The sequence below is a fragment of the Bradyrhizobium sp. 186 genome, assembly GCF_023101685.1.
Lineage (GTDB): Bacteria > Pseudomonadota > Alphaproteobacteria > Rhizobiales > Xanthobacteraceae > Bradyrhizobium.
In genome coordinates this window covers 6,593,430-6,651,100 of record NZ_CP082164.1, presented here as the reverse complement: position 1 = coordinate 6,651,100, position 57,671 = coordinate 6,593,430, and the positions used below count along the sequence as shown (strand labels likewise).

Below are 57,671 nucleotides of genomic sequence, written 5' to 3'. Positions count from 1 at the left end.
ATCCAAACTTCTCAAATCCTCTCAACGCTCTAACAAAAATCCCGAGGGGAAGTTCGGGTTAAGGGGAAGCCGGTCGGCAGGAACCATGCCTGTCGCAAGCCCGGAATGCCGCGGGAAAGCCACCTCTTCAGCAGTTGAGACCGCCGCCCGGCCGTGTTAGGGAGCCCCTGACGCGGGTGTAGCTCAATGGTAGAGCAGCAGCCTTCCAAGCTGAATACGAGGGTTCGATTCCCTTCACCCGCTCCAATATTTTCAATCACTTATCGGATTTCTTGATTTCCATTCCGACAAGACGGCTGAATCCATTCCGACAAATGTTCACCTTCTGGCCGCCTGCTTACGCCGCTTGATGCGCTTAATCTGTGCGTCCTGCTTGGCCTCGTCGTCATGATGAAGGTAGTGCGCCATCGCTTTGGTCGATGACCATTGGCCCTTCTTCATCAGTTGCGTTTCTGTGAGGCCGGACGTGCTCGCCTCCGTGGTCCCGCCATGCCGGCCAAACGACGTGAAGGTCAGCTCAGGACGCAAGCCCGCGGCCAGAATGATCTTCTTCGAAATGCGCTCGACTTGAGTCAGCATTTCGCCCTTGCCGCTCCAGGGCAAACTACTACCATCTCGGCGCAGCATCAGGCCGCCCGTCGGCCGCAATGCTTTCATGGCGTCAAGCTCGGCCATGAGCAGGGGATAGAGCGGCTTACCCTTCTTATCGAAGAGCGGCTCCCATGAGTCCGTGCTCGTCTTGTAGTTGATGACATAGACGTGGTTTGGGCGGCTTTCTGGCCGATAGTGCTCCGCCGTGAATCGGATGAAGATATGAGCCTTGCGCTGCAGCCATTCCCAACCGATCAGGACACCCGTTGCCAATGACGGATAGCCCAACTCGATCGCTTTCGCACGGAACGCTGCCAGCTCGTCAAAATTAGCATGTGGTGTTTCGCGCGAGGTCGACTGCAGGCCCATCTTCTCAAATGGGTTCTTCGCCGGAAACAGATGGGGATGTGCCCTTGAGATCGTGTTCCATGCGCCGCGAGCGGTCTTCATCGCGTGGTTCACGGTCGTGCGGCGTTCAACCTTCTCGCCGTCGACATCTTTGTAGAGCAGCTTCTCGAACAGATCGTCCGCAAACGCCGTATCGATGCTGGAAACGCGCCGCGTGCCGAGGCGCCTTCCGTCCTTCAATAGGTATTCGCAGATCATCTTGATGCCGGTTTCATGCACGCGACATTGACCCGGGCTCAACGGCTGCAAACGCTTCGCTGTTTTCTGTTTCCACGTTCGACGATACTCGTGAAACATCCAATCCAGCGTTCCGATCACTACTCCAATGCCCACGGGATTTGCATCATCGCCACCCGTCAGCCAGCTGTCGAACGCAGGCAGCAAGATCTTCTCGGCGCGCTGCACAGCCAACTCGTAATCGGTGCCGAGCGGTTCGTTCTTGACTGGACAGCCATTTTTACGTGCCCACGTTGGCACGTCAAAAAAATACGCAAGGCTCCCTTTCTGAAGGCGTTTGCGCCTTGTGTAGCGAGGCAGCGGCAGCGCCGAGCGTCCCATCCTCATCACAGCAAACTCCTGGACACCTCCGGATCGTCCTCAGGATCTATTGAAATCGATCTTTCTTCGCGTATCAACACGGAAATGCGTCCATCAGGCCAAATCTCGACGCGCGCGACTTTGCCACCACTGTCGAGGACACCTCTAACAGCGCGCTTAATGTCTGCTTCAGTAAATCGGATTCTCGACATCCAAGGCGGTGGGTACGGAAGCGAAAGGCGCAGTTGGTAGTTCATTCAATCATGACCCGCTGTGGTCGCTCCACTGAAAGTAGAAGAAGCTTGGTGCGTGGTGAGGCACCTGAGGGGTTCTAGACTCGAAGTAAAGAAGAGCGATCTAAGGAAAGGCTAACGATCATATTTCGTTGAGATAGTAAAAGCGGTGAAGTGAAGTTGGACTTGGTCGCTGTTGTATGGCTGAAGCTAGCTTAAACTTCCCCGACGATGGGTTGGACAGAGAGTTAAATTTTTTCAATGGGTTAGAAGGCGGCGTGTGCACGGCGTGTGCACCGAGAGATCAAGAAAAATCCCGTTATAGCTAACCAGAGCAGGCCTTCTGAGGATATCCGGCTAGACGGTCAACTCCTCGCGTGCCGGCCCAACTGAGAGATCGCCGTCGCGGACCCAAGTTCGCTACCCAGCATGAATTTCTGGATCTTGCCCGTCGATGTCTTCGGGAGCGGCCCGAACACCACGGCCTTCGGCGTCTTGAACCCGGAGATGTGTTCACGGCAGAAGGCGATGATCTAGGACGTAGACTCATTACCGCGTAGCCAAATACAGACGCAGACGAGTTTGAGGGCAGCGAGGTAGTTTTCTGCCAGCTTGTCATATCGAGTTACGATGCGACGGAAGTGCTTGGCCTTGTTGAAGAAGCGTTCGACGAGGTTGCGTGCCTTGTAGAGGAAGGGGCTGAAGCACATCGGGTCCTTGCGGTTGGCCTTGGGCGGGATGTTGGCCCATGCCTTTCGCTCGGTGACGACAGTGCGCAAGGCATTGGCATCATAGCCCTTGTCTGCGAGCAGCATGGCACCCTCGGGCAAATCCGTGATCAAGTCCGCTGCGGAAGCGACGTCACTCATCTGACCTGCCGTAAGCATCAGCTTGATCGGCCTGCCTTTCGCGTCGACAAGAGCATGGATTTTGGTTGTCAGCCCGCCTCGGGATCGACCGAGACAATGATCTCGATCCCCCTTTTTGCCGTCGCACCCTGCTGATGGACGCGAACAATGGAGGTGTCGATCATCTTCACCTCACCGTCATGGGCTTTGGTAATGTTGGCCATGAGGCGATCCCACACACCTGCTTTCCGCCATCGAACAAAGCGATTGTAGCAGGTTGTGCGTGGGCCGTATCGCTCAGGCAGATCGCGCCATGGCGCACCCGATCGCAGCACCCAGAAGATGCCGTTCAGCACCCGCCGATCATCGACGCGCGGCACCCCTCGCGGCTTATTGGGCAACAGTGGCTCGATCACGCGCCATTCGAAGTCGGTCAGGTCATATCGGCTCATGCTGAACCTGAATCAGATTCCGCTCCAATTTGAAACCGCCAGTCGACAAACGATCCTTCTCGGACATACGAGGCAAGTTCAGATAAGCCGACATTGAACTGCCTCTCCATTTACGCGTTTAGCAAATGTTGCGAATGGAGGGAGTTGCGTGTTTGAAGGTTTCTCGCTGGAGCAGATCAAACTTCCGGAAGCGACGCTCAGAGTGCGGGTTGGTGGAGGGGGCCCACCGCTTCTGATGTTGCACGGTCATCCTCGCACCCATGCCACTTGGCATCGCGTGGCGCCGATTTTGGCTGAGGAATACACCGTAGTTTGCCCTGATCTTCGCGGTTTCGGCCAGTCTTCCAAGCCCGTTGACATGCCTGACCATTCGGGCTCGTCTAAAAGGTCCAAGGCCGGCGATTGCTTAGCGCTTATGGACTATCTTGGCTTCGATCGCTTCGGACTTGTGGGTCACGATCGTGGGGCATACACCGCTTTTCGGACAGCGATGGATCATCCGGCATCCGTCAGCCGCCTCGCAATCCTTGAAGCCATTCCGATCGGCGATGCGCTGGCACGATGTGACGCTCGGTTCGCATCGGCATGGTGGCATTGGTTCTTCTTCGCTCAGCCTGAAAAACCGGAGCAAGCTATCCTTGCCAATCCAGATGCATGGTACGGCGGTGATCCCGCGGAGATGGGCGCTGAGGCTTACGCTGATTTTCTCGCCTCGATCCACGATCCGGCGACGGTCCACGGCATGATCGAGGATTACAGGGCCGGGTTAGGCATAGACCGACAACATGACGAGGACGACCGAGCCGCAGGCCGAAAATTGGAATGTCCGCTGCTCGTGCTATGGTCAGCTTACGATGACCTGGAGGAGTTGCATGGTGACGTCATCGCCATTTGGCGGGAATGGTCTTCAAATGTTCACGGAAACAGCCTCAACTGCCACCACCACATGGCGGAGGAGGTGCCAGAGACACTGGCTGCCGAATTAGGTGCATTCTTTCACGACCAATAGCTAATGTCGGCATCCACCGCGGCCTCTCCTGATGGCAGCCAGTCGGCTTCCCGCCATCCTCCTCATTTATGAGTTCACGGCCTAGCATTACAGTTGCCGTTTTGCTTTGAGATGCGCGCGCTGAGCGGCAGCCTGGTGAGCTCTGCGCCAGAATGACCATGCGATGACATGCGCGGGTTGGATCCGCTTTCGAGCAAGCCTGATGGCAATGCGGCGGATTTCCTGGATTGACCAACGGATCAGTGGCGGTGTGGTTATGCTTTGGCTTTTGCCGGGGGGCGGCGTTTGGTTTTTTTGAGCGGTGGCGGATTGGCGCGATGGCGGATCGCCGCCATCATGGCGAAGGCGAGCATCACCAGGGACACGTGGCGATGCCAGCCATGCCAGGACCTGCTCTCGTTGTGATCGAGCCCGAACTCGTTTTTCGCGGTTTCAAAGCTGTCCTCGATCGCCCATCGATGGCCTTCGACCGCGACCAGCGTTTCAATTGATGTTCCCGCTGGGCACCAGGTGGTGAAGAAGGCGAGATCGCCATCGGCGATATGGCGACGGATCAGCAGACCGCGCGTCCATAAACCATCATTTGCGCTGTTGAACTGCTCGACCTCGAGATCGGCCAGTTCGAGATAACACCAGTCATGCAGCCTCGGTCCTTTGGTTCCGGCTCCCGCCGACAAGCGCTTCCAGTCGGACGGGCGCCGCGTCCGGGCGATGTCTTCGGCCTTGCCGGCGACCGGCTGTCGCTTGCCCCAGGATCGGAAGACATGAGAGCTGCTGACCCCGAGCACATAGCCTTTGCCTGCCCGCCGTAGCTGCTGTTCGATATCGCCAACACCGTAGACCGTGTCACCGGCAACCCACTTGAATGGTACAGACGCGGCTATCGCACGTGCGATCATTCTCGTCGCAAGCTTTGGTTTGGTCGCAAAGCCGACATCGGCAGGCACATATGCGGCTTCCAGACGATCTGGATCGTCGGTCCATTCCTTCGGAAGATACAACGCGCGATCGATGAACGCATGACCATGACGCGAAACGTAGGTAGCGAAGACGCCGATCTGGCAGTTCGTGATCTTCCCTGCCGAACCAGTGTATTGCCGCGCCACTCCGCACGAGGCCTTACCCTGCTTGAGAAAGCCGGTCTCGTCGATCACCAGCACCGCATCGTCATCCGCCAAATGCTCGATGACATAGTCCCGGACGATGTCGCGCAGGGCATCAGCGTCCCAATCCCCGCGACCCAGAATTGCCTGCTGACGCCATGGGCCAGGATCGCCAGCCGCCTCCGCGCGCATCCAGCCGGTCTTGCGCTGCTCATCTCCGAGCAGACCTTCCAGGAACAAGCCTGCATTCGTCGCCACACGCTCTTGCGTGAACAACGGACGTATCCGTTGCTTGATCTCTCGAAGCGACGCCGCCCACAACGCAAGCGTCTCCTCAACCGACGCGGCCCGCGTCCACGACATTCGAATCATGGTTGCCCATGGATTCAGAAGCCCGCAAACAAAGCAACTGTAATGCTAGCTGTCGGTGACGCTGGTGCCGTCCTTCAGCTCTATGAAGGCGCACGGCACTTCACCCCATTTGGAATCGGGCTTTGCCACAACTGCGGCCAGCAACACGGCGGGATGCTTGTAGAGCACATCCTCGACCTCGACGGATGAGATGTTCTCGCCGCCCGAGATGATGATGTCCTTCGAGCGGTCCTTGATGATGATGTAGCCGTCTTCATCGATCACACCGAGGTCGCCGGTGTGGAACCAGCCGCCGGCAATGGCTTCCGCGGATCGATGCCCAAAATTTGCGGGCTGTTTTGCGGTCCAGTCTCAGAAGCGGAAATCTTTTGCGCCTTCTAAACGTAGTCGCGTCTGCGCGCTCATGTGCAAGCCCGTCGGTCCTGACGAGGGATCATCTCCCAAGTTCGAGGCCAACCGCCAGTTTTCGGCCGTAGCTCGAATGGTGGGGTTCGGTTTAGCAAGGTCGAGAATGCCTGATCTCCGCCTCGCTGCTTGTCCATCAAACTGGTCGCCGAGCAAACCATAGGACGGATTTCGCATGGCACGCAAAGTCCGAGCCGCTTGAGGTCGGAGCGAGGGTAGCTCCACGATTTGAATCTGCGGTTGGCTTATAGGGCAGGGGTGATGGACGAGCCTTTCTCCGATTGGCTCCAATCGGACATCGATGGCTGGAGCTAGCTCAAACTTGCCCATGATGGATTGGAGCGAGAGTTAAAGTTGTTCAATACGTTAGATGGTGGCGTGTGCGCGACGTGTGCACCGGGAGATCAAGAAAAATCTAGTGATAGCGAGTTTGAGCAGTCGAGCTTCGACCCAAGCGAACTGATGGGAGCAGTGCAGGTGGCTTCGACCGAGAAGCGGATTTTGTTCGTCGGCATGGTGAGCGGGCCAGTGTTGGGTCGCTGGGTGGGGCAGGGCGCCAATCTATGATTTTCTACGATTTCACACGCTCGACAGACGCGGTTTGCCGCGCGTAATTATTTCACCGGCTTGCCAAGCTGTGATAGCCTGCCCCTCAAATGGCGATGAGCTCGAGAGGGAACTTCGGCAGGCGGCTCAGTACGTCGCTCGCCCACCAGACAGGTCGAAAACCGCGCCAGTCGAAAATGAGCATTCGTCGGAGGCGAGCCAGGTGACCAGCGCCGCTACCTCATCCGGTCGTCCCGCACGTCCGAGCGGTATCTTTGCCAGCACGTTTCGATAGGCTTCGTCCGACATCTGCTTGACGAGATCGGTGGCGATCACGGCGGGGGCGATGGCGTTGACCCGGATATCCGTGCCGGCCAGCTCCTTGCCGAGAGATTTTGTCAGCGCGATCACGCCCGCTTTGGCTGCGGAATAGCCGGTCATGCCGGCATTGCCTTCCTTGCCGGCGATCGAGGCCAGGTTGACGATGCGTCCGGCGTTCTGCCGTCGCATCGGTGTGACGGCTGCCTTGCAGCACAGGAATGTGCTGGTGAGGTTGACGTCGAGCACGCGCCGCCATTCGGCAAGGCTGTACTGTTCGATGTTGACCGTTGGGCCCGTGATCCCCGCGGCATTGACGAGGATGTCGATGCGGCCGAACCGCGCGAGGAGGCGCGCCATCGCATCATTGACGGCGGCCTCGTCGGTGAGGTCGATCCGCGCGTCGGCACCATCTGCGACGTCCCAGACGACCACTTTCGCGCCCAAGGAGGCAAGCCGCTCGCGAACGGCCTGGCCGATGCCGCCGCAGCCGCCGGAAATGACGGCGATGCGCCCGGAGAGATCGAGACCGCTCATGTCGTTGCTCCTCTGTCTGCGGCGCGTGCGACAACCCCGCGGGCTGCCGCCAGCGCGCGGCGTCCCCATTCCTCGGCGCCGAGCTTGGGCAGCCACTCATCGTTCGGAATCTCGAGGCTCAGCGGAAGGTCGTCCGGCAAGGCGCGGACGAGCCCGGCGAGGTCGATGCCGCCATCACCCGGGAGAAGCCGGGAACACCGCGCCGTGTGGATCAGCTCGTCGTTAGTGGCGGGAATCTCTGCGGGCGCGTCACAGAGCTGGGCATAGCTCAGCAGATGCCGGGGCAGGCTTGCGATATCATTGAGCGTGGTGGCCGAGCGCGCGGCATGCAGCGCGTCGACCAGCACGCGGCCGTTCGGCTCGCCGGCATTGGTCACGATACGAAGGGCGGCCTTGGCGTTCTTCACCGCGGTCCACGGCATGAATTCGAGATCCGCGGTGAGACCGTAAGGCGCGGCAGCACGGCAGAATGTCGCGAACGACTCCGTCAGGCGCCCCTCATCCGGATCATCGCCGGCAACGAGGATGGCGCGCGCCTTCAGCCTGCCTGCGGTTTCGAGGAAGGCAGCGAAGCGATCGGCTTTGAAATCCGCGCCCAATCGGGCGATTTCGACGTCGAACACCGGCACGCCGGTGTCCTCGATGCGGCGGATGGTTTCGCGCAACAGGGCGGGACCTGTGGCGAGCGGCGAGAAGTCGCCGCCGGGCGCGGCGGGAGCGATACGAACCCCGATCGCCTGGTAGCCGAGCTTTTCGGCCAGGACCAGCGCGTCCGGAGGCGCCATCGGCGCCGAGGTGAGATAGGCAAGCGAATAGATGTGCGTCATGACGTTCGTCTCACGCGAGCGGAGAGATCGCGGTCGGCAGCGCGACGATCGAGCGCATCTCGCCGGTCAGCCAATCCGGCCCGCCCTTCGGCGGCCACACGCCCTTGGCGACGGATTCGGCGCGTACCGCGGCGCGGGCATCGAGGCTCGCGAACGGCCAGATATGGGTGAAGCGCGGCGGCCCGTCGAGCGCATACATCGCGATCGAGAGCGGCGACAGCTTGCCGCGCTCGGGCATCGCGGCTTCCCACGCGGCGATCGTGGGAGGAACGCCGCCATGCTTGAGACGATAGGTGCGGATCTCGTAGACGCTGCCGTACTTGCCCGGCATGACAGGCGGCAGGAATGGAAACGGCGCATAGGTGTCGAAGCTCATCTGCGTGATGGCCTCGCCGGCATTGAAGGGATTGGTGGTGCGCAGCGTGCGCTCGCGCTCGCCGCGCCATGCCTCGTGATCCCCAAACGAGCGCAGCACCAGGAGCTGGTTGAGCTCGCCGATCTCGCTCGCCCAGCAGCCGAGCAGGGTGCCCTTGGCCTCCGGCGCCCCGACATAGTCGCCGATCCCGGCCACGGCCTTGGCGGCTGTGCCGAGCTTCACCGTCAGCGTTGCGATCTCATAGAGCATGTTTCTTCTCCTTGCGGTCAGGCGGCGGCCGACCGGTTGTTCTCGAGCGGAATTCCGCCGGCGTGGTGCGCGGCGATGTAGCCGAAGGTCATGGCTGGACCGAGCGTGATGCCGCCGGACGGATAGCGGCCGGCCATGATGCTCGACATGTCGTTTCCGACGGCGTAGAGGCCGTCGATGGGCCTCTCCTGCGCATCAAGGACGCGGGCATGTTCGTCGGTGTTGAGACCTGCGAAGGTGCCGAGGCTACCGGCAACGATCTTCACCGCATAGAACGGGCCGGAGTCGATCGGTGCGACGCAGGGGTTCGGGAGATGCGCCATGTCTCCCTGCACGCGATTGTAAGGCGTGTCTCCGCGTCCGAAGGCGGGATCCTCGCCGCGCGCGGCAAATCGGTTGTAGTGCTCGATCGTCGCCTTGAGCCCTTGGGCGGAGATGTTGCAGTCGCGCGCCAGCGCCTCGATGCTCGCGCCTCGTTTCAGATAGCCGTTACGAATCCACGGCGTGATCGGGAAGGGCGGAGGGCGGACGCGGCCAAGGCCGTAGCGCTTGAGGAATTTTGCATCGCAGATCGCCCAGGCTTCGGCGGGCATGCCCGCAGGCGTGGCGGCGAACAGCGCCTTCATCACGTCATGATAGGAATCGGCCTCGTTGGCAAAGCGCGTGCCGTCGTCGCGTACCATGATCAGCCCCGGCTTGGCGCGCTCGATCAGATGCGGAAAGTGGCCAACCGAGCCATCGCGATGCGGGACCAGTGAGACCGGCGCCCAGGCTCCGGGATCGGAGAGGTCGGTGCGCAGCTCCCCGCCGACACTCTCTCCGAGGCGGATGCCGTCGCCGGTGTTGCCGGCCGGCGCCGCCGACCAATGCTCGTGGCCGCTTGGAGCGTGGGCAAACAGCGCGGCCTTTCGCGCCGTATCGTGCGGGAAGCCGCCACAGGCGAGCACGACGCCGCGGCGGGCGCGAATCTCAAGCGTCGCGCCGTCATGAACGACGCGCGCGCCCGTGATGCGAGCTCCTTCGCTCAGCAGCGATCGGGCGGGCGCAGCCGTCATGATGCGAACGCCAAACGCGTCGGCTGATTTCAACAGCCGGGCCACAAGCGCGTTGCCGTTGACGAGATGCATGCCGCGACCAAAGCGCAGCATGTCGAGCAGATGCCGCCCGAGGCGCCGGGCGACATGCCGGAACGAGGTCAGCGAGGAACGGGCGTTGAGGAAGTGCCGGATGTCCGCACCCGCGGCGATTCCCATGCCGAACGGTGCCACTTCATCCAATGGTGGCTTCAGATCGCGGATACGCGGGCCGAGCTCTCGGCCATCGATCGGCGCCGCGCAGAGCGAGCGGCCACCCGCCACCGCACCGGGGCTCTTGCCGTGAAAATCCGGGATCTGGTTGCCGTCGATGAAGGCAAGATCAGTCTCGCGCTGGAAGAACTCGATCATCCGCGGGCCCTGCTCGAGGAACATGTCGACGCGGGCTGTGTCGTAACCGGCGGCGAGTTCGTGCCGCAGATAGAGCTTGGGTTGCTCGGCGGCCTCGATGATGCCGGCCGCTTTCGCCAGCGGATTGCGCGGGATCCATAGCCAGCCGCCGGACCACGCGGTGGTGCCGCCAAGTTGCACCTCCTTCTCGATCACGATGACGTCGAGACCGAGCGAGGCGCCCGTGACCGCTGCCGCCAGGCCGCCCGCGCCCGAGCCGATCACGAGCAGATCGCAGTCGAGATGTTCGTCGCCTCTCACACCAGCCTCCAGTTCACGCAGCGCGACGCGCCTGGGTCACCCCGAGCGCGTGTCGCGCCGCGCGATAGGCAAATGTGATCGCCGGACCGATGGTGATGCCGGGGCCCGGATACGTGCCGCCCATGATCGAATTCGCCTCGTTGCCGCAGGCATAGAGCCCCGCGATCGCGCCGCCGTCGGCGCGCATGACCTGTGCCCATTCGTTGATGACAAGGCCGGTGGCCGCGCCGATGTCGCCGGGATAGAGCCGCACGGCATAATAGGGGGCAGTCGAAATTGGACCGAGTGTCGGGTTGGGTCCGATCGACGCATCGCCGTTGACGCGGTGATAGGGCGTGGTGCCGCGGCCGAAGTCCGGATCGACGCCGCTTGCGGCATAGCGATTCATCGCCGCGATCGTGCTGTCGAGATTGGCCGCCGGCACGCCGATCTTGCCGGCGAGCTCGCCGACGGTCGCGCCCTCGGTCAGATAGCCATCGGCAAGGTAGGGAGCGAGGTTGCGCGTGCCCATCCGCACCATGCCGAGGCCGTATTTCTTTAGGCCTGCGGCGTCGGTGATGATGAAGCAGGGAATGCAGGGCACCTGCTTGTTGTGCTCGAACATCGCGCGGCCGAACAGGTGATAGGAGACGGATTCGTTGACGAAACGACGGCCGGTCTGATCGACGCAAACGGTGCCCGGCTTGCTGCGGTCCATGACGAAATGCGGAAAGCTCGCGGTGCTGCCGTCGGCGCGCCGCCGGATCGAGACCGGCGCCCAGAACGCATTGTCGCGATTGCCTTCGCCGAGGCGCGCGCCGAGCCGCAAGGCGATATCCTGCATGGCGCCGGTGTGCCCGGGAGCGGAAGGGCTGTACGTCTCGCCCTTGGGCAGCAGCTCGCCGCGGCGCTGCGAATGCCGATTGAAGCCGCCGGCGGCGAGCACCACGCCGTGCGTGGCCGCAACGCGGCGGCTCGTTGTGCCGGACTTGAGGACCGCACCGGTCACAGTGCCGTTCTCGGTGACGAGATCCTGCACCTCGGTGCGGATCAGGATATCGACGCCGCGCGCATTGAGCGAGGCCAGGAAGCGGCCGATCAGCGCATTGCCCATCACCAGGCGGGAGCCGCGCCGGCCGTTCAGCCGATCGCCGGCGTAATGTGCGAGGATCTTGAGGGCATGGGCAAACGAGCGTGCGGACTTCTTGATGGCGAGCAGGTGGCCGATATCGGTGCGGTCGACCATCATGCCGCCCAGAATCGTGAACTCCGGGATCGGCGGACGGAGCTTGCCGAGATCGGCGCCAAGGCCGCGGCCGTCGAACGGGACCGGCTCGAGCGCCCGGCCACGCATCGTCGCGCCCTCGAACTGCTGCTCGTAGTCGGGGTGGGTCGCATAGGGTCGGAACTTGACGACGCTGTTGGCTTCGAGCGTTGCGATCGCTTCCGGTGCGCTGTCAAGGAAGGCCTCGCGCATCGACGGGGCAGAATGATTGCCGACCACGCCGTCGAGGAACTTGCGGACCTTCTCCCGGCTGTCATCGGGATTGACGCTCTTGGAATGGTGCGAGTTGGGGATCCAGGTGGTCGCTGCCGAAAGTGCGCTGGTGCCCCCGACATATTCGGTGCGCTCGACCAGCAGGACCTTGCGACCCTCGATAGCCGCAAACAGCGCCGCGGCCATGCCGGCCGCACCCGAGCCGATCACGACCAGTTCGTAGCGGGCGCCGTCGGAAATCGCTTCGATGTTCTTGAACATGGCCGTCACCTCGATCCGTCGCGCGCGAGCAGGAAGTCGATCATCGAGCTCTGCAGTGCGTTGTACATTTCGGTGCCCGTCGACGTCTTGCAGCCGAGGCGGCGCGCCGCCTCGACGAGCGGCGAGACCGCGGGGCTCGTGATGACGCAGCCGACGAATGTGCTGGCCCTGAGCTTCGACACTTCGAGAGGCAGCGGGTCTCCGGCCTTCATGCCGAGCGGCGTCGCGTTAGCGACCAGGTCGAAGCCGGACGGATCGGCCGAGCCGGCACCGATCTCGGCCTTGCCGAGGGTCGTCAGCTTCGCAATCAGCTGGTCCCGGCGGGCTGCATCATTGTCGTGGATGGCCAGCGACCGCACGCCGGCTTCGACGAGCGCCATGGCGATCGCCGATCCGGCGCCACCTGCGCCGACCAGCAGCGCGCGCTTTCCGGCCGGGTCGTAGCCGTTGGCGCGCACCGCTCCGACGAAGCCTAGCCCGTCGACGTGATCGCCATGCCAGCCGCCTTCGCGTCGCCGGCGCATGATATTGACCGAGCCGAGGAGGCGGGCGCGGTCGGTCGAGCTCGCGCAGAATTCGTAGCAGGCAAATTTGTGCGGGACCGTGACTATGATGCCGTCGAGATTGCGGACGTCGGTCGCAGCCGCAAGGAACGTCTTGAGATGATCGCTGTCGATCTGCACAGGCACAAGGATGCCGTCATAGCCGCGGTCGATGAAGGCCTGCGTGACGCCGGCGGGGGATTTCACCTGGGCGATGGGGTCGCCGACGATGATGTTGAGGCGGGTCGCGCCGGTCAGGTTGAGGTTGATCATTCTTCTTCTCTTCTTGGCTAGGCCGCTCCGCGGGCCTGTGGCGCTTCCGCCTGGACCACGCCGAGCAGCCGGGCCTGCAGGTCATGGTCACGTTCGAGGATCACGGCGTCACCGGCAAAGGCAATCTGGCCGTTCACCAGCACGTAGGCGCGGTCGACGATCGGCAGCACGGTCTCGGCGTGGTGCTCGACGATCACCATGGCGACCTTGCCGCGTAGCTTGACGAGGGCGTCCATGACTTCTTTGATGACGGCCGGCGCGAGGCCCTCGAACGGCTCGTCGAGCAGGATCAGCTTGCTCGGCACCACGAGGGCGCGCGCGATCGCGACCATCTGCCGCTCGCCGCCGGACAGACTCTCGGCCTTGGCCGCACGACGCTCGCGCAGGCGCGGGAACAGGTCGAACACCTCGTCCAGGGCGATGCCGCCAGCGCGCGCGGCGAGCTGCAGGTTCTCGACGACGGTGAGGTTGGGGAAGAGCCGGCGTCCTTCGGGAACGAGCGAGATGCCCAGGCGGTTGATCTCGTAGGGCTTGAGGCGCGCCAGTGGCTTGTCGTCGAACGCGATGCTGCCGCTGCTGATCGCAAGCGTGCCGCTGAGGGTTCGCAGCAAGGTCGTCTTGCCGACGCCATTGCGGCCGAGCAGGGCAACGGCTTCGCCGGCGTGAACCGCAAGATCAACCGCCTCAAGGACCGTGCTGCCGCCGTAGCCTGCCGACACGCCGTTGGCCGCGAGCAGCACCGGCGCCTTCGCATGGGCCATCCGCTCGATCGCCGGCGGTGGCGACCGCGTGCCGTCCTTGGCGGCACCGAGATAGGCTGCGACCACGTCGGGATTGGCAGCCACGTCGGCCGGCTTGCCGTCGGCGATCATCCGGCCCTGGTGCAGGACGGAGATGCGGTCGGAGATCGCAAGGACGCGATCGATGTCGTGCTCGATCAGGAGCACGCCGTGAGTCTGCGCGAGCTTCCTGATGAGATCGGCGACGACGACGCGATCGGCCTCGGCGAGCCCGGCCAGCGGTTCATCGAGCAGCAGCAGCTTGGAATCGATCGCGAGCGTAATGCCGATCTCGAGGAGGCGCTTGGCGCCGTGGGGTAGGTTGATGCACGGTTCGGCCGCGACTTCGGCAAGGCCGACGGCATCGAGGATCGACCAGGTCTTGGCATTGACCTCCTCCATCGCATAGGCATCGGCGAGCATCCTGGCCGATCCCCTGCGCTGAGCCTGCACGGCCACGCGGACATTCTCGAACACGGTCAGGTTCTGGAAGATCGACAGGATCTGGAACGAGCGCCCGATGCCGAGCCGGGCCCGAACATGCATGGGCGCCCGGGTGACGTCGCTGCCGTCGAACATGATGCGCCCGCCGCTGGACTTCAGCGCGCCGGACAGCATGTTGAAGAACGTAGTCTTGCCGGCGCCGTTCGGTCCGATGATGCTGTGAAGCACGCCGCTGTGGACCTCGAGGTCGATGCTTTTCGCCGTCACCAGGCTGCCGAAGTTCTTACTCAGGGCGATGGTCTGCAGCAGCGGCTTACCGCGGTCGACCTTGGCGGCGCTGCTTGCGAATGGGATGATGGCGGCAGGTCGGGTCGGGATGTCGGGACGCACGAGCGTCCAGCGCTGCCGGCCGAAGAGCCGTTGCCACAGGCCCTGGATTCCTTCCGGAGAGGTTAGCGCGAACAGCATCAGGATGGGTGCGAAGGCCAGCCACCAGTTTTCCGTGATGGCCGACAGGCGGTCTTCCAGCAGAATGAAGGCGATGGCGCCCCATAGCGGCCCGAGCACGTGATGCACGCCGCCGAGCACGGTCATCAGCAGGGAGTCGCCGGCATGCTGCCAGCTCAGATTGTTGGCATAGACGCCCTCGAGCATGAGGGTGAGCAGGCCGCCGCCGAATCCGACGAAGGTGCCGGTGAGGATCAGCGCGCCATGCCGGAAACGATGGACGTTGTAGCCGAGGCTGCTCGCCCGCTGCTCATTGTCGCGCACCGCCTGCAGAACGCGGCCGAACGGGGAGTGGGCGATCCGCCACATCAGCCAGATGCAGATCACGGTGACCGCGACCACGAAGATGTGGAAAGGCCATGGTCCGGCAAAGCTCGTCCGATAAACGCCCTGAAGACCGTTCTCGCCGCCGGTCACAGCGGTCCATTTGAAGGCGATCTCGAAGGCGATCTGCGAGAACGCGAGCGTCAACAGCGAGAAGTACAGTCCCCGGCGGCGCAGGATGATGGCGCCGACCACGAGCGCCAGGAGCGCCGAGAACACCGTCGACAGCAGCAGCGAGACGAGATCGTTGCCATAGCGGCCGAGGATGAAGAAAGCCGCCGCATAGCTCGCGCAACCGAAGAACACCGAGGCGCCGAAGGGGACGAGCCCGGTATAGCCGACCAGCAGATTCACGCCGGCGCCATAGAGCGTGTAGATCGCGATCTGTGTGATCAGCGAGATGGGCGCGCCGAGCAGCGACCAGGCCGCGGTGAGCGCGGTGAGAACGAGGGCGGCGACAAACGCCGGATGGCGCAACAGAGCGAGACTTGTCACTCGAACCTCTCCCAGCGTTCGCCGAACAGTCCGCGCGGGCGGACGAGGAGAATTGCGGCCATCAGGATGTACATGGCCGCGCCCGACCATTCCGGCTGGAACTGGATGGTCATCGCCGTGGTGATGCCGACCAGGAGGCCGGCCACGACGGCCCCCAGGAAAGAGCCGAGGCCGCCGATGGTGACGATCACGAAGGCCGGCATGATTGCGCCGGCGGCCATCGACGGCGTGATGGTCCAGAGCGGTGCCGCCAAGAGCCCGCCAAGGCCGGCGAGCAGGCAGCCGATGCCGAACACGCCGCTGAAGACGACCGGCAGGTTGATGCCGAGCAGGCCGACCATCTCCGGATCGCGCGATCCGGCGCGGATGATCCGGCCGTAAGGCGTGTAGGCGAGAAAAGCCCAGAACGCGACCAACGCCAGCGCGGTCGTGACCAGCACGAACATCCTGTATTTGGTGATCAGGATCGGGCCGTATTCGACGAAGCCGGCCAGGAATTTCGGCGCAGTGAAGGGCACGGGCGCTCCGCCGAAGATCAGCCGCAACACCGCCTCCGCCAGGAGCGCGAGCGCGAAGGTCAGGATCAGCCCGAGCAGCGGTTCCTTGCCGTAGAGGTGCCGGATCAGGACCATCTCCACGACGATGCCGATGGCGCCTGTCAACAGCGGCGCGGCAAGCGCGGCCCACCAGCCGAATTCCTTGGCTAGGGCATAAGCGAGATAGGCGCCGACGGCGAAGAAGGCGCCATGCGCGAAATTGACGATGCCGAGCATGCCGAAGATGATCGACAGGCCGATCGCGATCAGAACGTAGAGAAAGCCGAGCACCAGGCCATTGACGGCCTGCGACAGGATCATGTCGAGCATGGCGTCATCCGTTTTCAGATTCGGGCGATGCGATGGCGCAAGCGGGTTGCCTGCGTCATCGCGTTTCGCCCAGAGTTAAACCTCAGAGCGTGTCCATCTTGCAGGCGCTGTCGCCCGCCGAGCCGAAGGCCTTGGCGATGTTGTCCGGCGTCTTCGGCAACTCGGCCTTGACGTCGAAATAGTCCCATTTGTCTGAAATCTTGGGGTGGATGCCGGCGACCAAAAGGCGGCTCGTCATCTGATGATCGAAATCGCGGTAGCCAATATCCAGATCGCCACGGCGATATTTCCAGTTCTCCAGCGCCTGCACGATCGCGCCGGGCTCGGTCGACTTCGCCCTCTCGATTGAGTCGAGCAGGCTCTTCATGCCGAGCCAGCCCATCCAGGCCTTGTCCGCCGCCGGCCTGTTGTATTTCTTCTCATAGGCCGCCGCCATCGCCTGCTCCTCAGGCGAGTTGTTCGGATTCTTGTACCACCAGGTGATGGTGTAGAGGCCGTCGGCGGCTTCGGGGCCGACGCCCCACAGGTCAGTGTTGCCGACGGAGATCTCGGCGAAGGGAATCTTGCCCTTCATGCCGAGCTCGTTCCACTGTTTCAGGAAGGTGGTGAGATCGCTCGCCGCAATGCCGCCGATCACGACGTCGGGCTTGGCGGCGCGGATCTTCAGGATGAAGGACGAATAGTCCGGTGTGCCGACCGGCACCTCGTCGGCGCCGACCACCGTGCCGCCATTGGAGGTGATGTAGTCGGTGAAAGCGCGCTTGATGTCCTGGCCGAAAGCGTAGGACGCGGTCAGGAGGTACCACTTCTTGCCGATTGCAGCGCAGTAGGGAGCAAGAACGCGGGCATGAACGTCGACCGGTGGCTGTAGACGGAAGGTGTACTTGTTGCAGGATTTGCCGGTGAGGTCGCCGGTGGCGGCATTGGCCGCAACATAGGGAATCTTGGCCTTCTTGGCGACGGACGAAATCGCGAGCGCAAAGGAGGAGAGCGCGCCGCCGACAATACCGACGACCTTCTGCTCGCCGACGAGGCGCTCCGCGCTCTGCTGCGCACCTTGCGGATTGGGCTCATCCAGCCAGACGATCTCCGCGGGTCGCCCCAACAGCGTGTTGTTGCGCTGTTCAAGTGCGAGCATGCCGCCCTGGGCGAGATATTCGGCCTGATCGACGATCGAGCCGGTCTTGGCCCAGATCATTCCGATCTTGATCGGCTCGGCGGCTGCCGCGTTGCCGATATAGGGCATGCCGAGGCGCGATGCTGCGAGCGACGTTGCGCCCAACAGCAGGCCGCGCCGACCGATGCGCAGGCCGGTTGCCGCTCGTGTCTTCGTCTGGTCCGTCATTGCTTTACCTCCCCTTCTGACATGCGCCAGTCGTTGCCGGCGGGCCGTGCATGCGGCACTTGGGGCTTGCCCTATCATGACTGGAATTGGATTCCAATATCAAAATCGAAAATTGGAATCAAATTCCAATTCTGGCCAGCTCATGCTAGAAGCCTCCCCGGGAGCAACGCCAATCAAAAGAGGATGCGGAATGAGCAAGGTCGCCGTGGCGGTGATCGGGACCGGCGCAATCGGACGGGCCCATTGCGAGACGATCCGCCGATCGGAGAGCTGCAGGCTTGCGGCGATCGCCGAACCAGCCGCAGCGGGAAAGACTTACGCGGAAAGTCTCGACGTCCCCTGCTACGGGGATGCACGCGACCTGCTGGGTGCGGTGAAGCCGGATGCAGCGATCATCGCCACGCCGAATGCGACCCATCGCGAGTTCGCGATCGCCTGCATCGAGCGCGGCATCGTGGCGCTTGTGGAAAAGCCGATTGCGAGCACGCTCGCTGATGCGGCCGCGATCGCGGCTGCCTCGGAGCGCGCGGGCGTGCCCGTCCTGGTCGGGCACCATCGGCGGCACAATCCGATCACGCGGCGGGCCCGCGCCATGATTGCCGAAGGCGCTCTCGGCCGTCTGACCAGCGCGACCGTGCTTGCGACCTTCTACAAGCCCGCCGATTATTTCGAGGTGGCATGGCGACGGGAGCCCGGCGGCGGGCCGGTGCTGATCAACCTCATTCACGAGATCGATCTGGTCCGTCATCTCTGCGGCGAGATCGCCTCCGTGCAGGCGATCGTCTCCAACGCGGTGCGCGGCTTCGAGGTCGAGGACAGCGCGGCGATCCTGCTCCGGCTCGCTGGTGGTGCGCTGGTGACGCTGAGCCTCAGCGACACCGCGGCGAGCCCATGGAACTGGGATCTCGCCAGCGGCGAGAGCCCGAACTATCCGCCGCAGCCGGCCGCGGTGCAGACGCATTTCCTCAGCGGCACCGAAGGCGCGCTGGCGCTGCCGACGCTCGACTATTGGCACTATTCGTCAGCGAAGAGCTGGTTTGACCCGATCTCGCGCGACTCAGTTGGCGTCGAGCGCGGCGATCCCTATCTGGCGCAGATCGATCATCTGGCGCGGGTGGTCCGAGCACAGGAAGCGCCGCTGATTACCGCCCGCGACGGCATGCTGACCCTGCGGGCCACGATGGCAGTTCACAAAGCCGCTAAAACCGGTCAGATAGTGCGGCCTGATCAGGAGATGGAATTGTGAATCAGGATGCTGCCTTGATGCTGAAGAACCCGGATCCCGTCGATGCGCCCAGCGGCCTTCTGGAGCGCACGCTCGGCGTGCTCGAGCTGCTCGCGACGAATGCCCGCGGGATGCAGTTGTTCGAGATCGCCGACTCGCTGCACATTCCGCGCAGCGCCACGCACCGCGTGCTGACGAGTCTGATCGAGCATGGCTATGTCAAGCAGGAGCGCGAGCAGGGCGCCTACCAGCTCACCGCCAAGGTCGCATCGCTTGCCTTCACCTTCCTCGCGGGCAGCGGCATCACCGATTTCGCCCAGCCGCTCCTGGATCGCCTGGCACGCGAGAGCGGTGAGCTGGTGCGTCTCGCCATTATCGATGGTCGTGAGCTCGTGTGGGTGGCCAAGGCGCAAGGATCGCCCTCCGGACTGCGCTACGACCCGGACATGGGGCAGGTGGGACGGCTGTCCTGCTCGGCGAGCGGCCATGCCTGGCTGTCGTGCCTGTCGGACGAGGATGCGCGCACGCTGGTGGAGAAGCAGGGCTATGGGCTGCGCAAGGATTATGGTCCGCGCGCGCCCGAGAGCTGGCCGGCGCTGCTGAAATATCTGCGCCAGACCCGCAAGCGCGGCGTCAGCATCTGCGTACAGACCTATACGCCCTGGATGAGCGCGTCCGCGGCCCCCATCCGTCACCCCAAGTCCAAGGAGGTGACCGGGGCCGTGGTGATCGCCGGTCCCCATATCCGCCTGACCGAGGAGCGCATGCTCGAGCTGGCGCCCGCGTTGTTGCAGACGGCGCAGGAGCTCTCGATGGCGACGCTCGCCTCGCCCGGACTCTACGGCCGAGCCGCGCGGCCGGGCGAAAGCTTCTTCGGCGCTGGCAGCTGATCGGCGCGGAGGCCTGATATAATGCGGATTCTGATCACAGGCGGCGGCGGTTTCATCGGAGCGTGGCTGGCGCGACGGCTCGCGGGCGATGGTCATCGGCTGCGCGTGTTCGAGCCGGTCGAGCGCTCGGCGCAGTTCAATGGGATTGTCGGACCCGCCGCCGCGTCCGTGGAGCGGCGCATCGGCGATATCGCGGATGGGCAGGCGGTGCGCGCCGCAGCCGAAGGCTGCGACGGAATTGTCCATCTCGCCGGCGTGCTGACGCCTGCCTGCAAGGCCGATCCCGTGCGCGGCGCGATGATCAACCTCGTCGGCACGTTGAACGTCTTCAACGCCGCGCAAGCGCTCGGCATCCGCCGCATCGTCTATACGAGCAGCGCCGGCGTTTACGGCCCTGACGATGAGACGACGCCGCGGCCCGTCACCCATTACGGCGCGTTCAAGCTCGCCTGCGAAGGCAGCGCGCGGGCTTATTGGGAGGATCACGGCATCGCCAGCATCGGTTTCCGGCCCTATATCGTCTACGGCTATGGCCGGGAAACCGGATTGACCGCGGGCCCGTCGTTGGCCTGCCGTGCGGCCGCCCGTGGCGAGACTTATGTCATTCCCTATATCAGCGCGGCCGGCCTCGTGTTTGTCGACGATGTCGTCGCGGCCTATGAGGCCGCACTTCGCCGCGAGCCCGATGGGGCGCATGTGTTCAACCTGCCGGGCGAGGTGGCGTCGAACGATGACGTCGTCGCGGCCGTGCGGGCCGTCGTGCCGGCTGCGAAGATCGGTATCGATGGTCCCGTGCTTCCCTTCGCGGAGGACATCGGCGAGGGCAACTTGCGGCGCACGTTTCCCGGCTTGCGCCGCACCATCGAGCTCTACCGGACGGCCCCATGACGCTGCCGGTGCTCGGTGCCCACACTTTCGGCTTCGCGTGGGACTGCGGCGCGGAGGACGCCATCGAGCGGCTCGCCGCTGCGGGCTATCGCACCATCCAGTTGATGGCGACGCCGCCGCACTTCGATCCGTGGACGCAGGACGCCGCGCGCACCCGACGAATTCGCGCGCTGATCGAGCGCCACGGTCTGTCGCTGCTGGCCCTCGACCTCGCCAGCAGCGACATCAACCTCGCCAGCCCCTCGCGGGACGTGGTCGATTTTGCGGTTTCGTCTTATGCGGCCGCGATCGACCGCGCCGCCGAGCTCGGTGCGCGCTGGATCTGCGTCGGCTCCGGCCGCCGGCACGCGCTGCTTGCCAAGGCCAATGACCGGTTGATCGTGGGCTTTCGCGACGCCTTCGCCCGCATCCACGACAAGGCGGAGCGCGCGGGCGTGCCGGTCATCCTCGAGAATCATCCGCAGGGGCTGCTAGCGAGCGCCGCCGATATCGTTCGCTTTCTGGATGCCGAAGGCTATGCCGGGATGCCGGTAATCTACGACGTCGCCAATGCCGTTGCGATCGGCGAGGATCCGGTCGAGGGGCTCAAGGCGCTGTGGCCCCGTCTCGGCATCGTTCATTTGTCAGATAGCCCGAAGGGGCAGTGGCGACACGATCCGATCGGCTCGGGCGAGATCGATTTTGCGGCCATCGCCGCGGTATTGAGGCAGCGCGGCTATGAGGGCAGGCTCGTTCTCGAGATCCTGTCGGACCAGCCGCTCAAGGATATCGACCAAGGCGCCGCGATCCTCAAGCGGCAGGGGCTGGTCTTCTCTCTCGCCGGCTGATTGCGCAATGCCGCCTCAGCCGGCAGCGGCGCGAGTCTCACCGGAGACCAGCCGCTCGCGGAAGCGGCCCGGCGACAGGCCGACATTGCGGGAGAAGAAGCGGTTGAAATAGGCCGGATCGGCGTAGCCGAGCGCGGCGCCGATCTCGTTCACGGTCATGTCGGAGTAGAGCAGGTTGCGCTTGGCTTCCGTGAGCAGCCGATCATTGATCAGCGCCAGCGACGACTTGCCCGTCGTCATCCGGCAGCAGGCGTTGAGGCGCGCCGCCGTCACGCCGAGCTTGCGGGCGTAGATATCGAGCGAGGGGTGATCGCGATAGTGCTGCTCGACCAGCTCGCGAAAGCGCACCACCGTCTCCGCTTCCCGCGCGCTGGAGATCGGGCGGACGCGCTCCTGTTCGAGCAGCCGGCGCACCGTCACAGCGAGCAGTTGCAGATAGGCCTTGATGGCGGTGCGGCGGCCGGGAGCCGACCAGACGAATTCGTGCTCGAGCGAGGCGAATAGGCCGACGAGGTCGATGTCGCGGCCGATCTGTTGCGGCAGGAAGCGTGCCGGCACGCGAAAGCCGTCGACGAGATCGGCATCGTCATCGAGCGCGGATTGCAGAAAGGGCGGCGCCACAGTGATGACATAGCCGTCGGTGCCTGGCTTGAAGCGGATGGCATGGATGGTCAGCGCCGGGATAATGACCAGCGCCGGCGGCGAGATCTCCCAGCTCACGCCCTCGACCTCGATGGCGCCGCCGCCCTTGCTGATCACCAGGATCTGGTGATGGTCGGGGTGCGTGTGCGTCCGGATTGTCCAATTATGGCGACCGCTGCGCACCGGGATCGGCTCTATATGGAGGAACGACGGTTCGATCTTCGGAGCCACCTCCTCATATAAAAAATAGTGCGGGATCATGCTTTCGGTTCCCTCCACGGAGCTGGCGGCCGTTGTTCGCCGCTGCACCGCACTTATGGAAAGTACAATACAAAAGGAGTTTCGTCCATTGGCGGCGCCCGCGGCCGCGCCTATCCAGAGAACCATGCGTCGCCCGACTTAAAAAACGACGGCGCGGCGAGGCCACGGGAGGAAACGGCAATGTCAGGACAAGCGCGTGATCTGTCATGCGACGTGCTGGTCGTGGGCTCCGGCGCCGGCGGATTGTCCACCGCGATCACGGCCCGCAAGTGCGGGCTCGACGTGATCATCGTCGAGAAGGATCCCTATTTCGGCGGCACCACCGCGTTTTCCGGCGGCGTGCTGTGGATACCCGGCAATCGCCATGCGCGCGACGCAGGCGTGACGGACAGCCGCGAGGCGGCACGCACCTATCTCGAGCACGAGACCGGCAATCATTTCGACGATGCGGCGATCGATGCCTTTCTCGATGTCGGCCCGCGCATGCTCGATTTCTTCGAGAAGGAGACCGAAGCGAAATTCGTGCTGTCGGCCTATCCCGACTATCATCCGGATGTGGAGGGCGGGGCGAAGCTCGGCCGCTCGGTGACCGCGGCGCCCTACGACGCCCGCGCGCTCGGCACGGAGATCCGCCGGCTGCGGCCGCCGCTCGAGACCATCACCTTCATCGGCATGATGTTCAACTCGTCCAACGACGAGCTGAAGCATTTCTTCCGCGTGACCAGCTCGCTCGCGTCCGCAATCTACGTGGCCAAGCGGCTCGCGAGCCACCTCTGGGATCTCGCGCGCTATCGCCGTGGCGTCAAGGTCGCCAGTGGCAACGCGCTGGCGGCGCGGCTTGCGAGGACCGTCTTCGACCTCGGGATTCCGCTGCTCACGGCAACGCCCGCACAGCGGCTGATTGTCCGGAACGGTATTATTGCGGGCGCGGTCGTCAGCGACGCCAAGGGCGAGTACGAGATCACGGCGCGCCGTGCGGTGGTGCTGGCGAGTGGCGGATTTCCACACGATCAGGCGCGCATCGCGCGCGCCTATCCGCACCTTGCCCGCGGCGGCGAGCATCTGTCGCCGACGCCCTCGGCCAACACTGGCGACGGGATCCGCATGGCGGAGGAGGCGGGCGGCAGCTGCGATATCCGCTTTCCGAATGCGGCGGCCTGGATGCCGGTGTCGCGTGTGCCGCTGGGCAATCGCATCGGCGTATTTCCGCATCTCGTGGACCGCTACAAGCCCGGCGTGATCGCGGTGAACGGGCAAGGACGCCGCTTCACCAACGAGTCCGAGTCCTATCACGACGTCGGCGCCGCAATGATCGCTGATGGCGCGGGCGGCAAGGAGACCGCGGCCTGGCTGATCTGCGATCACGCCACGATCCGCAAATACGGCCTCGGCTATGCGAAGCCGGCGCCCGTACCGGTCGGCGCCTTCGTGCGCAACGGCTATCTGAGCCGCGGCGCGACGCTGCGCGAGCTTGCCGCGGCCGTGGGCATCGATGCCGACGGTCTGGAAGCAACGGTGCGCGAGTACAATGACGGCGCGGTCCACGGCATCGACCGCGCGTTCAAGCGCGGCTCGACGGCCTTCAACCGCTATCTCGGCGACGCCGAGCACAAGCCGAACCCGAACGTCGCCCCCATCGGCACCGGGTCGTACTACGCGCTGAAGCTCATCATGGGCGATCTCGGAACGTTCGACGGTCTGACCACCGACGTGGTCGGCCGCGTGGTGCGCGACGACGGCACGGCGATTGCCGGCCTCTATGCCGTCGGCAATGATCGCGCTTCGATCATGGGCGGCAACTATCCCGGCGCCGGCATCACGCTCGGGCCGATCATGACCTTCGGTTACATCACCGGCCGTCATCTGGCCGGCCAGCAAGCCTGATCAACACCATCCAGCGCGATCAACAACGGCCCATGCCGGAAGGCAGGGCGGGTGAGCGAGAGACGACATGAAAATGACACGCCGCAGTTTCGTCGGTGCAGGCCTCGCCACGGCGTTGGCCCCGCGCCTCGCCCGGGCGCAGTCCGACAACACGATCCGCATCGGCGTGATCACCGACATGTCCGGCATCTACCGCGACGTATCGGGGCCTACCACGGTCGCCTGCGCGCAGCAGGCGGCCGCCGAATTCATGGCGGCCAATCCCTCCATTAAGGTCGAGATCCTGGTGGCCGACCATCAGAACAAGGCCGATGTTGGCCTTGCGATCACCCGCAAATGGTTCGATCAGGATGGCGTCGACGTGATCGAGAATGTCGGCAACTCCTCGATCGCGCTCGGCGCCAAATATTTGATCGAGGACAAGAACAAGGCTGCCTTGATCACCACCGCGGGCTCATCGGACCTGACCGGCAAGAGCTGCAGCGGCAACCTCGTGCACTGGTCCTGGGATTCCTGGTGCCTCGCCCATTCGACGGCGACCTCGCTCGTGCGCACGGGCGGCTCGAAATGGTTCTTCCTCACCGCCGATTATGCCTTCGGCCATGCGGCCGAGACGGACGCGGCGAAATTCGTCAAGGCGGCCGGCGGCACCGTGCTCGGCTCGGTGCGCTATCCTTTCGGCTCAACCTCCGACTTCTCGTCCTTCCTTCTGCAGGCCCAGTCGAGCGGCGCGAATGTGATCGCCTTTGCCAATTCCGGCAATGAGCTGATCAACTGCCTGAAGCAGGCCCAGGAGTTCGGCCTGGACCAAGGCGGCACGCGCATGGCGGCGCTTGTCGGCTATGTCACCGACGTCATCGGCATGGGCCTGCCCACGGCCAAGGGCCTGTCGCTCACCGAGACTTTCTACTGGGATCTCAACGAGCGAACGCGCGCCTTCATGAACCGGATGAAGCCACGCCTGGCAGCAAACGTCTATCCCAACATGAGTCAGGCCGGCGACTACGCCTGTGTGCTGCACTACCTCAAGGCGGTGAAGGAGCTCGGCGTCGGGCAGGCCAAGCGCAACGGGCGCGAGGTCGTCGAGCTGATGAAGAAGATGCCGACCGACGACGACTGCTTCGGCCAGGGTATGATCCGCGCCGACGGGCGCAAGATCCATCCGGCCTATCTCTTCGAGGTGAAGAAGCCTGCGGAGAGCACGTCCACCGGCGACGTCTACAAGCTGGTCTCGACGCTAGGCGCGACTGAAGCGTTTCGGCCGCTCGACGAGGGAAGCTGTGCGCTCGTGCGCGGCTGAGAGAACCAACCGGGAGATCCTCCGATGACCGAGCAAGCCATTGTCGACCTGCGCGTCTATACCATCCGCCTGCGCAAGATGGCGGAGTTCATCGAGTTGTTCGACCGCCTCGCGATGCCGGTCCAGCTCAAATATCTGGGTCGTCCGCTCGGCATGTTCACGAGCGCGGTTGGGCCGCTCAACCAGATCGTCCATCTTTGGGGTTTCCCCGACATGGGAGAGTTCGAGCGCCGGCACGCCGCGCGCGACAAGCATCCCGACTGGCCGGATTACTTGCAAGCCTCAGAGCATCTCATCATCGCGCAGGAGAACCGGCTGATCCGAAGGATCGAGCTGCCGTCTCTGGCGGGTCTCGCCACCTGAGCCGCCAATCGCCTTTCTAACTTTGGGAGCTCCGCATGGCATGGATCAATCTTTCCGCGAAAGTTGCCGTCGTCACGGGTGGTGGTGCCGGCATCGGGCGCGGCATTGCGCTCGGCCTTTCGGCGGTGGGCGCGACCGTCGTCGTGCTCGACCGCGACGAGGCCGGCGCGGCTGTCGCGGCGGAGATTAGCGCAAGCGGTGGCCGCGCGGAGTTCCTCGCCTGCGATGTCACCCGCGATGACAGCGTCAGGCGCGCCGCCGGCGAGGTGGCGGCGAAGGTGGGCGAAGCCGAAATCCTCGTCAACAATGCCGGCACGATGTTGCCGAGCGGGCTCGACGCCACGAGCATGGCGGATTGGGACCGCATTCTGTCGTTGAACCTGACCGGCTACCTGCGCTGCGCGCGGGCCTTCGGAGGGCCGATGCTGGCGCGCGGTGCAGGCGCCATCGTCCATGTCGCGTCGATCTCGGCTTCGTTTCCGCAGGGCTACAGCGGCGCCTACAGCGTGAGCAAGGCCGGCGTGGCCATGCTGTCCCGCCAGCTCGCGGTCGAATGGGGACCGCGCGGCGTACGCAGCAACGTCGTCAGCCCGGGCATGATCCGCACGCCGATGACCGAGGCCATCTATCAGACCCAGGGCGTGCACGAGGCGCGGCGGGCGCTGGTGCCGGCACGGCGCATCGGCCGCCCCGAGGACATCGCCGATGCGGCCGTCTTCCTCGCGAGCGAGCGGGCGAGCTACATCACCGGTGAGGAGATTGTCGTGGACGGTGGCTTCACACAGACGCTGATGGGCACGACTCCGCGCCCGGGCTTCGAGAAGAACTGAGTTCGGCAAATCGGGGTCGAACGGGAGGGTATGGTGCTGCTCAAGGGAAAGGTTGCTGTCATCACCGGCGCCGGCTCCGGGATTGGAGCCGCGATTGCACGGCTGTTTGCCGTCGAGGGGGCGAAAGTCGTGCTCGGTGATCTCGCCGAAAGCGGAGCCGCACTTGCGGCCGGGCTTACCGCCGATGGTCATGCGGCGGTCTTCCAGCATGTCGACGTCACCAATGAGGCCTCGGTTGTCGCGCTGATGCAGGCGGCCGTCACGCAGTTCGGCCAGCTCGACGTCCTCGTCGCCAATGCCGGCATTCCCGAGCGCAAGTCGCCAATCCACGAACTCGATCTTGCCGACTGGCGCCGCGTGATCGACGTCGATCTCACCGGGGTGGCGATCTGCAACAAGTTCGCCGCGGGCAGCATGCTTGCGACCGGCGGTGGCGCGATCGTCAACATGGCATCCATTCTGGCCCATGTCGGCCAGGAGAACAGCAACGCCTATTCGGCCGCAAAAGCCGCGGTGGTCAATCTCACCCGCTCGGTTGCGCTGACCTATGCGCGCAAGGGGATCCGGGCCAACTGCGTCTCTCCGGGCTATGTCGATACGCCGCTGCTGGCAAAGCTGCCCGAGGCGACCCGCCAGACGATGCTGACCCGGCAGCCGATCGGGCGGCTGGCCCGGCCCGAGGAAATTGCAGAGGTCGTGGCCTTTCTCGCCAGCGACAGGGCCTCGATTATCACCGGCGCGTGCATCAATGCCGACGGCGGCTATACGGCAATCTAACCAAATCCATTTGCGCCGTGGCCATGGTTTAGAGTTGACGATCTTGGATCAGGCCAGCCTCAGTTAGCTCAACTTGGCTCATGATGGATTGGAGCGAGAGTTTAGGTCTTTCAATTAGTTAGAAGGCGGCGTGTGCACGATGTGTGCACCGGGAGATCATAGAAAATCTAACGGCAACCAATGTAAGCAGGCTGAACTGGACGCGCTGCGGTGTCAGCGGCGGGCTGCTGTTTCGGGTCAATTGCCGAGGGTTCAATTCGCGGAACAAGTGAATGGCCGCTTGCGGCGAGAAGTGACGTTCGGCAAGAGAGCCACGCCTTCAATCGTGGCGACCCCTGTCGTGCACCAGAACGTCTGCGTCAGCAATCCACGAGCCCGTCAAATCACGGATTCAGAATTGAAACCAAACTTTCCAAAATTGTCACCGCGACTTGGCCGCAGTGCGTCTGTGTCTTAGCGGACATTCGTCATTCTTGACCGGTTACTCTCCGTTCTCGGCCTGCCCGCCGAAAGCAAGCGCCACCCCGCCATACGGCGAACGCGCGTGGCGCGAGCCATCAATGCCTGTCGGTTCGCGCAAGGCTCGAAACCAGCGCGGCGAGACAACCGAACAATAAGACAGCGCCCGCTGCCAACGGCGTATCCGGCATCAGCACTGCCGCCATGCCCGCGAGGCCGACGACCGCCAGAATCGCGAGCGCGAGCGCCCCGTCGTCAACGAACAGGCCGGCCAGTTCCCGCAGCAGGATCATCATGACAAGGCCCCCGTTTTCGGGCGGCGAGCGAGCACGATAGCTGCGCTGCTGACAGCCAGAAACATCGCCGCAAATCCCACGATCGCGAAATCGCCGCCGGGCCAAGGCACGCCGAGTCCCTCACCGGTCCAGAACACGCCGAACGCGGACAGCATAATGCCGACGGCGAATTTGAGCGTGTTTTCCGGAACCCGCGCCAGCGGCCGATTAACGGCAAGGCCGACAAGCGCAACGCCGAGACACGCCGCAATAGCGCCGGCGCTCGCGGGAACGACCATTCCGTGACCGGCACCCACTGCAATTACGATGAACACGACTTCCAGCCCTTCGAGGAGAACCGCCTTGAAGGTCGTGATGGCCGCGAGCCAATCGAGCCGCGCCTCGTTGCGGCGAGCCTGCTCGCGCAATTCTGCCGTCTCGGCCGCGAACGTCAACGCCTCATCATGGAGCGGGATGACCCCTGCCGCGCGCAGGATCGCCTTGCGCAACCACCGCATGCCGAACAGGAGGAGCAGGACCCCGATGACGAGCTGCAGCAGGTGCAGCGGCACATGATCCAGCAACGGCCCGAGCGCCACGACAATGAGCGCCAGCACCGCAAGCCCGGCGAGCGCGCCGAGCCCGGCCGGCCGCCAGCCGCGCACGGTAGCCACAGCCAGCACGATCGTCAGAGCTTCGACCGCCTCGACCAGTGAGGCCAGGAACGCGGCCATCATGGCCGGCCAGATCAGTCCCCAATGGGCGATCATGCGAGCTCTCCAATTCGAACCGGCGAGGAAAGCGCGCGATCACGCCCTTTCGACCACGTCCCGCAATAGGCGACTGCTGTCATCAGCGATATTCCGATCGCACCAACGGCAATCTGAACCCACAACGCGTTCAGGCTCAGTTCGATCGCGGCATGAGCGCAAAACGAGAGGACGATGCCAGTGCAAAAGATCTGGAGCGACCTTCGGCCACACTGGATCAGCGGCGCCAGCGCGCGCCATCGCAAGATTGGCGAATCTAGAGGCAGGAACCGGGTCACCACAACAGCGAGCGCGATGAAGTGAAGGACACGGTAAGGCGCGAGGTTGGTCTTATCGTTGGGATCGAATGGCTGCAGCATCCAATGCGGAACAAGGCCGCCGATATCTGGAGACCGAATGGCCGTCGTCACGGCAAAAGCGAATAAAAGGTAGCCGATCGCGAGCCGGAACGCCGCCCCCGTTCCGAGGATCGGCTGCAGGGCCCGGGCGCCGCCAAGGGCTGTCCATGCGCCCAGAACAAACAGCAGTTGCCAGGCGAACGGATTGAAATACCAGGAGCCCGACGGAGAGGCCGGAAGATTCCAGCCAAAATGCCTTGCGGCAACATACAGGACCAGCGAACCAGCCAATGTCCAATTCGGCTTGCGGACCAAGAGCCAGAGAGTCGGCGCGAACGCGCCCAACAACAGAATATAAAGCGGAAGCACGTCGAGATTGACGGGTTTGTATCTCAAGGCCAGCGCCTGGATGGATTCCCGGAACGGCATGTTCAGGAAAATAGCGACGTTGAACTGGTTCAGGTCGTCTGGATCGAGAAATTCGCGGGAGGCGCACGCAATCACCACGATATAGATGGCGACCACCATGATGTGCGCGGCATAGAGTTCGAAAGCGCGCTTTGACAGCCGCGATGCAGCGGCCAGATAGCCGCGCTCGACCATGATTCGTCCAAATGCGAGGGCTGCCGTGTAGCCGGAGATGAATACAAAGAGATCGGCGGCATCGCTGAAGCCGTAATTCCTGCTCGTGGTCCAATTCAGCACTTCATGAGGAATGTGGTCCAGAAAGATCGCCCAGTTCGCCAGGCCGCGAAATAAATCCAGCCTGATGTCGCGTGTGCCGAAGGGGATATCCGCATGAATCCGCATGACACGCGCCTCATTGCTTGGACGATGGCGCCGGCAATGCCGGAGCGGTGGCCTGCGAGGCCGCCTGCGCCACGCGAACCGGATCGCCGCCGGCCAGCGTCTCCGGCGGGTTATTGATGATCCGGTCGGCCGGCGACAATCCGGCAAGAACCTCCACGCTGTCACCGAGATCGCGACCGAGTTGCACGCTCTTGAGGACAACCTTGTCATTGCCGTCGACGGTTGCGATCTGCGTGCCCTGGTTGCCGGTGATCAGCGCGGTCGACGGAACCTTGACCAGATGCGCGTCGATCGGAATCTCGAAACGCACATTGCAGTAGCTCCCGCCGAAGAATTTTCCGGCGGCATTATCGGCCTGCAGCTCGACTTGCATGCTGTGCGAAGTTTGATTTATCGACTTGGAGACATGCGACAGCGTCGCCTCGAATTGAGCGCCCGGGTATTGCGGCATTTCGAACGTCGCTTTCATTCCAACGGTCAGCTCGGCCGTAAACGATTGCGGCACCTGCACGTAGATGCGAACGCGATGCAGGTCCGACACCTCGAACAGCGGCTGCCCTGAGCCGCCCGAATTGATCAGCATGCCGAGCTCGACGTTGCGGGCGGTGACGACGCCGTCGAATGGCGCGGCGAGCGTCTTGAACGATTGCATGGCCTCGAGCTGGCGGACGTTGGCTTCGTTGGCGTCGACGACGGCCTCCTTCGCCTTCTCATCGGCGGTGGTCTGGTCCGCAAGCTGCTGGGCCACGATGTGCTTTTGCAGTAGTATGTTGTTCCGGTTGGCGGTGAGCGATGCGATTTGATGATTGGCCCTGACGCTTGCCAGCGTCGCCTTGGCCTGGCCGAGCTGCTGGTCGAGGTCGGGCGCATCGATTGAGGCCAGCACCTGGCCAGCCTTGACCGGCGATCCGATGTCGTGGTCCCAGCTCTTCACGTAACCGTTGACGCGCGCGAAAATCGCCGCCCGGTTGAACGGCTGAATATTGCCGGGCAACGTCAGCGTCTGATGCGAGCCGCCGGGGATCAGCGCGGCCAGCGCAACCGTTGGGATGGCATGGGTGTTGGTCCAGTCCACCACCTCCTGCTTGCTCTGCGCGCCGCCGATCAAGCCGTAGCTGAGCACGATGCCGGCCATCAGGACGGCGGCAGCCGCAGCGGTCAGAAGGCCTTTTCGGCCTGGCGCTTTGATGTCTTCCGCGGGCATTTTCTTCTCCACTCAATGCGATATCGTTGCGCCGTCTGGCTCACTTGCCGCGCCGGACTGCCGGCTATGCGCCAGGCTGAAGATGGTTGGCACCAGAAACAGGGTGGCGCAGGTGGCAAAGATCAGCCCACCGATCACGGCACGCCCGAGCGGTTGGTTCTGCCCGGCCTCGATCGCCATCGGCAGCATGCCGATAACCATGGCGAGCGCCGTCATCAGCACCGGGCGAAACCGCGAACCGCCCGCCTCGAAGGCTGCTTCGGTGGCGCTCGCCGCGGCCGCCATCCGTTCGCGGGCAAAGCTGATCACCAGAATACTGTTGGCGGTCGCCACACCCATGCACATGATGGCGCCGGTCAGCGCGGGAACCGAAAGCGTCGTGCCGGTGCCGAACAGCATCCAGACGATCCCGGCCAGCGCGGTCGGCAGCGCCATGACGATGACGAATGGATCGACCCAGGACTGGAAGTTGATGACGATCAGCAAATAGATCAGCACAATCGCCGCCGCGAGGCCGACGAACAGCTGCTGATAGGCGCTTGTCATCGTGCTGACCTGGCCACGCAGTGCGATGCTTGCGCCCTTGGGAAGATTTTTTGCGGTGTCGTGGATGGCGGTCCGGATATCCGATGCAACCGCGCCGAGATCGCGTCCCTGCGGCGTCGCATAGATGTCGATGACAGGCGCAACGTTGTAGTGCGACACCACCGCGTTGCTGTTGGCGCGCTGGACCTGCGCCAGGCCGCCGAGCAGCTGGGTATTGGCGGCCGCTGCCGACGTCACCGGAATGTTTTGCAAGCCGGTCATGCTGTTGATATCGCGCTGCGGGGTCTGTACCGATACCGCGTAGGACACGCCGTTGGCGGGGTTGAGCCAATAGGTCGGGGCGGACTGCGAGCTTCCCGACAGCGTCGTCAGCATCGCGGTGGCGACGTCTTTTTCGGTGAGGCCGGCGAGCGACGTCAGCGAGCGGTCGACATTGACGTCCAGCGTCGGCTGCTGAAACGCCTGCTGGATGCGCGCATCCGCGATCCCCGGGATCGCCCTGATTTTCGTCAGCAGCGCATTGGCATATTTGCGATTGGCCGCAAGGTCGCTGCCGGCGACCTGCAGGTCGATCGGCGCCGGTACGCCGAAGTTCAGCACCTGGCTGACGATATCAGCCGGAAGGAAGGCGAAGCTTGTACCCGGAAATTGCAGCGGCAGTTTTTCCCGCATGGTCTTGATGTAGTCGTCGGTCGGCGCATGGTTGGGCTTGAGGCTGATCAGGATGTCGGCGTCGCCGACGCCGATGGTGCCGGAATTGTTGTAGGCCATGTTGATGCCGGAGACCGAAAGCCCGATATTGCTCACGATGCCGCCGAGCTCGTTGGACGGAATGATGCCGTGTATGGCCGTTCCGATCCGGTCGGTCAGGGTGGTCGTCTCCTCGATCCGCGTTCCCGTCGGCGCCCGGATATGCAGCTTGATCTGGCCGCCGTCGACGGTCGGGAAGAAGTCCTGGCCGAGTGAGGGCGCAAGGCCGAACGACAGGATGCTGAAAGCCATGAATCCGGCGATCACCTTGATCCGGTTCCCCAGACAGAGCTGCAGCAGGCCGAGATAGGCCTTTCGAACGTTTTCGAACATGTGCTCAAAACCGCGCTGGAACCGCGCGAGTGGATTACGGGTGGCTTTTGCGTGACCGGCCGCATCGCCCGAGCCGCCGACGTGCTGATGGCGCAGGAGATAGTTTGCCAGCGTCGGCACCAGCGTGCGCGACAGCACATAGGACGCGGCCAGCGCCAGCATCACCGCTTCGGCGAGCGGCCGAAACAGATAACCGGCGACGCCGCCAAGCCCGAACATCGGCACGAAGGCGATGCAAATGCAAAGCAACGAAACGGTCGCCGGCACCACGATCTGCTGGGCGCCATCGAGAATGGCGGGCTCGATCTCCTTGCCCTGCTCAAGATGCCAGTTGATGTTCTCGATGGTGACGGTGGCGTCGTCGACCAGGATACCGACCGCGAGCGCCAGGCCGCCGAGGGTCATGACGTTGACGGTTTCGCCCAATAGCGAGAGGCCGGTCAACGCCGCCAGGATCGCCAGCGGGATCGAGAGCGTGATGATCAACGTCGAGCGCCAGCTACCAAGGAACAGCAGGATCATCGCGCCCGTCAGCGCCGCCGCGATCACGCCTTCTCTGACCACGCTCGATACCGCATCGGTCACGAAAACCGACTGATCGCCCACCGCGGTCAACTTCAGGCTGCTTGGCAACGTCTGCGACACCGACGGCAGCAGGCGCTTGACGCCGTTGATGATGTCGAGCGTTGAGCTGGCGCCCGACTTCATGATCGTCAGCAGAACGGCGCTGGCACCGTTGACGTGAACGGCATTGGTCTGCGGCGGACTGCCATCATGCACGTAGGCGACGTCCCGCATGTAGATGACGGTGCCGTTGACGGTCTTGACCGGAAGGTCGTTGAAAGCCTGCACCGCTTTCGGCGAGTCGTTCAAATTGACAGTATATTCGTAGGAGCCGATTTTTTGCGTTCCGACCGGCGTGATCAGGTTCTGCAGCGAAAGCGCGTTGATGACGTCGTTGGCGGAAACGCCGTACTGATGCAGCGCCTGCTGATTGAGATCGGCCTGGACCTGGCGCACCTTGCCGCCGAAGGGAAGCGGCAACGCGGCGCCTGGAACCGGCGCCAGCGCTGGGCGGATGAAGTTCAGTGCCGAGTCGAAAATCTGGGTTTCCGACATCTTGTCGCTTGAAAGCGCGAGCTGCAGGATCGGCACGCTCGAGGCGTTGAAGCTCAGGATCAACGGCGGGGTAATGCCGGGCGGCATCTGCTTCAGCACGGTCTGCGACATGCCGTTGACCTGCGCCAGCGCGGCATTGATGTTCACGGTCGGCTGAAAGAAGATCTTGATGATCCCGTAGTTTACGATCGACTGGGATTCGATGTGCTCGATATCGTTGACGCTGTTGGGCAGCGACCGCTCGTAGAACGTGACGATGCGGCCGGCCATGTCGTCGGCGGGCAGGCCGGTGTAGCTGAACACTACGCTGATGACGGGAATGTTGATGTTCGGAAAGATGTCGGTCGGCGTCCGCAGCGCCGACGCCGTACCAAAAATCAGGATCAGCACCGCCATGACGACGAACGTATAGGGCCGCCGCAAGGCGAGCCGAACGATTCCAATCATGAGCTTCTCCCGTGTAAAAGACGTGCCGTCGCTGTAGCGGCCCGATCATTAGGGCATCCTTAGCGCCCGCAGCCACCTGCTGTTTCGCAGCCTCGCCAAGCGCCATTTTCCAATCGACAATCCCGAATCTAGGCTTGAGTTTCGCATTCGTAAAATGCATTCTCTTCATCTTCACATGCGCGCATTGAATTGTTTTGGAGTTCGAGTCGCTTGAGCAAGACAGCGCCCAGGTTAGCTGCGCTCGATCTAAATCTGCTGGTGGTGTTCGACGCCATCATGCGGGACCGATCCGTCACGCGGGCGGGGCAACGGCTGGGACTGAGCCAGCCTGCGATGAGCCATGCCCTGACGAGATTGCGTCACATGCTGAAAGACGAGCTGTTTGTCCGCAGCCCAAACGGAATGGTGCCGACCCCACGGGCCGACGAACTTGCCACGCCGATCAGGATCGCACTCGATGGGCTGCAACAATCGCTGGAGCCCGTGCAGTTCGATCCGTCAACGGCGACGGCATCATTCCGCATTGCCGTCGACAATTACGCGGCGATCGTTCTGGTCGCACCGATCGCGGCGCATGTTGCCCGAATTGCTCCCGGGGTGAAGCTGGATTTTCGGCCAAGCGGCACACTGGACGTTCTCGATCAGCTTGATCGAAGCGAACTGCATCTGGCGATGGGGCCATCCGCCGCGACGGGCGAGCGCTTCTCGCGGAGGCGATTGCTGCAGGATCAGTTCGTCGTAATACATCGCAAGGGTCATCCGAGCGCAAGGGCGCAGGAACTATCGGCCGAGAAGCTGGCCGCGCTCCCCCAGCTCGAAATCTCGTCGGCTCAATTCGGCACCGATCTTGTCGAGAACGGCCCTGGACGATCAAAGCCTGGCCCAAGACCTGCGATGCGTGCGCCATTTCTGTCTGCAGCGCAGATTCTGGCGACGTCGGATTTGGTGTCTGTCCTTCCGCTCAACGTCGCCAAGAACATGACAAGGTCTCACCCACTTGTTTTCCGTCGGCTGTCGCGTTCGCCCAAGCCGATCGAAGCTGCGATGATTTGGCTGCGACGGCTCGATAACCAGCCCGCGCATGCTTGGCTGCGAGATGTCATCAGCAGCGTGACGAGCGAGCTTCGGGGTTGATAGACATTTTCCGGCGGAAAGCCGGTGCCATCGCGCGCGCCCGAGGAATGGGTTGGCCCCCGGTTTGGCGCGATGCGCGCCTGGCTCTGCCGAATGTCTGCTTTTGCGCACCACGTCGTCAGGCCGGATGTTCTCCCGAGCGCTGCGGCACGAGCACGATCAACAGAACCATGATGGCCACCAGCGAGGCCGACGCGGTGTATCGACTGAGCGCCAGACCGCCATGGTCGAGCGGCTTGTCGAGGAAGTCGCCAACAGTAGCCCCAAGCGGCCGGGTGAGCACGAACGCGACCCAGAACAGGACAGTCCGCGAAATGTTGGTCCAGAAGTAGGCCCCGGTTACGACAGCGAGCCCGGCGGCAAACACCAGAGCGCCGCCGGCATAGCCGAGCCCGGTCGAATCGGCCATCCAGTCGCCGAGCGCGGTGCCCAAAGTCTGCGAGAACATGATCGTCACCCAGTAGAAGGTCTCGGCCGACTTCGAGTCGATCGACGCAATCGAAACAGTGCCCATCGTTCGATGCCAAAGCGCAAGCGAAGCGATAAGCAAAACGGCCAAGAGTGAGGAGCCGCCGAGATAGCCGATGCCAAGCGAGCGATCGACGAAATCGGCGAGCGTGGTGCCGACGGTGGTGGTCGCGACGATCGCCACCCAGTAAAGCAGCGGGTGAAATTGCTTCGCGCTCATCTGCGCGGTGACGCCGGCGGCGAAGATCGCCGCAAAGATCGCCGTTCCAGCCAAATAGCCGAGATTCATCGACATCGTCACGGCGTCGCCGCCGGTCTCGCCGAGCGTCGTCGCGAGTATCTTGATGATCCAAAATCCCAGGGTGACTTCTGGAACCTTACTCGCTGGCTCAGTGTCGACCGCGCTTTTGTAGTATTGATCCATGCTTCTTCCACGTTCGCCGGATATCGACGGCGGGCGCGCGGCGCCGCCGTCGGTCATGTTGGATACGTGTCAAAAATGCAACGCGGCCGAGCGTCAGGATTTCCCGACTGAATCCATGATCGACAGCAACTCAGCAACGGATTGCTTGCATTTGGTGGCGTCGGGGGTGCTGGCGCGTAGCGCTTCGAGCGCACGGTCGATGGCCTTGTCGACGGTGTGCCAGTCGGCGGCGGCGCGCGGCTTCAAGGCGGCCTCCGCCTCATCCCATTGGGTTTCGAGATCCTTGATCCGCGTCTTGGCTTCCGCGAGGTCGCCCTTCTCGAGCAGCGCCGAGACGTCGACGACGATGGTGCGGAACGGCGTCAGGTCGCCGAGCTTCGATGACATTGCCGCTTCGGCAGGCGGCACGAACCAAATGTGCCCGTTGGCGTGCATGTTCGGCTCGCTTGTCGACACCGTCAGAAGGCCGACGGCCAGCGCCAGAATTGTCTTGTTCATGCGTGCTCTCCTCTTGGTCTTGCCCGCACGCGCTTGCGTGGGCTTCTAATGGACATTGAGATTGGAATCACCGCACCGGGTCGGTCTTGCCGGTTCGCTCGCCTTCAAAGCTCACCCAGCCGACCAGTGCGACGATGACGGTGAGAAACCCAATGCTGGTGTAGATGGTGCCGAGGCCGAGGCCGCCGTATGTTCTGGACTGCGAAAGCAGGTCACCGAGCGAAGCGCCCAGCGGACGCGTGAGGACGTAGCCCAGCCAGAAGGTGAGAACCGGGTTGGCTCCGAGATAATAGGTGAGGGCGATGACCGCGATCAGCGCGCCAAATGCGATGACGCCGAGCTGGAACCCGAGGCCGAGGGCTTCGGTCGCCAGATCCCCGGCCGCTGTCCCCAGTGCAAATGTGAAGAGGATCGCCCACCAATAGAACAGCTCGCGCCTTCTGGTGACGATGGTGTGAATTGAAAGCGTCTGCTCGACGCCGTACCAGATCGCGAAAGTCGCGGCCAAAGTGGCTGCGAAGACGGCCGTGCTGAGATAGAGGCTGATTTCAAGCTTGTCGGTGAGCAGGTCGGTGATCTGCGTGCCGACGACGCTGACGAGAACCACCGTCAGCCAATAAATCCAGGGAACGTAACTTCGCGCGCGGAGCTGCACGGCCAGCGCCGCGACGAGAAAGCCGACCATGATCACGGTCGTCGTGCTTACCCCAAGGCCGACATGCACGGCGAGATAGTCGGCGCCGGTCTCGCCAACCGTGGTCGATACGATCTTGATGGTCCAGAAGATCGCTGTAACTTCTGGGACCTTGTTAAGCAGCAGTGGCAGATGGGGATTCACCGTGGCGGGCACGTGATCTCTCTTCTCCAAGGAATGCAAGTTCTAAGCCGATGCGGCACGATGACGAAGCCAACTTAGGAGCGGCTTAGGAGGAGAGATCGGACGCGCGTGTTGATCGCGCAATGCTATTGACGAGGCCCGCTCTAAGTCTCCACTAAGTCGGGATGGGGAGAACGACCCCGGGCCAAGCCGGAGCATTTGGCCGTACGCGACGACAAGGACGGTATCCCAGGGTGCGATGTCCTATGAGGGATCAAGTGGACATCGAAACAGAGACATCGAAATGCGGGTTTTGCTGATCGAGGACGACAAGATGGTGGGCGCGGCCGTCCAGCAGGCGCTTCGGGATGCCGCCTATGCGGTGGACTGGGTGACGGATGGTGAGACCGCCATCCACGCCGTGGAGAACGAGGCCTACGAGGTAGCGCTGCTCGATCTTGGGCTCCCTCTGGCGGATGGCCGCGAGGTGCTGTGCCAGCTTCGCTCGTCTCGCCGCAAACTCCCAGTCATCATTGTGACCGCGCGGGACGGCGTTGACGACCGCATTGATGGCCTCGATCTCGGCGCGGACGACTATCTGGTAAAGCCCTTCGAGATTCGAGAATTGCTGGCGCGCATGCGCGCAGTGCTTCGCCGCGAAGGCAGCGGTTCGCCGGCGCTGCTCAGCAATGGCACGCTTCATTTGGATCCTGCGACGCACGAAGCTTGGTTCCACGGCGAGGCATCGCTGCTTACCGCCCGCGAGTTCGCGCTGCTTTCGGCGCTGTTGGCACGGCCGGGTACGATCCTGTCGCGCAGCGAGCTAGAGCGGCAAATCTACGGCTGGAACGAGGAAGTCGAGAGCAATGCGATCGAATTCCTGATCCATACCCTCCGCAAGAAACTGGGCGCCACAGTGATCCGCAATGTGCGCGGCGTCGGCTGGATGGTGGACCGCTCGTTATGACAAAGTCCCTGCGCGCTCGTCTTTTCGTCGGCTTGACGGCGGTTATCTTGCTGGCCGGGTGTATCGGTGGCGCGTTCACCTATCTCTGGGCGTTCGACGAGGCGATCGAGATGCAGGATTCGAGCCTGATCCAGATCGGCAGCCTGTTGCAGAACGGCAACGCCAAGAGCGACCAGTCACTCGGCGGCGTTGAGGCGGACGCGGAGGTTGATGTCGCAGAATTGGGGACGGCGCCGCATGGCTCGGCCGAGGAGCGGCTACTCTGGGGCCTCCAGGACGGACTGCACGTGGCCTCGCGCATCGGTCAGTCGGCTCGGGTGCTATTGCGGACCCGGCCTGACGGAAGCCGGTTTGCCGTGACACAGCTGACCGACGTCAGAGATGACATAGCGAGCAGCATGGCGATGCGCACGCTGCTCCCGCTCGTCGCGCTGATTCCCTGCTTGCTGCTGGTCGCGGCGTTGGTCGTCGCGAGATCGCTGCGCCCGATGGTCCGATTGGCAGGTGATCTCGACTTAAGACGTGCGGATGACATGACCCCGCTTCCGCTAGCGGACACGCCAAGCGAGCTTCATCCGTTCATCGCATCCATCAATGGGCTATTGGAGCGAGTGAAATTGATGATGGATCAGCAGCGGCGTTTCGTCGCCGATGCTGCGCATGAACTGCGGACGCCCATCACCGCGCTTAGTTTGCAGGCAGAGAATCTCGATCCGGCCGATCTTCCCGAGCAAGCGCGCGAACGCCTCGGCGCGCTCAAGCAGGGCATGCGCCGCACCAAGCATCTTCTTGAGCAACTGCTCGCGCTGGCGCGACATGAGGCCGACCCGAACGATGAAGCCACCGTGGTGCCGCTAGACCGCACCGTGAAGGATTTGGTGGCGGATCTGGTGCCGGACGCTTCGCGCAAGGGAATAGATCTCGGTTTCCAGTTGATTGAATCGATCGCGACCAAGGGTGAGCCCGTGATGATCGCAACGATGATACGGAACCTGCTCGACAATGCCGTACGCTTCACGCCGCAAGGCGGCCGCGTCGATATCGGGGTCTATCGCGAGGGCAACGAAGCGGTGGTGCAGATCGAAGATACCGGACCAGGCATTCCATCCGGCGACATCGATCGGATATTCGAGCCGTTCTTCCGCGGCAGCCGACCGGCTGAAGATGGTACCGGACTGGGCCTCTCGATCGTAAAACGCATCGTTGACCGCCTCGGAGGGATAGTTGTGCTGGAGAATATTTCCGACCGCGCCCCGAAAGGTCTTCGAGCAACCGTCCGCCTCCCGGCCATGTGCGGAAGTGATGCCTAGGGAGGAAAGTCCCCTCTCTATGTTGTAGCTAAGTCGTTCCAGTTAAGGACTCTCCCATCGCTTTTCGGATGACGCCAAATCCAACGACGTCTTGAGACGGGAGAATCGCAATGATGATGCAGACAAGCGTGGACCGAGTTCTTCGGCACGAAGCAGTGGTTGGAAATCCCGAGATCGGCTTCGAGACTTTTGTGCCCGTATTTATGATGTCGTCTATCGGGCTAACGCTCAGTCTCTTGATAGTAACTCTGGTCGCGCGTTAGCCGGCGAAGTTCTCCGCGCCCCCAAAGGGTTATCAGCGACATCGAGCTTGAACGCTCGGGCCGTAATGAGGTCGGCCCGGGCGGTTCGCGGCGCTGGCTGAAGCGTTACAACCATCGAAAGCCCGACAATATGCCGCCAATGCCGGCCATAAATCGCCGTGGGATATCCGCGACGATTGGCGCTCCAATGGCCGTGGATGGCGCGCGCTGACGCTGCGTCACGGCGAAGTGGAACAGTTTGTCGGGATATCGGCGACGACGCACGGTGGACACGAACTCGATCTCGGCGGTCGGCGACTCCCGCGAGCGGGGTGTTGTGATGCAACTGAGAGTTGAGTGCACAACTCGGCGAACGGCGGATTCACGCCGCGGTGGTCTTCATAGCCGAGCGACGGCATGTGTTCTTTGAAGGGCACGCCTATGTGCTCTCGAAGGTCAATACGCTGCATCCGGGCGCGGTTGATGGGGACGTGCAGGACGGGTTGAGATCGCCGATGCCCGGCAAAGTGATTGCGCTGCTCGTCGAGGTCGGTGCGAGCGTCATGAAAGGCGCGCCATTGCTGGTGATGGAAGCCGTGAAGATGGAGCACACGATTGCCGCACCGGAGGCGGGCGTGGTCGTCTCGTTCCATTGCGCACCGGGCGATCTGGTGTCGGAGGGCGTTGATCTGGTCGAACTGCAGATGGACGCGGCACAATGACAAACGTCGTTCGTATCATGGAAGTCGGGCCGCGCGACGGCTTGCAGAACGAGAAACAGGCCGTCTCGACCGCAGTCAAACTGGAGTTGATCGAGCGGCTTGCTGATGCCGGATTGCACGATATCGAGGCGACCGCATTCGTATCCCCGAAATGGGTTCCGCAGATGGCGCGGACAGCGCCGAGGTGTTGCGAAGCTTGAAACGCAGGCTCGGGGTGACGTACCCCGTGCTGACGCCGAACCTGCAGGGGTTGACCGCCGCGATCAAAGCCGGCGCCACGAATGTGGCTGTTTTCGCTGCTGCGTCGGAAACATTCTCGAAAAAGAACATCAACAGTGTGATCGCGGAGTCGATCGCTGGCTTTTTGCCGGTTCTGGAGTCGGCCAAACAGCACGACGTCAAGGTGCGCGACTATGTGTCGTGTGTGGTCGAATGCCCTTTTGAAGGTCGGATCGCACCCGATCGTATCGCTGATGTCGCAGCGCGCCTGATGGAGTTGGGTTGCCAAGAAATCTCGCTGATGCACGCCACCATCCTGCGCGAGGCATTCTAAGCGGGATGCTCTTCGGTCGGTCGACGATGCAAAACAATCGGGTAGATTGACGCGATTAGGACTCGGCGCCCAGCCTGAAAGGCCGCGTCACTGAGACTCAGCCGAGGAATTCGAAGGTTTAATCAGAGCGAACTCGTTCGGGCACGAAATCAGCAGAAGCGGTGGCCGCGTCGAGTCCGTTCAACCGTCTTGGCGGACAACGCATACCTCACCGGGCCCCGGGAAGGATAGTGTGATCAGATGATCGCGGGGTAGCGAACCTCGGTCAGCATGCCTGTCATCATGTGGTACAGGTTGTGGCAATGAAGCGCCCAACGCCCAGGATTGTCGGCGTCGAAGGCGATGGTGACGCTGCCCATCGGTGGCACCAGAACAGTATCTCGCACGGCACCTGCTAGAGGGGCACCGTCTATCGCGACCACCTGGAAAGCATGCCCATGAAGGTGCATCGGATGCGCCATCATCGAGTGGTTCACGATCTCGATCGCCACGCGCTGACCGTGGGCGATCATCAGCGGGGTTATGTTGGGGTTGGGCCAGTATTCGCCATTCAGCGACCAGGCATACGGCGCCATGGCGCCGGCGAGCATCACGCGGTGCGTTAAGTCGGGCGGGCGCGGCGTCAGCGGGGTGGCCGCTTCAAGGCGACGTTCAAGCGAGAGATCGACCGGCGGCGCATTTTCTCCGGCCTCCGGGGAGAGGCGTGACACAGGCGCCCCGGGCGCGGCGAGGACAATTCCAGTGCACGCCCGCTTGCCTTCGACCTGGGCAACAATCGGATAGCTTCCGTTCTCCGGAATATCGATCAGCACGTCCAGGCGCTGCGCTATGGCAAGCGGCAGAAGGTTTCCGCGCACCGGTCGAACGGGATGACCGTCGACGGCAACGACGGTGCCGGTGAGCGTACCGAGATCGATCCAGAACTGGGTCGAGGACGCGCCGTTGATCAACCGCAGCCGGACCCGCCCGCCCGGTTCGGTGCGGATAACCTCCGGATCAGCGAGCGTGCGATCGTTGGCGAGGAATGCGTCATAGTCGATGTCGTTCAGGTCCATCGCCATGCCGGGCTCCATGTTCATGGCGCCCATAGTCCCCGAGTACATGGCGCCCATGCTGCCCGAGTCCATGTTCATGCTGTTGTCCATGCCGCTCTTCGGCATCGCGCTCTGACTGCCGTTGGATTTGGTGAGTCCGGCGAGCAACTCGTCGGGCGTGCGGAAGCTGAAATCATGCAGCATGAGAACTACCTCCTGCCGGTCGACGTGCATATCCTCTGCGCTGCGCACGATCAGCGGCGCGGTCATCAGGCTCTGTTCCTGCATGCCCTGATGGGAGTGCATCCAGTACGTGCCAGCGATCGGCGCATAGTCATAGGAGCGGGTGTTACCCGCCGGGATCGGGGGCGTTTGCGGCCAGGGAAAGCCGTCCTCCCTCCAGGGCGGCAACTGGCCGTGCCAGTGAATGATGGTGGGTGTATCCGCCTGATTCACAAGATCGACGTCAAAGCGCTCGCCGGGCGAGAGCGTGATGCCAGGTTTTCCGTTCGGCCCGATAAGGCCGAATACTCGGGCCGGCTTTCCGTTGACGGCGAGGGTTCTGGTGCCGGCAGTCAGGCGAAGCTTGGCGGTGCGGGTTTCGGGCGCGGCAGCAGCCCGCGTTGTCGGCAGCAAGGGGATCGTGCCGGCCATCGCAATGCCGGACGCAAGGATGATCTGCCGGCGGGTTAGGAGCGTGGGCCTCTGATTCTCTCTCATTGCAGCTTGCCCATTTCGAGGATACTAGCCACCAATTCAAGTTGGTGCTTGTCCGGGGTGCTACGTTTTGCGTGCTATTGCCGGACATATCGGACGGCGGCGCCGAGATGGCAGGCGATAGATAAGGATTGGTCTTGTAGTCTCAATTAAATTAATTTTTATAGCATCGGACTTCGAGGGCCGCCACCGCGGACAAACACCGCGATAGAGCATCTGATCGATAACACCGTGATGCCGGAGTCTCCGGCGTGCCGATCGGCGTCGCAACCCACGCCGATTAGCAGCAGCGAGCTTATGTGTCCCTTCGCGGAGATAAACTAGTGGTTCATCACAGTGATTTTGACGTTTTGATACCGAGCCATTCGAGGATCGGCAAGCTTTCCGGCGGCACGAGGATTTCGATGCTTCTGGGGACGCCAGGTTGACGGCGAATGAAACCGTTTCGTTCGAGGGTGACGATCATCTGGTGGACCGAAGGCGGGCTGACGCGGAAATGGCGCTGCATGTCGGTTTCGGCGGGTGGGCGTCCGAACATGTGCGCGTAGGTGTAGATAAAGGCCAGGTAGTGTCCCTGCTTCTCCGTGAAGTGCGTGCCTGATTTTTGACTCATCGCTGGATTCGTCCCGGCCTCCGACAAGGAGGCGAAGCATGAATGTACGTTATCGGGTCGAATTGAGCCAAATCGAGCGGGACGAACTGACGGCGATGCTGGGCGGCGGGAAGCATGCTGCCCGCAAGCTCAAGCGGGCGCAGATTTTGCTGGCGGCCGATGCCGGCAGTTGCGACGCGGAGATTGCCCGGTCTGTCCGGGTCAGCCTGTCCAGCATCGGCCGGACCAAGCGCCGCTTCGTGGAAGGCAATCTGGAGCGGGCCTTGAGCGAGGAACCGCGTCCGGGCGCAGAGCGCAAATTGACCGGCAAGGAGGAGGCCCTGCTGGTGGCGACGGCGTGCGCCAAGCCGCCCGCCGGCCGCAAACGTTGGACGCTGACGCTGCTGGCGGACACGATGGTCAAGCTCACCGATCATGACAGCCTGTCGGGCGAGACCGTGCGTCGCCGGCTGGCCGAGAACGACCTCAAGCCATGGCGCAGGGACATGTGGTGCATCCCCTATGTCGACGGCGAATACGTCGCCCGCATGGAGGACGTGCTCGACCTCTACGCCGAGGCGCCGGATCCCGTCCGGCCGCTGGTCTGCTTCGACGAGACCCCCGTCCAGCTCATCGGCGAGGTCCGTCAGCCGATTCCAGCCGAGCCGGGACAGCGCGAGCGTTACGATTACGAGTACCGCCGCAACGGCACCGTCAATCTCTTCGTTACCTTCGACCCGCATCGTGGCTGGCGCAACGTCAAGGTCACCGAGCACCGCGCCGCCGTGGACTACGCCTACTGCATGCGCGAACTCGTCGACGTCCATTATCCCGACGCCGACTGCATCCGCCTCGTGCAGGACAATCTGTCGATCCATACCGCCGGCGCGTTGTATCAAGCATTTGCGCCTGCCGAGGCCCGTCGCATCCTGCGCCGCCTCGAATTCCACTTCACCCCGAAACACGCCAGTTGGCTCAATATGGTCGAGTGCGAGATCAGCGTGCTCCAGCGCCAGTGCCTCGGCCGCCGCATCGACGACCCCAAAAGGCTCCGAAACGAGATCGCAGCATGGCAAAAGCGGCGGAATAAAACCCGAGCCCGCATCAAATGGATGTTCACAACCGACAAGGCCCGCGCCAAACTCGGCCGCGCCTATCCAGCCACCGCCAAAGAGTCAAAATCACTGTGATGAGCCACGGATGGCCCATAAAGACGCGATTAGTGCATAAACCCATCCGTCAGCGTCTGCATGAAGAGAACGAGCGCATGCTCTTCTGCATCCGACAGACCCAAACGACCAACTTTGCTTGTGTTCATATTGGCGGTCGACTCCGGCGCTGGCCAGCAGGTCGTACCTTCGCCCGGATCATGGGGCTGGCAGCGTGGCAACACATCGCGCGTGTTGTAGAAATGCACGATCTGCTTCAGGCTGGTAAAATATCCATTATGCCCGTAGGCCTTCACGAAGGCCGGATCAGGCCGCTTGTCCACGTTGCGCAGCGTCGGCACCTGTATTCGCGCCCGGTTGTCCGGCGCCAGCGTGAGCCATCGCGCGTCGACCGCCGAGGGCTGGCTGAGCAGATGTCCGTTGCTGAGAAAAGTACCGACACCACCATCGACGAAGGACGATCCCAACGGATTGGCGACATAGCCCAACGGGTCGGGCCGATCCTCGCCATAGTAGGGAAGCCTCGGGTTGGCGGGAGTGCCGATATTGCTGGCGGTGAAATCTGTGAATAGCGGATCCTCTCCGGGCCCGCCGTCGCGGTGACATTCATTGCATCGCGCCTTGCCGCGGAACAGATCATAGCCCTGCTGCTCCTGCGGCGTAAACTGCGCCTTGTTGGCGAGCACCGCGTCGAACTTCGAAGTGAACGACGTTACCTCGGCCGAGGCTTCATAGCCGGCTATCGACTGCGCCATCTGATCGAAGGTCGCACCGACGCGGCCGCGATCGATCGGGCTCAGATGGACCGGCAACGGATCGGCCGCGGCCGCCGGCCCAGGCCTATTGCAGACCTGCTCGATGTCACCCGGCCATGTAATCGCAAAACTCTGCGGCCCCCATACGCCCTCAAACAGGGCGCGATAGGGCCGCTGCGAGACGCGATAGACCGCGCAGGCGATGTCGGGCAGCCCCATCTCCACGGGATTGGTAGGCGGCCCTTGTGCCTGTTCGGCCGCCGGATTGCCGAGTCGGCGTCCCGTCGCGCGCATATCCCAGAAATTGCCGCCGACGAGGTCGCCCCGCCCGGGATTGTAATGCAGCACGGGCGACAGCGGCGCGTAGGCGTGTGATTGTGGCTTGCGGTCGCTGAAACGCGTGCGCACCGAACCCGGGTAAGCGCCCGTGGTTCGGTTCAACTCTGACACCGGACCCGTAAAGCCGGTCTCGGGCATGTGGCAAAAGGCGCAAGCCTCGTTGCGGTTTACCGACAACTCCTTGTCATACAGCATCAGCTTGCCGAGCAACTCGATCTGCTGGATCTGATTGTCCGGCGGCGCCGCAAGCCGTTCGATCGTTTGCGCCTCGGTAAGGTCAATCTCGGCCTCGACCTTCGCAATTTCCTGCAGCACCTGAGGCGAGAGATTTGAGCTTCTCTCCTCCTCGCCCTGCGCGTCAACGCCCATAGTGATTGCGAGTGCCGCCGCCGCAATCGACAAAATCGTGCGCTGTATCTCCATCTCGGATCTTCCTCAAGCCCGCGCCGAATAGCCTGTGCGCCGACATTTTAGGAGTTTGCAACACTACGTGCCAATGACACGCATATCGCCACGGGGCATCAGCATACCGGCCGTCAATTCATGCCGCCGCTCCAACAAAGCGCGCTGCCCTGATCTCCTCGAGGAGGTCGTCGACACCTGCCAGCGCAAAGCGCAACGTGGCTTCGTCGACGAGGCGCCCGTCGCTGACCTTCTCATGCACGCCTCCGATCACGATCTGGGGCCGAAGCACAGGACGCGCCGGGATCGATGCGAGCGTTTCGTTCATTTGCTGCTGCGCACGCACGCCACCAGTGAAGGCGGGCGAGGCCGTCATCGTCAGTACCGGCTTGCCCCTCAGCACCGAACGACCATAAGGCCGTGAGGCCCAGTCGAGTCCGTTCTTCAGGACGCCGGACATGCCGTGATTATACTCGGGCGAGACCATGATCACGCCATCCGTTGTCTCGATGGCCGAACGCAGGGCGTGCACCGATCCCGGCGCGTGCTCGTCATCTTCATCCTCGTTGTAGAGCGGGAGCCCGTGCAAGGAGAAAATGTCGAGCCGAGCCTTGGGCGCAAGCGCGTCCTGGAGACTGCGAAGCACCGCGGTGCTATTGGAAGCCCGGCGCAAGCTGCCGGAGAGGCCGAGAAGGCGGAGTTGGGTCATCGGGCGCAGTTCCAGATGGCTTGGATTTCGCGCCACGACGAACATCACCCAATCTCAGTCAGCTCAAGTAAATTCGAGTTTAATATTCGACTTATGGGCTCTCAGTTGTCGTCGCGCGAAATCGACGATTTGCCCAATTTACGATTGCACAATCTTAACGGACTTTGTGGCGCTCAGCTCTTGAGGTTTCGAAAGTGCCAAATAGCTTCCAAGGGGCGGGTGCAGTCGGATTAGATTGAAATGCAATTGCGCAATAACAGCAGCCGGTATGGGGCATTGGCCCTTGCGGCACATTGGATGACGGCCTTGCTCGTGCTTGCCTCGTGGCTTCTGGGAACCTACGGCGATTTGTTGCCGCGAGGTACGCCTAGTGAAGTTGGCCTCATAGTTCACATGTGCATGGGTCTGACCGTTCTCATGATTTTGTTTCCGCGTCTGGCGTGGCGGCTAATCGACCAACAACCTATTCCTGAGCGGACGGATCTCGGGGTATGGGGTGAGCGGGCATCGACAATCGTGCATTACGCGCTCTATGCCTTGCTTTTAGCGGTGCCCATTCTCGGAATTCTGACGCAATTTATGCGCGGGCACCCACTGCCGATCTTTGGCCTGTTCGAAATTGCTTCCCCTTTATCGGCCGATCGAAGCCTTGCCCGATCCCTGAAGGACGTCCATGGATGGCTCGCAGACGGCGTTCTGATTTTGGCAGCACTGCATGCGGCCGCTGCGATTCTGCATCATTGGGTTCTTCGAGATAATACGCTGCGTCGAATGCTTCCTATTCTACGCTAAACGTTATTCCTCGGCTGACAGCGGCTTTTGGCTCCAACAGGGACATTGGCCCTTTTCATGCGACGCAGTTGCTGAACGAGCTTGCACTTTCCCCCCCTCGCTAAACAAAGTTATAATAGTGGCGGTTTGGTCGTCTCTTATCTGAGAAATGTTAGCATAACAACGGAGGCGACCGTGAACCCATCACGCTCTGCGTTCGCGGTCGATCAAGGTGAATGGATCAGCTCTTCGCACTGGGGCATGTTTGCGGTGCGACGAAAATCCTCGAACTCGCGCAGCGAGGCATGAGCTCAGGTTGGTTTCCCGCGGAAAAGCGCGCTGAATTTGCGGTCAGACACTTTCTCCAGCCGCGATAGCGGTTCTGACGGGAAGCCGACCGCAAAGCCCGATCGCAAACAGCCGAAAGTGATCTCGCCTTCCGATCCATCGTCGGCATGGACGGCGAAAGCCAACAAGGTGTGCAGTTCGGATATGGACTTAACTATCTTATCGCGTCGAACGCCCCCATTGAAATGCGGCCGTCGCTGTCGCGCTGCTGATCACGACTTCGATGGGCCGGCACCGCAAGATGCTTCCAATCACGACTGATTGGAAAAGAGTTGCCGCAGCCCATGGATATCAAGCCGTTGTTTGGCCTTGCGGCGTTCTCATCGCTGCGATGACGTCCGAGTTGCCAAGTTACATCGGTCGCGCTGAGCGACGTCCGGGGTGCACTCGGGATCAGCCACGATGCTGGAACCTGGCTCGAAAGCCTATATGTGTCGGCCGAGATCATCGGCATGGCGATTTCGCCCTGGCTGTTGATGACCTTCATGTTAAGGCGCCGGACGCTTTTAGCGATCGCGCTGTGCGGCGCCTCGAGCGTAACCGAACATCGAGGCGATCTATGTAAATCGGCATGGGGTCCCGACGTCGATCGGCGAGCTTAGGTATTGATCTATTGGGCGGCGAGGGGGTCAATCTTGGCTGCTTGTTCACACTCTGTCGAAGTCCGAGTTGGCTCATTCGGCGACGCCGTGGCGGCGCTGTTCACCGGAACATTGGCTCATCCAGGTTGCTGCCTGCATCGTTCTTGGGCTTCCGATCTTAGGCGGCCTTAGGAAGTTGCCCGTGCGGATCGATGACGAACTTGTTCGCGACGCCGGCGTCGAAATTTTTGTAGCCGTCCGGGGCCTGCTCAAGACCGATCACCTTGACATTGACGATTTTGGCGATGGGCAGTCTGTCCCAGAGTATTGCTTGCATGAGTTGTCGGTTGTATTTCAGCACCGGCGTCTGGCCGGTATGGAGCGCGTGCGACTTTGCCCAGCCGAGACCGAGGCGAAGGCCGAGGTTGCCATGTTTGGCTGCCTGCTCCTTCGCGCCAGGATCGTCGGTCACATACAGGCCGGGAATGCCGATCGCGCCGGCTGCCCGGGTGATTTCCATCAGACTGTTGAGCACAACGGCAGGCGCTTCGACGACTTTGCCGTCTGTTCCTTGCGCCTTCGCTTCAAAGCCGACGCAGTCGATCGCGGAATCGACTTCTGGAACGCCGAGGACGTCAGCAACGAGTTCGCCGAGGCGATCGTGCCTGGTGAGGTCGATGGGCTCGAAGCCGACCTTCTTGGCGTGAGCGAGCCGCTCCTTATTCATGTCGCCGATCAGCACCGCTGCCGCGCCAAGGATGCGCGCGGACGCGGCCGCTGCAAGCCCAACCGGGCCTGCCCCGGCGACATAGACCGTCGATCCGACACCGACCTTGGCGGTGACGGCGCCATGGAATCCCGTGGGCAGAATATCGGAGAGGCAGGTCAGATCACAGATCTTGTCCATCGCCTGAGCCTTGTCCGGAAACTTCAGCAGATTGAAGTCGGCATAGGGCACCATGACGTAGTCGGCCTGCCCGCCGATCCATCCGCCCATATCGACATATCCGTAGGCGCCTCCGGCACGGTCGGAGTTGACGTGAAGGCAGACACCGGTGTCACCCTCTCGGCAGGTCCGGCACCGGCCGCATGCAACGTTGAAAGGAACCGATACCAGGTCGCCGATCTCGAGATATTCGACGTCACGGCCTTTCTCGATCACCTCGCCGGTAATCTCGTGTCCGAGCACCATGCCGGCCTGCGCTGTCGTGCGGCCGCGGACCATATGCTGATCGGAGCCGCAGATATTCGTCGTTACGACCTTGAGAATGACGCCGTGATCGATCGTCTTTCCTGCTGGATTGCGGAAGGTCGGAAAGTCGATGTTCTGGACTTCGACGCGGCCGGGCTTGAGGTAAACCACGCCGCGATTGGAGTTGGAAGGCATCTGCAATCTCCTTTGGTCTCACGCTGCGCGTCATGTCGACGCGATCGGTCTCTTTGCTGGGAGCAGGCGCTATCGGAACGCGCAGATAGTCCCAATCGCTCTGGAAGTATGGACGATCTTGAAGACGACTTTGGCCGTCTTGCTGCGATTGCCCCAATCTTGCGCTAATTCTGTGCGGCATCGCGCTTCGGTCTTGCGTTAATTCTCCATCGCATCACGCCAAGGTCTCGAGCCTTGTCTTGTGGCAATTCGCGCGCGGCGACATTTCCGCGGCTTCCTCCGAAAATTGCGGGCGAAACACGCGAAACTCAATCGATCGTGACGGTCGAGCCTCAACTCGGCGTGAGCGGGGCCGACTCCACATCTTGTTCATCGTCGCGACCGGACTACTAATCCCTACTAATAACGTCTGGGGTTGGACGGGTACCAAAGCGAGTGAGATCGAATAATGGCCAGCTCCACCGAATCGACCTTGAATCAACCCGCTGCCCCTCCACCTCTCCGACGTCCGATCGCCGAGCACCCGCTGGGATGGCCGCAACCGAATTTGGAATCTCGTTCGCTCGTCAATATCTCCCCGCCTGAGATCGCCAAGCGCCATTCCACGACCTGGTCGGGCTTTCGCGGGGAGACGGTCGAGATCATGCGGCACACGCCGTTTGAGTATGGATTCCGGGCTCCGTGGCACCTGCTCATTGCGGCAGAGGTCGCCGAGCGCTACGATGGGGAGTCCTTTGTTGAAGGCCTGCCGCGGTCGACCTTGCGCGATTTCACGCACAAGCTGACTTTCGTTCCCGCCGGGCACGACTTCCGCGGATGGCAGAGACCGCGCGCATTGGCGCACACGACCTACTTCTATATCGATCCGCGCGGGCCTCTCGCCGATCCCGCGCTGCGGTTTGAGGAGATCGAATTCAAGCCGCGCCTGTTCTTTTACGATCGCGATCTTTGGCAAACCGCTCTCAAGCTCAAGTCGGTGATCGAGAACGCGGACACGGTGCATCGGCAATACACCGAAGCGCTCGGCATTGTGCTGACGCATGAGCTGGTTCGCATCAACGGTGACACGGAACTCCACGAGCCGGTCAGTCGTGGCGGCCTTGCTTCCTGGCAACAGAAGCGGGTGGCCGCCTATGTCGAGGAGCATGTCGCCGACGATATTCCGCTCGTGACGCTGGCCGAGCTGGCGCGACTCAGTCCATATCATTTCTCCCGCTCGTTCAAACGTTCTTTCGGCCTGCCGCCGCACCGATATCACGCGACCCGCCGAATCGAACGGGCCAAGCAGCTATTGGCGAATCGCGAACGGTCGGTCACGGCGATTGCACTTGAGGTCGGCTTCAGCGATACCAGCACATTCACCAGCGCATTTCATAGGCTGACCGGCGAAACTCCGAGCTATTACCGTCGCCGTCTCGATTAAAGCGGTCGGGGTTGCGGACGCCGCGCGATAGGGCACACCGACTGGGCCGCCCTTTGTGGCGCGCGACGCGGCTCGCGAACGACATCGTCGAAGGACGTAGCGATCTGCCTGCTGCCGATCGGCAGCAGGCGCGATTTCCTCTGATCTTCGAAACACGCGTCTCGAAACGAGACTCATTCGGCGGGCGTCCGGGCGGCGCTGGCCGACGGCATCCGTTCCTGGACGAGCCGGGCGAGGCCCGTGTGCAGAATAGCAGCGACGATGGCGCCGACGATCGGGGCTGTCAGGTACAGCCAGGCATCGTTGAAATTGCCGGTCGCGACCATCGGGCCAAGCGCCCGCGCCGGGTTGAAGGCGGCGCCCGTGAGCGCCCCACCCATGATGATGTTGAGGGTCAGGGTCATACCGATCGCCAGCGGCGCGAGGATGCCGGCGCGGCCCGCCACCGCGGTGCTGAGCACGACAGTGACCAGGAAAAAGGCGAGGACGGCCTCGATCACGAAGCCGGCCCAGGCGGTGACCGTGAGGGTCGTGGCACCCAAAGCGACGTTGTGCGCGAGCGCGGGCGTACCAAGGCCGGTCTCCGCACCGCCCAAGACGGTCCGCAACAAGAGCGCGCCGACGATACCGCCAACGAGCTGACTGACGATATAACCAGCCGCCTCGCCGACACGCATGGCGCCGGCGGCGAGCACACCCACAGTGACGGAGGGGTTAAAATGGCCGCCCGACACGGAGCCGTAGGCGAAGGCGAAGACCATGACGGTTAAACCGTGAGCGGAGGCAATCGCGGCGAGACCGGGCAGGCCGACACCATCGCCGACCACAGCCCCGGCGCCGGCGCCGATGAATATTAGCGCGAAGGTACCGATGAACTCCGCCAGGAGTTTTGGTGCAATCCGGTTGGACATTGTTGACTCCAGAGTGAGGTTGACCGCCCGGCGCGATCAGGTTTGCGCCGGGAACGATCCGTTGGCTTTGGGGATGGCCGACGGCACGGGGAGCGCCGCCGGCAGGCGAAGCAAGCGACCTACTCCGCTGCGATCGTCTGCGATTTGAAATCGATGCCCATCGCCTTCGCGACGCCGGCGCCGTATTCGGGATCGGCCCCGTAGCAGTGGGCGATCTGCCGCTTGACGATCTCGACCGGAACGCCTTGCATCGCCGCCTTGTAATTTTGGAAGAGTTGCTCCTTCTGGGCGGCCGTCATGAGCCGGAACAGGTCGCCGGGCTGACGATAGTCGTCGTTGCCGTCGCGGTGATTGTAGCGGTCGGCATCGCCGGAAATTTTCAGCGGCGGCTCGCGGAAGCGCTCGTCCTGCACCGGGCCGCTGAACGAGTTTGGCTCGTAATAGGCATCAGGATTCGGATTGCCTGCGAGCCGCATGGCGCCATCGACGTTGTAGGTGTGGACGGGGCAGCGCGGCCTGTTGACGGGAAGCTGATCCGCATTGACGCCGACGCGATAGCGGTGCGCGTCGGCATAGGAGAAAATGCGCGCCTGCAGCATCTTGTCCGGCGAGTGGCCGATGCCGGGAACGATATTGGCGGGCGAAAGCGCGGCCTGTTCGACTTCTGCGAAATAATTCTGCGGATTGCGGTTCAGCTCGAGGATGCCGACTTCGATCAGCGGGTAATCCTTGTGCGGCCAGACTTTGGTAAGGTCGAACGGGTTGTACCAGTGCTTGTCGACATCGCTCTCCGGCATGATCTGGATGGAGAACTTCCACTTCGGGAAATCGCCCCTTTCGATCGATTCGAACAGGTCACGCTGATGGGTCTCGCGATCATAAGCGACCTTCTCGGCGGCTTCGGCGTTCGTCCAGTTCTTGATGCCCTGCATGGTCTTGAAGTGGAATTTGACCCAGTGGCGTTCGTTCTTGGCATTGATGAACGAGTAGGTATGCGAGCCGAAGCCGTCGATATTGCGATAACTCTGCGGCAGGCCGCGATCCGACATGAGGATGGTCACTTGGTGCAGGCTCTCCGGCGACAGCGACCAGAAATCCCACATCGCGGTCGGCGAGCGCATGTTGGTCCTCGGGTGCCGCTTCTGCGTGTGGATGAAGTCTGGGAACTTCAGCGCGTCGCGCACGAAGAATATTGGCGTATTGTTGCCGACCATGTCCCAATTGCCTTCCTCGGTATAGAAGCGCAGTGCGAAGCCGCGCACGTCACGCTCTGCGTCCGCGGCACCACGCTCGCCCGCCACCGTCGAGAAGCGCTGGAAAGCTTCGGTTTTTGCGCCCTTCTGCAACACCTTGGCCTTGGTGTATTTCGAGATGTCGTGATTGATGGTCAGCGTGCCATAGGCACCCGAGCCCTTGGCGTGCTGGCCGCGTTCGGGAATGCGCTCACGGTTCTGGTGGGCAAGCTTCTCGAATAGAACGAAGTCCTGCATCAGCACCGGGCCGCGTGGCCCCGCCGTGATGCTGTTCTGGTTGTCGGAAACTGGCATGCCGCTGTCGGTGGTGAGTGTAGGGCGTTTGGCCACGGATTGCTCCTGTGTTGCGAGACATTAACATCCCGGCAGCGCGACCGCTCCGCGGCAGCGCTGCTCATGCTTTCGCAGCGTCGTCTCACAGGATTGCGGTTGCAACAACCGGGCGTGAATTGAAATGTATGCATCCGCTTTGCAATAACTTTGGTTCGCTTGCTGAAATTGCTGCGGTTTTGCGCCAATCTCCGGAAGCTGAAGTTATTCAGCTGACGCTGCCCAGGGATGGAGCGCAAACTCGCCACACATCCACGGCCCACCACGCGAAATTCGGTGCGCGGCTTCGGTACGACACGACCAGGAAGCTTCGATGTATCAGCTTCATTATTTCCCGGCGAATGCCAACGCAGCGCATCACACGCTGCTCGAAGAGCTTGGCGCGAACTACGAGCTTTCGCTCGCGCGAAGGTCAATTTTTGCGGGATGCCAACATCTTTGTTGTCACATGTATTTGTGGTCACACGAAGTTCCACACTCGTGAGTGCCACGTGCGTGGGAGCAAGATTCTTCGGGACCTGTTGCGGGTAGCCCGCCGGTCGTCCCGAGAACGTCGGGACTATCTAAACGCGCTAGTCTTCGCGACAGTAGCAATATCACCGGTGCTTGGAGGTAGACTTGCTGGATGCCCCCCTCGCGGCTCTAGCCATGCGCGACGGGAAGGACGGTATCCCAGGGTGCGGTATCTATGAGGATTAACACGGGCGTGGTGATCTGCGTACCGACGACGCTGACGAGAACCACCGTCAGCCAATAAATCCTGGGAAGTGATAGCGGCGCGGTCGCGGATGCGATGAAGCGGACCGCTTCACCGGCTTCAAATGTCGAACGTCAACGCTGCCCTCGCTCATTCGGCAGGCGCCGGATGGACGTCGCGTGACGCCGTTTGATGCCGTCGGGCACCGAACAGCCAATTCTGTAACCGATCGAGGTAGAGGTAGACGACTGGCGTGGTGTAGAGCGTGAGCACCTGCGACAATGCGAGGCCACCGACGATCGCGTAGCCCAATGGCTGACGGATCTCCGATCCGACACCGGTGCCGACCATCATCGGCACGGCGCCAAGCAGCGCTGCCATCGTCGTCATGAGGATGGGACGAAAGCGCTTGATGCAGGCCTGGTAGATCGATTGCTCTGGTGTAAGACCGTCGGTCTGTTCGGCCTGAATGGCGAAGTCGACGAGCATGATGCCATTCTTCTTGACGATACCGATGAGCAGAATGATCCCAACCACCGCGATCACGCTCAGGTCGTAATGAGCAGCCATCAGAAGCAGCAGTGCACCGACACCCGCCGAGGGCAGTGTCGAGATGATCGTGATGGGATGGATGGTGCTTTCATAGAGCACGCCAAGGATGAGATAGATCACGAACAGCGACGCTGCGATCAGGATCGGGGTGCTCTTCAGCGAGGCACCGAAAGCCTGGGCATTGCCTTGGAAACTGGTCTGCAGCGACAGCGGCGGATGCAGCTCCTTTTCAATGGATTGTATGCCGTTCACCGCATCGCCGATTGCTGCACCGGGTGCCAAGTTGAACGAGATCGTCACGGAGGGGAATTGCCCCTGGTGGTTCACGACGAGCGGCGAGACCTTCACCACCGAATCGACCAGCGTCGATAGCGGCACCTGCTGGCCGCTGGATGATTTGACGTAGATGTTGTTGAGCGCCTCGGGCCCATACTGGTATTTCGGGTTGACCTCCATGATCACGTGATACTGTTGCAGGGGGGTGTACATCGTCGAGACGATCCGCTGTCCGAATGCGTCGTCGAGCGTGTTGTCGATCGTGTACGGCAGGATGCCATAGGACGAGGCGACCTCGCGCTTGATCGTGATGTCGAGCAGCGGCCCGGCATTGAGCTGGTCGGTGGTCACGTCAGCGACCGTGGGCAGCGTCTTGATCTTGTCGAGAAACAGACCGGCCCAATGGCTCAGTTCGCCCGGATCGGCGTCGTTCATGGTGTATTGGAACTGGGTCTTGTTCAGCCGCGCGCCGACGGTGATGTCCTGTGCGGGCTGCATGTAGAGGGTGATGCCCTGGATCTTCGAAAGATTGGTACGAAGTCGTGCGATCACCCTGTCGATCGGATCGCGCTGGTCCGCCGGCTTGAGCTGGATGAACACGCGGCCATCGTTGACCGTATAGGTGCCGCCGCCGGCGCCGACTGCCGAGCCTACCGATGCCACAGCGGGATCTCGCACGACCGCATCGAGCATGGCTTGCTGGCGCTCGGCCATCGCCTGAAACGAGATGTCCTGGGCGGCTTCCGATTGACCCAGGATCAGGCCGGTGTCCTGCTGAGGGAAGAATCCCTTGGGAATGATGACGTAGAGATATCCGGTGACCACGATCGTGCCGATCATCACCATCAAGGTGACGAAGCGATGCCGCAGCACAATCTTCAGGCCCGCTTCGTAGGCATTGAGCAGCAGGTCGAAGCCGCGCTCGGACCAGCGATAGAGGCGGCCGTGCTCCTGGCTCTCGGGTTTGAGCAGGTAGGCGCACATCATCGGCGTCAGGGTGCGGGAGATCACGAGGGAAAGGACCAGTGCGACACTCACCGTGACTGCAAACTCGCGGAACAGCAGTCCGACATAGCCGCTCATCAGGAAGAGCGGAATGAAGACGGCGATCAGCGAGAACGTGATCGCCATGACGGTGAAGCCGATCTCGCCGGATCCCTTCATCGCGGCGTCGTACGGGGACAAGCCTTCCTCGATGTGCCGCGTGATGTTCTCGATCTCGACGACGGCATCGTCGACCACGAATCCGACCGCGATTGAAAGCGCCATCAGCGACAGATTGTCGAGGCTATATCCCATTTCATAGAGGACCGCGAAAGTGCCGATCAGCGAGAGCGGCACGGTGACGGCTGGAATGATGGTTGCCCAGAAGCTGCGAAGAAAGATGAAGATCACCATCACGACGAGGGCAATGGTCAGGAGCAACGTGAACTGCACGTCCGCAACCGAAGCCCGGATCGTTTGGGTGCGGTCCGAAATTACG

49 protein-coding genes, 1 tRNA gene and 2 pseudogenes (1 of these 52 only partly in view) are annotated in these 57,671 nt (G+C 62.4%); 21 read left to right on the top strand and 31 right to left on the bottom strand.

Annotation, left to right across the window (positions count from 1 at the left end; all coding sequences use genetic code 11):
- The first annotated feature begins 172 nt into the window (after positions 1-172).
- Positions 173-246 (top strand) — tRNA-Gly (locus tag IVB18_RS32065).
- Between the two features lie 72 nt (positions 247-318).
- On the opposite strand, the gene IVB18_RS32060 is transcribed toward IVB18_RS32065, so the two are convergent.
- Positions 319-1,563, bottom strand: a complete 1,245-nt coding sequence (locus IVB18_RS32060; protein ID WP_247984340.1) for a hypothetical protein — start codon at positions 1,561-1,563, stop codon at positions 319-321.
- Positions 1,564-2,302: 739 nt separating this feature from the next.
- A pseudogene (locus tag IVB18_RS32055) lies at positions 2,303-3,069 on the bottom strand (IS5 family transposase).
- A 148-nt stretch (positions 3,070-3,217) separates the two neighbouring features.
- Here IVB18_RS32055 and IVB18_RS32050 point away from each other — a divergent pair.
- Positions 3,218-4,078 carry an alpha/beta hydrolase gene (locus IVB18_RS32050; RefSeq protein WP_247984339.1) on the top strand — a complete coding sequence of 287 codons (861 nt, stop codon included), beginning with the start codon at positions 3,218-3,220 and terminating at the stop codon, positions 4,076-4,078.
- Between the two features lie 254 nt (positions 4,079-4,332).
- Here IVB18_RS32050 and IVB18_RS32045 read toward each other — a convergent pair whose 3' ends face one another.
- Positions 4,333-5,553: an IS701 family transposase gene (locus IVB18_RS32045; RefSeq protein ID WP_247984338.1), complete on the bottom strand. Its 1,221-nt coding sequence runs from the start codon at positions 5,551-5,553 to the stop codon at positions 4,333-4,335.
- Positions 5,554-5,601: 48 nt separating this feature from the next.
- Positions 5,602-5,859 (bottom strand): annotated as a pseudogene (locus tag IVB18_RS32040) (acyl-CoA synthetase); the annotation flags it as partial.
- A 453-nt stretch (positions 5,860-6,312) separates the two neighbouring features.
- On the opposite strand from IVB18_RS32040, the gene IVB18_RS32035 reads away from it, so the two are divergent.
- The gene (locus tag IVB18_RS32035) at positions 6,313-6,525 is read left to right on the top strand and encodes a hypothetical protein (protein WP_247984337.1); all 213 of its coding nucleotides are present in this window, start codon (positions 6,313-6,315) and stop codon (positions 6,523-6,525) included.
- A gap of 126 nt (positions 6,526-6,651) precedes the next feature.
- Here IVB18_RS32035 and IVB18_RS32030 read toward each other — a convergent pair whose 3' ends face one another.
- The 9 genes from IVB18_RS32030 to IVB18_RS31990 form a co-directional block, all read right to left on the bottom strand.
- Positions 6,652-7,359 (bottom strand): SDR family NAD(P)-dependent oxidoreductase, encoded by a 708-nt coding sequence (locus IVB18_RS32030; protein WP_247984336.1) that lies wholly within the window; start codon positions 7,357-7,359, stop codon positions 6,652-6,654.
- Positions 7,356-8,186 (bottom strand): TIM barrel protein, encoded by an 831-nt coding sequence (locus IVB18_RS32025; protein WP_247984335.1) that lies wholly within the window; start codon positions 8,184-8,186, stop codon positions 7,356-7,358. Before IVB18_RS32025 ends, IVB18_RS32030 begins: the two co-directional genes overlap by 4 nt.
- A gap of 10 nt (positions 8,187-8,196) precedes the next feature.
- Positions 8,197-8,811, bottom strand: coding sequence for an NIPSNAP family protein (locus IVB18_RS32020; RefSeq protein WP_247984334.1), 615 nt, complete (start codon positions 8,809-8,811; stop codon positions 8,197-8,199).
- A 17-nt stretch (positions 8,812-8,828) separates the two neighbouring features.
- Entirely contained in the window at positions 8,829-10,556 is a 1,728-nt protein-coding gene (locus IVB18_RS32015) for an FAD-dependent oxidoreductase (protein WP_247984333.1), read from the bottom strand.
- Positions 10,557-10,569: 13 nt separating this feature from the next.
- A complete protein-coding gene (locus IVB18_RS32010; RefSeq protein ID WP_247984332.1) occupies positions 10,570-12,294 on the bottom strand; it encodes an FAD-dependent oxidoreductase in 1,725 nt (574 codons plus the stop codon).
- 5 nt (positions 12,295-12,299) lie between these two features.
- On the bottom strand, positions 12,300-13,109 hold the full coding sequence (locus tag IVB18_RS32005; RefSeq protein ID WP_247984331.1) for a ThiF family adenylyltransferase: 810 nt from the start codon (positions 13,107-13,109) through the stop codon (positions 12,300-12,302).
- 17 nt (positions 13,110-13,126) lie between these two features.
- Positions 13,127-15,658, bottom strand: a complete 2,532-nt coding sequence (locus IVB18_RS32000) for a branched-chain amino acid ABC transporter ATP-binding protein/permease (RefSeq protein ID WP_346732564.1) — start codon at positions 15,656-15,658, stop codon at positions 13,127-13,129.
- On the bottom strand, positions 15,655-16,524 hold the full coding sequence (locus IVB18_RS31995; RefSeq protein ID WP_247984329.1) for a branched-chain amino acid ABC transporter permease: 870 nt from the start codon (positions 16,522-16,524) through the stop codon (positions 15,655-15,657). The genes IVB18_RS32000 and IVB18_RS31995 overlap by 4 nt, the downstream gene beginning before the upstream one ends.
- Before the next feature lie 82 nt (positions 16,525-16,606).
- Positions 16,607-17,869: an ABC transporter substrate-binding protein gene (locus tag IVB18_RS31990; protein ID WP_247984328.1), complete on the bottom strand. Its 1,263-nt coding sequence runs from the start codon at positions 17,867-17,869 to the stop codon at positions 16,607-16,609.
- Between the two features lie 190 nt (positions 17,870-18,059).
- Here IVB18_RS31990 and IVB18_RS31985 point away from each other — a divergent pair, with 190 nt between their 5' ends.
- From IVB18_RS31985 to IVB18_RS31970, 4 genes are read left to right on the top strand one after another with little or no spacing between them, the layout of a single operon-like run.
- A complete protein-coding gene (locus IVB18_RS31985; protein WP_247984327.1) occupies positions 18,060-19,115 on the top strand; it encodes a Gfo/Idh/MocA family oxidoreductase in 1,056 nt (351 codons plus the stop codon).
- The gene (locus tag IVB18_RS31980; protein ID WP_247984326.1) at positions 19,112-19,984 is read left to right on the top strand and encodes an IclR family transcriptional regulator; all 873 of its coding nucleotides are present in this window, start codon (positions 19,112-19,114) and stop codon (positions 19,982-19,984) included. Before IVB18_RS31985 ends, IVB18_RS31980 begins: the two co-directional genes overlap by 4 nt.
- 21 nt (positions 19,985-20,005) lie before the next feature.
- Complete coding sequence (locus IVB18_RS31975) at positions 20,006-20,872, top strand: SDR family oxidoreductase (protein WP_247984325.1); 867 nt, start codon at positions 20,006-20,008, stop codon at positions 20,870-20,872.
- Positions 20,869-21,699, top strand: a complete 831-nt coding sequence (locus IVB18_RS31970) for a sugar phosphate isomerase/epimerase family protein (protein ID WP_247984324.1) — start codon at positions 20,869-20,871, stop codon at positions 21,697-21,699. Before IVB18_RS31975 ends, IVB18_RS31970 begins: the two co-directional genes overlap by 4 nt.
- A gap of 15 nt (positions 21,700-21,714) precedes the next feature.
- On the opposite strand, the gene IVB18_RS31965 is transcribed toward IVB18_RS31970, so the two are convergent.
- The gene (locus tag IVB18_RS31965; protein ID WP_247984323.1) at positions 21,715-22,602 is read right to left on the bottom strand and encodes a helix-turn-helix domain-containing protein; all 888 of its coding nucleotides are present in this window, start codon (positions 22,600-22,602) and stop codon (positions 21,715-21,717) included.
- A gap of 180 nt (positions 22,603-22,782) precedes the next feature.
- Here IVB18_RS31965 and IVB18_RS31960 point away from each other — a divergent pair, with 180 nt between their 5' ends.
- From IVB18_RS31960 to IVB18_RS31940, 5 genes are all read left to right on the top strand, one after another.
- Positions 22,783-24,486, top strand: a complete 1,704-nt coding sequence (locus tag IVB18_RS31960; protein ID WP_247984322.1) for an FAD-dependent oxidoreductase — start codon at positions 22,783-22,785, stop codon at positions 24,484-24,486.
- 67 nt (positions 24,487-24,553) lie between these two features.
- The gene (locus tag IVB18_RS31955) at positions 24,554-25,786 is read left to right on the top strand and encodes an ABC transporter substrate-binding protein (RefSeq protein WP_247984321.1); all 1,233 of its coding nucleotides are present in this window, start codon (positions 24,554-24,556) and stop codon (positions 25,784-25,786) included.
- Between the two features lie 24 nt (positions 25,787-25,810).
- Positions 25,811-26,149 carry an NIPSNAP family protein gene (locus IVB18_RS31950; RefSeq protein ID WP_247984320.1) on the top strand — a complete coding sequence of 113 codons (339 nt, stop codon included), beginning with the start codon at positions 25,811-25,813 and terminating at the stop codon, positions 26,147-26,149.
- 35 nt (positions 26,150-26,184) lie between these two features.
- Positions 26,185-26,979, top strand: coding sequence for an SDR family oxidoreductase (locus IVB18_RS31945; RefSeq protein ID WP_247984319.1), 795 nt, complete (start codon positions 26,185-26,187; stop codon positions 26,977-26,979).
- A 30-nt stretch (positions 26,980-27,009) separates the two neighbouring features.
- Complete coding sequence (locus IVB18_RS31940) at positions 27,010-27,756, top strand: SDR family NAD(P)-dependent oxidoreductase (protein ID WP_247984318.1); 747 nt, start codon at positions 27,010-27,012, stop codon at positions 27,754-27,756.
- A 557-nt stretch (positions 27,757-28,313) separates the two neighbouring features.
- Here IVB18_RS31940 and IVB18_RS31935 read toward each other — a convergent pair.
- From IVB18_RS31935 to IVB18_RS31915, 5 genes are read right to left on the bottom strand one after another with little or no spacing between them, the layout of a single operon-like run.
- Entirely contained in the window at positions 28,314-28,511 is a 198-nt protein-coding gene (locus IVB18_RS31935) for a hypothetical protein (RefSeq protein WP_247984317.1), read from the bottom strand.
- Positions 28,508-29,260, bottom strand: a complete 753-nt coding sequence (locus IVB18_RS31930; RefSeq protein ID WP_247984316.1) for a TMEM165/GDT1 family protein — start codon at positions 29,258-29,260, stop codon at positions 28,508-28,510. The genes IVB18_RS31935 and IVB18_RS31930 overlap by 4 nt, the downstream gene beginning before the upstream one ends.
- A complete protein-coding gene (locus tag IVB18_RS31925) occupies positions 29,257-30,408 on the bottom strand; it encodes an OpgC domain-containing protein (protein ID WP_247984315.1) in 1,152 nt (383 codons plus the stop codon). The genes IVB18_RS31930 and IVB18_RS31925 overlap by 4 nt, the downstream gene beginning before the upstream one ends.
- A gap of 10 nt (positions 30,409-30,418) precedes the next feature.
- Positions 30,419-31,612, bottom strand: a complete 1,194-nt coding sequence (locus IVB18_RS31920; protein WP_247984314.1) for an efflux RND transporter periplasmic adaptor subunit — start codon at positions 31,610-31,612, stop codon at positions 30,419-30,421.
- A gap of 12 nt (positions 31,613-31,624) precedes the next feature.
- On the bottom strand, positions 31,625-34,807 hold the full coding sequence (locus IVB18_RS31915; protein ID WP_247984313.1) for an efflux RND transporter permease subunit: 3,183 nt from the start codon (positions 34,805-34,807) through the stop codon (positions 31,625-31,627).
- A 210-nt stretch (positions 34,808-35,017) separates the two neighbouring features.
- Here IVB18_RS31915 and IVB18_RS31910 point away from each other — a divergent pair, with 210 nt between their 5' ends.
- Positions 35,018-35,941: a LysR substrate-binding domain-containing protein gene (locus IVB18_RS31910; RefSeq protein ID WP_247984312.1), complete on the top strand. Its 924-nt coding sequence runs from the start codon at positions 35,018-35,020 to the stop codon at positions 35,939-35,941.
- A gap of 118 nt (positions 35,942-36,059) precedes the next feature.
- On the opposite strand, the gene IVB18_RS31905 is transcribed toward IVB18_RS31910, so the two are convergent.
- From IVB18_RS31905 to IVB18_RS31895, 3 genes are all read right to left on the bottom strand, one after another.
- A complete protein-coding gene (locus IVB18_RS31905; RefSeq protein WP_247984311.1) occupies positions 36,060-36,833 on the bottom strand; it encodes a hypothetical protein in 774 nt (257 codons plus the stop codon).
- 93 nt (positions 36,834-36,926) lie between these two features.
- Positions 36,927-37,268 (bottom strand): hypothetical protein, encoded by a 342-nt coding sequence (locus IVB18_RS31900; protein WP_247991782.1) that lies wholly within the window; start codon positions 37,266-37,268, stop codon positions 36,927-36,929.
- A gap of 130 nt (positions 37,269-37,398) precedes the next feature.
- Positions 37,399-38,181: a hypothetical protein gene (locus IVB18_RS31895; protein WP_247984310.1), complete on the bottom strand. Its 783-nt coding sequence runs from the start codon at positions 38,179-38,181 to the stop codon at positions 37,399-37,401.
- A gap of 271 nt (positions 38,182-38,452) precedes the next feature.
- On the opposite strand from IVB18_RS31895, the gene IVB18_RS31890 reads away from it, so the two are divergent.
- The 5 genes from IVB18_RS31890 to IVB18_RS31870 all read left to right on the top strand — a co-directional run bounded on the left by IVB18_RS31890 (position 38,453) and on the right by IVB18_RS31870 (position 41,942).
- Positions 38,453-39,115: a response regulator transcription factor gene (locus tag IVB18_RS31890; RefSeq protein WP_247984309.1), complete on the top strand. Its 663-nt coding sequence runs from the start codon at positions 38,453-38,455 to the stop codon at positions 39,113-39,115.
- A gap of 287 nt (positions 39,116-39,402) precedes the next feature.
- Positions 39,403-40,425 (top strand): ATP-binding protein, encoded by a 1,023-nt coding sequence (locus IVB18_RS31885; RefSeq protein ID WP_247984308.1) that lies wholly within the window; start codon positions 39,403-39,405, stop codon positions 40,423-40,425.
- Between the two features lie 634 nt (positions 40,426-41,059).
- Positions 41,060-41,389 (top strand): biotin/lipoyl-containing protein, encoded by a 330-nt coding sequence (locus IVB18_RS31880; protein ID WP_247984307.1) that lies wholly within the window; start codon positions 41,060-41,062, stop codon positions 41,387-41,389.
- Positions 41,386-41,589, top strand: a complete 204-nt coding sequence (locus tag IVB18_RS31875; RefSeq protein ID WP_247984306.1) for a hypothetical protein — start codon at positions 41,386-41,388, stop codon at positions 41,587-41,589. Before IVB18_RS31880 ends, IVB18_RS31875 begins: the two co-directional genes overlap by 4 nt.
- A complete protein-coding gene (locus tag IVB18_RS31870; RefSeq protein ID WP_247984305.1) occupies positions 41,541-41,942 on the top strand; it encodes a hypothetical protein in 402 nt (133 codons plus the stop codon). The genes IVB18_RS31875 and IVB18_RS31870 overlap by 49 nt, the downstream gene beginning before the upstream one ends.
- A gap of 236 nt (positions 41,943-42,178) precedes the next feature.
- On the opposite strand, the gene IVB18_RS31865 is transcribed toward IVB18_RS31870, so the two are convergent.
- Complete coding sequence (locus IVB18_RS31865) at positions 42,179-43,630, bottom strand: multicopper oxidase family protein (RefSeq protein WP_247984304.1); 1,452 nt, start codon at positions 43,628-43,630, stop codon at positions 42,179-42,181.
- A gap of 394 nt (positions 43,631-44,024) precedes the next feature.
- Positions 44,025-44,306, bottom strand: coding sequence for a helix-turn-helix domain-containing protein (locus tag IVB18_RS31860; protein WP_247983521.1), 282 nt, complete (start codon positions 44,304-44,306; stop codon positions 44,025-44,027).
- A 38-nt stretch (positions 44,307-44,344) separates the two neighbouring features.
- On the opposite strand from IVB18_RS31860, the gene IVB18_RS31855 reads away from it, so the two are divergent.
- On the top strand, positions 44,345-45,475 hold the full coding sequence (locus IVB18_RS31855) for an IS630 family transposase (protein WP_247984173.1): 1,131 nt from the start codon (positions 44,345-44,347) through the stop codon (positions 45,473-45,475).
- 29 nt (positions 45,476-45,504) lie between these two features.
- On the opposite strand, the gene IVB18_RS31850 is transcribed toward IVB18_RS31855, so the two are convergent.
- Entirely contained in the window at positions 45,505-46,971 is a 1,467-nt protein-coding gene (locus tag IVB18_RS31850) for a cytochrome c peroxidase (RefSeq protein ID WP_247984303.1), read from the bottom strand.
- 118 nt (positions 46,972-47,089) lie between these two features.
- Entirely contained in the window at positions 47,090-47,659 is a 570-nt protein-coding gene (locus IVB18_RS31845; RefSeq protein WP_247984302.1) for an NAD(P)H-dependent oxidoreductase, read from the bottom strand.
- 240 nt (positions 47,660-47,899) lie between these two features.
- Here IVB18_RS31845 and IVB18_RS31840 point away from each other — a divergent pair, with 240 nt between their 5' ends.
- Positions 47,900-48,451, top strand: a complete 552-nt coding sequence (locus IVB18_RS31840; protein ID WP_247984301.1) for a cytochrome b — start codon at positions 47,900-47,902, stop codon at positions 48,449-48,451.
- A 481-nt stretch (positions 48,452-48,932) separates the two neighbouring features.
- On the opposite strand, the gene IVB18_RS31835 is transcribed toward IVB18_RS31840, so the two are convergent.
- Together IVB18_RS31835 and fdhA are read right to left on the bottom strand one after the other, a co-directional pair.
- The gene (locus IVB18_RS31835; RefSeq protein WP_247984300.1) at positions 48,933-49,265 is read right to left on the bottom strand and encodes a hypothetical protein; all 333 of its coding nucleotides are present in this window, start codon (positions 49,263-49,265) and stop codon (positions 48,933-48,935) included.
- 272 nt (positions 49,266-49,537) lie between these two features.
- A complete protein-coding gene (gene fdhA / locus IVB18_RS31830) occupies positions 49,538-50,746 on the bottom strand; it encodes a formaldehyde dehydrogenase, glutathione-independent (RefSeq protein ID WP_247984299.1) in 1,209 nt (402 codons plus the stop codon).
- Between the two features lie 448 nt (positions 50,747-51,194).
- Here fdhA and IVB18_RS31825 point away from each other — a divergent pair, with 448 nt between their 5' ends.
- Positions 51,195-52,169: an AraC family transcriptional regulator gene (locus IVB18_RS31825; protein WP_247984298.1), complete on the top strand. Its 975-nt coding sequence runs from the start codon at positions 51,195-51,197 to the stop codon at positions 52,167-52,169.
- A gap of 173 nt (positions 52,170-52,342) precedes the next feature.
- Here the strand turns inward: IVB18_RS31825 and IVB18_RS31820 are convergent, their stop codons facing one another.
- The 3 genes from IVB18_RS31820 to IVB18_RS31810 all read right to left on the bottom strand — a co-directional run.
- Positions 52,343-53,080 (bottom strand): aquaporin, encoded by a 738-nt coding sequence (locus IVB18_RS31820; RefSeq protein WP_247984297.1) that lies wholly within the window; start codon positions 53,078-53,080, stop codon positions 52,343-52,345.
- A gap of 119 nt (positions 53,081-53,199) precedes the next feature.
- Entirely contained in the window at positions 53,200-54,663 is a 1,464-nt protein-coding gene (locus tag IVB18_RS31815; RefSeq protein ID WP_247984296.1) for a catalase, read from the bottom strand.
- 847 nt (positions 54,664-55,510) lie between these two features.
- Positions 55,511-57,671, bottom strand: partial view of an efflux RND transporter permease subunit gene (locus IVB18_RS31810; protein ID WP_247984295.1) — the 3' portion only. The gene runs 953 nt beyond the window's last position; 2,161 of the gene's 3,114 nt are visible here — the last part of the coding sequence; its start codon lies beyond the right edge, outside the window — the gene reads right to left on this strand; its stop codon occupies positions 55,511-55,513.

Bases quoted from the DNA above. Each gene is read 5' to 3' on its own strand.
- IVB18_RS32060 (WP_247984340.1), bottom strand. From the start codon at position 1,563: ATGAGGATGGGACGCTCGGCGCTGCCGCTGCCTCGCTACACAAGGCGC.
- IVB18_RS32045 (WP_247984338.1), bottom strand. From the start codon at position 5,553: ATGATTCGAATGTCGTGGACGCGGGCCGCGTCGGTTGAGGAGACGCTT.
- IVB18_RS32030 (WP_247984336.1), bottom strand. From the start codon at position 7,359: ATGAGCGGTCTCGATCTCTCCGGGCGCATCGCCGTCATTTCCGGCGGC.
- IVB18_RS32025 (WP_247984335.1), bottom strand. From the start codon at position 8,186: ATGACGCACATCTATTCGCTTGCCTATCTCACCTCGGCGCCGATGGCG.
- IVB18_RS32020 (WP_247984334.1), bottom strand. From the start codon at position 8,811: ATGCTCTATGAGATCGCAACGCTGACGGTGAAGCTCGGCACAGCCGCC.
- IVB18_RS32010 (WP_247984332.1), bottom strand. From the start codon at position 12,294: ATGTTCAAGAACATCGAAGCGATTTCCGACGGCGCCCGCTACGAACTG.
- IVB18_RS32005 (WP_247984331.1), bottom strand. From the start codon at position 13,109: ATGATCAACCTCAACCTGACCGGCGCGACCCGCCTCAACATCATCGTC.
- IVB18_RS31995 (WP_247984329.1), bottom strand. From the start codon at position 16,524: ATGCTCGACATGATCCTGTCGCAGGCCGTCAATGGCCTGGTGCTCGGC.
- IVB18_RS31990 (WP_247984328.1), bottom strand. From the start codon at position 17,869: ATGACGGACCAGACGAAGACACGAGCGGCAACCGGCCTGCGCATCGGT.
- IVB18_RS31985 (WP_247984327.1), top strand. From the start codon at position 18,060: ATGAGCAAGGTCGCCGTGGCGGTGATCGGGACCGGCGCAATCGGACGG.
- IVB18_RS31975 (WP_247984325.1), top strand. From the start codon at position 20,006: ATGCGGATTCTGATCACAGGCGGCGGCGGTTTCATCGGAGCGTGGCTG.
- IVB18_RS31970 (WP_247984324.1), top strand. From the start codon at position 20,869: ATGACGCTGCCGGTGCTCGGTGCCCACACTTTCGGCTTCGCGTGGGAC.
- IVB18_RS31965 (WP_247984323.1), bottom strand. From the start codon at position 22,602: ATGATCCCGCACTATTTTTTATATGAGGAGGTGGCTCCGAAGATCGAA.
- IVB18_RS31960 (WP_247984322.1), top strand. From the start codon at position 22,783: ATGTCAGGACAAGCGCGTGATCTGTCATGCGACGTGCTGGTCGTGGGC.
- IVB18_RS31955 (WP_247984321.1), top strand. From the start codon at position 24,554: ATGAAAATGACACGCCGCAGTTTCGTCGGTGCAGGCCTCGCCACGGCG.
- IVB18_RS31950 (WP_247984320.1), top strand. From the start codon at position 25,811: ATGACCGAGCAAGCCATTGTCGACCTGCGCGTCTATACCATCCGCCTG.
- IVB18_RS31945 (WP_247984319.1), top strand. From the start codon at position 26,185: ATGGCATGGATCAATCTTTCCGCGAAAGTTGCCGTCGTCACGGGTGGT.
- IVB18_RS31940 (WP_247984318.1), top strand. From the start codon at position 27,010: ATGGTGCTGCTCAAGGGAAAGGTTGCTGTCATCACCGGCGCCGGCTCC.
- IVB18_RS31935 (WP_247984317.1), bottom strand. From the start codon at position 28,511: ATGATGATCCTGCTGCGGGAACTGGCCGGCCTGTTCGTTGACGACGGG.
- IVB18_RS31930 (WP_247984316.1), bottom strand. From the start codon at position 29,260: ATGATCGCCCATTGGGGACTGATCTGGCCGGCCATGATGGCCGCGTTC.
- IVB18_RS31925 (WP_247984315.1), bottom strand. From the start codon at position 30,408: ATGCGGATTCATGCGGATATCCCCTTCGGCACACGCGACATCAGGCTG.
- IVB18_RS31920 (WP_247984314.1), bottom strand. From the start codon at position 31,612: ATGCCCGCGGAAGACATCAAAGCGCCAGGCCGAAAAGGCCTTCTGACC.
- IVB18_RS31915 (WP_247984313.1), bottom strand. From the start codon at position 34,807: ATGATTGGAATCGTTCGGCTCGCCTTGCGGCGGCCCTATACGTTCGTC.
- IVB18_RS31905 (WP_247984311.1), bottom strand. From the start codon at position 36,833: ATGGATCAATACTACAAAAGCGCGGTCGACACTGAGCCAGCGAGTAAG.
- IVB18_RS31900 (WP_247991782.1), bottom strand. From the start codon at position 37,268: ATGCACGCCAACGGGCACATTTGGTTCGTGCCGCCTGCCGAAGCGGCA.
- IVB18_RS31890 (WP_247984309.1), top strand. From the start codon at position 38,453: ATGCGGGTTTTGCTGATCGAGGACGACAAGATGGTGGGCGCGGCCGTC.
- IVB18_RS31875 (WP_247984306.1), top strand. From the start codon at position 41,386: ATGACAAACGTCGTTCGTATCATGGAAGTCGGGCCGCGCGACGGCTTG.
- IVB18_RS31870 (WP_247984305.1), top strand. From the start codon at position 41,541: ATGGGTTCCGCAGATGGCGCGGACAGCGCCGAGGTGTTGCGAAGCTTG.
- IVB18_RS31865 (WP_247984304.1), bottom strand. From the start codon at position 43,630: ATGGCCGGCACGATCCCCTTGCTGCCGACAACGCGGGCTGCTGCCGCG.
- IVB18_RS31860 (WP_247983521.1), bottom strand. From the start codon at position 44,306: ATGAGTCAAAAATCAGGCACGCACTTCACGGAGAAGCAGGGACACTAC.
- IVB18_RS31855 (WP_247984173.1), top strand. From the start codon at position 44,345: ATGAATGTACGTTATCGGGTCGAATTGAGCCAAATCGAGCGGGACGAA.
- IVB18_RS31850 (WP_247984303.1), bottom strand. From the start codon at position 46,971: ATGGAGATACAGCGCACGATTTTGTCGATTGCGGCGGCGGCACTCGCA.
- IVB18_RS31845 (WP_247984302.1), bottom strand. From the start codon at position 47,659: ATGACCCAACTCCGCCTTCTCGGCCTCTCCGGCAGCTTGCGCCGGGCT.
- IVB18_RS31840 (WP_247984301.1), top strand. From the start codon at position 47,900: ATGCAATTGCGCAATAACAGCAGCCGGTATGGGGCATTGGCCCTTGCG.
- IVB18_RS31835 (WP_247984300.1), bottom strand. From the start codon at position 49,265: ATGAAGGTCATCAACAGCCAGGGCGAAATCGCCATGCCGATGATCTCG.
- fdhA (WP_247984299.1), bottom strand. From the start codon at position 50,746: ATGCCTTCCAACTCCAATCGCGGCGTGGTTTACCTCAAGCCCGGCCGC.
- IVB18_RS31825 (WP_247984298.1), top strand. From the start codon at position 51,195: ATGGCCAGCTCCACCGAATCGACCTTGAATCAACCCGCTGCCCCTCCA.
- IVB18_RS31820 (WP_247984297.1), bottom strand. From the start codon at position 53,080: ATGTCCAACCGGATTGCACCAAAACTCCTGGCGGAGTTCATCGGTACC.